This window comes from Nostoc cycadae WK-1 (assembly GCF_002897135.1).
Lineage (GTDB): Bacteria > Cyanobacteriota > Cyanobacteriia > Cyanobacteriales > Nostocaceae > Nostoc_B.
Window position 1 is genome coordinate 57936 of sequence record NZ_DF978431.1, and the last position, 42828, is coordinate 100763.

Annotated in this window: 35 protein-coding genes and 1 pseudogene; 12 read left to right on the forward strand and 24 right to left on the reverse strand. The window is 38.9% G+C overall.

All coding sequences use genetic code 11. The features are described 5' to 3' along the window. Positions 1-447 precede the first annotated feature (447 nt). Together NCWK1_RS30505 and NCWK1_RS16705 are read right to left on the reverse strand one after the other, a co-directional pair. Positions 448-789: a TRADD-N-associated membrane domain-containing protein gene (locus tag NCWK1_RS30505; protein ID WP_340641207.1), complete on the reverse strand. Its 342-nt coding sequence runs from the start codon at positions 787-789 to the stop codon at positions 448-450. A 66-nt stretch (positions 790-855) separates the two neighbouring features. After that, a pseudogene (locus tag NCWK1_RS16705) lies at positions 856-1257 on the reverse strand (ribonucleoside-triphosphate reductase, adenosylcobalamin-dependent); the annotation flags it as partial. A gap of 124 nt (positions 1258-1381) precedes the next feature. Between NCWK1_RS16705 and NCWK1_RS16710 the strand changes: the two are divergent. After that, positions 1382-1963: an Npun_F5749 family FMN-dependent PPOX-type flavoprotein gene (locus tag NCWK1_RS16710; protein ID WP_103125485.1), complete on the forward strand. Its 582-nt coding sequence runs from the start codon at positions 1382-1384 to the stop codon at positions 1961-1963. 217 nt (positions 1964-2180) lie between these two features. Here the strand turns inward: NCWK1_RS16710 and cynS are convergent, their stop codons facing one another. The 4 genes from cynS to NCWK1_RS16730 all read right to left on the reverse strand — a co-directional run bounded on the left by cynS (position 2181) and on the right by NCWK1_RS16730 (position 7596). Next, a complete protein-coding gene (gene cynS, locus NCWK1_RS16715) occupies positions 2181-2621 on the reverse strand; it encodes a cyanase (protein ID WP_103125486.1) in 441 nt (146 codons plus the stop codon). Between the two features lie 336 nt (positions 2622-2957). Further along, positions 2958-4685, reverse strand: coding sequence for a hybrid sensor histidine kinase/response regulator (locus NCWK1_RS16720; RefSeq protein ID WP_103125487.1), 1728 nt, complete (start codon positions 4683-4685; stop codon positions 2958-2960). 155 nt (positions 4686-4840) lie between these two features. Next, positions 4841-5290 (reverse strand): response regulator, encoded by a 450-nt coding sequence (locus tag NCWK1_RS16725; RefSeq protein WP_103125488.1) that lies wholly within the window; start codon positions 5288-5290, stop codon positions 4841-4843. Between the two features lie 44 nt (positions 5291-5334). Beyond that, positions 5335-7596 (reverse strand): ATP-binding protein, encoded by a 2262-nt coding sequence (locus NCWK1_RS16730; RefSeq protein ID WP_103125489.1) that lies wholly within the window; start codon positions 7594-7596, stop codon positions 5335-5337. A 435-nt stretch (positions 7597-8031) separates the two neighbouring features. On the opposite strand from NCWK1_RS16730, the gene NCWK1_RS16735 reads away from it, so the two are divergent. Beyond that, entirely contained in the window at positions 8032-8445 is a 414-nt protein-coding gene (locus tag NCWK1_RS16735) for a DUF6636 domain-containing protein (protein WP_096583994.1), read from the forward strand. A gap of 225 nt (positions 8446-8670) precedes the next feature. Here the strand turns inward: NCWK1_RS16735 and NCWK1_RS16740 are convergent, their stop codons facing one another. The 3 genes from NCWK1_RS16740 to NCWK1_RS16750 all read right to left on the reverse strand — a co-directional run bounded on the left by NCWK1_RS16740 (position 8671) and on the right by NCWK1_RS16750 (position 12495). Further along, on the reverse strand, positions 8671-9339 hold the full coding sequence (locus NCWK1_RS16740) for a 2OG-Fe dioxygenase family protein (RefSeq protein ID WP_096583991.1): 669 nt from the start codon (positions 9337-9339) through the stop codon (positions 8671-8673). Between the two features lie 245 nt (positions 9340-9584). Beyond that, positions 9585-11171 (reverse strand): glycosyltransferase family 39 protein, encoded by a 1587-nt coding sequence (locus NCWK1_RS16745; protein WP_103125490.1) that lies wholly within the window; start codon positions 11169-11171, stop codon positions 9585-9587. 85 nt (positions 11172-11256) lie between these two features. Next, positions 11257-12495 carry a glycosyltransferase gene (locus NCWK1_RS16750; protein WP_103125491.1) on the reverse strand — a complete coding sequence of 413 codons (1239 nt, stop codon included), beginning with the start codon at positions 12493-12495 and terminating at the stop codon, positions 11257-11259. A gap of 604 nt (positions 12496-13099) precedes the next feature. Between NCWK1_RS16750 and NCWK1_RS16755 the strand changes: the two genes are divergently transcribed. Beyond that, on the forward strand, positions 13100-14014 hold the full coding sequence (locus tag NCWK1_RS16755; protein ID WP_096583984.1) for an ion channel: 915 nt from the start codon (positions 13100-13102) through the stop codon (positions 14012-14014). 47 nt (positions 14015-14061) lie between these two features. Here the strand turns inward: NCWK1_RS16755 and NCWK1_RS16760 are convergent, their stop codons facing one another. From NCWK1_RS16760 to NCWK1_RS16825, 14 genes are all read right to left on the reverse strand, one after another. Further along, positions 14062-14334, reverse strand: a complete 273-nt coding sequence (locus NCWK1_RS16760) for a DUF7219 family protein (protein ID WP_096583981.1) — start codon at positions 14332-14334, stop codon at positions 14062-14064. A gap of 481 nt (positions 14335-14815) precedes the next feature. Beyond that, positions 14816-17806: a hybrid sensor histidine kinase/response regulator gene (locus NCWK1_RS16765; RefSeq protein ID WP_096583979.1), complete on the reverse strand. Its 2991-nt coding sequence runs from the start codon at positions 17804-17806 to the stop codon at positions 14816-14818. A gap of 83 nt (positions 17807-17889) precedes the next feature. After that, positions 17890-20187 carry a methyl-accepting chemotaxis protein gene (locus tag NCWK1_RS16770; RefSeq protein ID WP_103125492.1) on the reverse strand — a complete coding sequence of 766 codons (2298 nt, stop codon included), beginning with the start codon at positions 20185-20187 and terminating at the stop codon, positions 17890-17892. Positions 20188-20248: 61 nt separating this feature from the next. Continuing rightward, entirely contained in the window at positions 20249-20746 is a 498-nt protein-coding gene (locus NCWK1_RS16775; protein WP_103125493.1) for a chemotaxis protein CheW, read from the reverse strand. 4 nt (positions 20747-20750) lie between these two features. Continuing rightward, positions 20751-21128: a response regulator gene (locus NCWK1_RS16780; protein WP_096585732.1), complete on the reverse strand. Its 378-nt coding sequence runs from the start codon at positions 21126-21128 to the stop codon at positions 20751-20753. Positions 21129-21159: 31 nt separating this feature from the next. Beyond that, positions 21160-22203: a response regulator gene (locus tag NCWK1_RS16785; protein WP_103125494.1), complete on the reverse strand. Its 1044-nt coding sequence runs from the start codon at positions 22201-22203 to the stop codon at positions 21160-21162. A gap of 2281 nt (positions 22204-24484) precedes the next feature. Then, complete coding sequence (locus NCWK1_RS30510; protein ID WP_340641208.1) at positions 24485-24643, reverse strand: DUF6760 family protein; 159 nt, start codon at positions 24641-24643, stop codon at positions 24485-24487. Beyond that, the gene (locus NCWK1_RS16795) at positions 24628-24999 is read right to left on the reverse strand and encodes a phage tail assembly protein (RefSeq protein ID WP_103125496.1); all 372 of its coding nucleotides are present in this window, start codon (positions 24997-24999) and stop codon (positions 24628-24630) included. Before NCWK1_RS16795 ends, NCWK1_RS30510 begins: the two co-directional genes overlap by 16 nt. Positions 25000-25020: 21 nt before the next feature. After that, positions 25021-25329 carry a hypothetical protein gene (locus NCWK1_RS16800; RefSeq protein ID WP_103125497.1) on the reverse strand — a complete coding sequence of 103 codons (309 nt, stop codon included), beginning with the start codon at positions 25327-25329 and terminating at the stop codon, positions 25021-25023. A gap of 1 nt (position 25330) precedes the next feature. Next, positions 25331-25822 (reverse strand): phage tail protein, encoded by a 492-nt coding sequence (locus NCWK1_RS16805; RefSeq protein ID WP_096583965.1) that lies wholly within the window; start codon positions 25820-25822, stop codon positions 25331-25333. Between the two features lie 158 nt (positions 25823-25980). Further along, entirely contained in the window at positions 25981-26445 is a 465-nt protein-coding gene (locus NCWK1_RS16810) for a phage tail protein (protein WP_096583963.1), read from the reverse strand. A gap of 66 nt (positions 26446-26511) precedes the next feature. Continuing rightward, the gene (locus tag NCWK1_RS16815) at positions 26512-26997 is read right to left on the reverse strand and encodes a phage tail protein (protein ID WP_096583961.1); all 486 of its coding nucleotides are present in this window, start codon (positions 26995-26997) and stop codon (positions 26512-26514) included. Between the two features lie 148 nt (positions 26998-27145). Continuing rightward, entirely contained in the window at positions 27146-28816 is a 1671-nt protein-coding gene (locus NCWK1_RS16820) for a phage tail sheath family protein (protein WP_103125498.1), read from the reverse strand. 70 nt (positions 28817-28886) lie between these two features. Then, positions 28887-29429 (reverse strand): Pvc16 family protein, encoded by a 543-nt coding sequence (locus NCWK1_RS16825; protein ID WP_096583957.1) that lies wholly within the window; start codon positions 29427-29429, stop codon positions 28887-28889. 452 nt (positions 29430-29881) lie between these two features. Here NCWK1_RS16825 and NCWK1_RS16830 point away from each other — a divergent pair, with 452 nt between their 5' ends. From NCWK1_RS16830 to NCWK1_RS30430, 9 genes are all read left to right on the forward strand, one after another. Beyond that, positions 29882-31072 (forward strand): sensor histidine kinase, encoded by a 1191-nt coding sequence (locus NCWK1_RS16830; RefSeq protein ID WP_103125499.1) that lies wholly within the window; start codon positions 29882-29884, stop codon positions 31070-31072. 143 nt (positions 31073-31215) lie between these two features. Further along, positions 31216-31899 (forward strand): response regulator, encoded by a 684-nt coding sequence (locus NCWK1_RS16835; protein ID WP_096583953.1) that lies wholly within the window; start codon positions 31216-31218, stop codon positions 31897-31899. 240 nt (positions 31900-32139) lie between these two features. Then, on the forward strand, positions 32140-33405 hold the full coding sequence (locus NCWK1_RS16840; RefSeq protein WP_096583951.1) for a Pvc16 family protein: 1266 nt from the start codon (positions 32140-32142) through the stop codon (positions 33403-33405). Positions 33406-33484: 79 nt separating this feature from the next. After that, on the forward strand, positions 33485-35452 hold the full coding sequence (locus tag NCWK1_RS16845; RefSeq protein WP_096583949.1) for an ATP-binding protein: 1968 nt from the start codon (positions 33485-33487) through the stop codon (positions 35450-35452). Positions 35453-35566: 114 nt separating this feature from the next. Continuing rightward, on the forward strand, positions 35567-37006 hold the full coding sequence (locus NCWK1_RS16850) for a hypothetical protein (RefSeq protein ID WP_103125500.1): 1440 nt from the start codon (positions 35567-35569) through the stop codon (positions 37004-37006). A gap of 177 nt (positions 37007-37183) precedes the next feature. Then, positions 37184-38599, forward strand: a complete 1416-nt coding sequence (locus NCWK1_RS16855; RefSeq protein WP_103125501.1) for an alpha/beta hydrolase family protein — start codon at positions 37184-37186, stop codon at positions 38597-38599. A gap of 23 nt (positions 38600-38622) precedes the next feature. Then, positions 38623-39114, forward strand: a complete 492-nt coding sequence (locus NCWK1_RS16860; protein ID WP_103125502.1) for a hypothetical protein — start codon at positions 38623-38625, stop codon at positions 39112-39114. 117 nt (positions 39115-39231) lie between these two features. Continuing rightward, on the forward strand, positions 39232-40950 hold the full coding sequence (locus tag NCWK1_RS16865) for an eCIS core domain-containing protein (protein WP_103125503.1): 1719 nt from the start codon (positions 39232-39234) through the stop codon (positions 40948-40950). Further along, positions 40950-41084, forward strand: a complete 135-nt coding sequence (locus NCWK1_RS30430) for a hypothetical protein (RefSeq protein WP_281259129.1) — start codon at positions 40950-40952, stop codon at positions 41082-41084. Before NCWK1_RS16865 ends, NCWK1_RS30430 begins: the two co-directional genes overlap by 1 nt. Here NCWK1_RS30430 and NCWK1_RS16870 read toward each other — a convergent pair. Beyond that, positions 41074-42393 carry a D-alanyl-D-alanine carboxypeptidase gene (locus tag NCWK1_RS16870; protein WP_103125504.1) on the reverse strand — a complete coding sequence of 440 codons (1320 nt, stop codon included), beginning with the start codon at positions 42391-42393 and terminating at the stop codon, positions 41074-41076. The two genes, NCWK1_RS30430 and NCWK1_RS16870, sit on opposite strands and share 11 nt — an antisense overlap. Positions 42394-42828: the final 435 nt, after the last annotated feature.

Genomic DNA, 42828 nt, shown 5'->3' on the forward strand with positions numbered 1-42828 from the left:
GTTTTCTTTCAAGCTCTCGAACCATAATCCAGTCTTGTTGCTTTTGAACAGATTATGACTATACGCCAAATGGCCATTCTTAGTAACACATACAGATTATTATTTATTTGTCAATATATAATTAGATTTAAAATGATCTCGTGCAATGGGTTTAGGAACATAATTTTTAAGTCAGTAATCGCCTCACCATTGATACGTTTGACTCATCATTGCCGCAGAAGGACAGTACAATAAGTAAATTGATACCTTAATTCGTCCCAAAATTTAGTTATGATTTCTAATTAATACAATTAAGGTCATTTTAATTATGACCAATGTAAATTACTTACAAAATTTATAAGTCACTTACAGCTTATCCCGAACTGTGTTTAAGTAGAAGCTCATATCTTTGCTGCCTGATAGCAGAGCTACAAAGATATGAGTGCGCCTCTCAAGACACAGCGGAAATTAAATTTCAGATGCTATCTTGTCTAGTCGATCATTGGTATCTTTTGCCAATTGAAGGCAGCTAACACTAGATACGAATCCAACTGCGGCAGTAACAGTTGCTTCTGTGGCATTGCCTGATAGCAATAGTCCAACACCAATCAAGCTCATCACTGCACAAACTACTTTCATGGACAAAGCTACATTAAAACTCCACCGAGCTTGGCGGAGCCGTTCTTGAGTAATGCTCGATTTCATTGAAGAATCGGTATTGATGCAGCTATCGGAAGTGAACACATTTTCATCCCCAGAGGATCTATGATTTGATAACATATACATTCTTGCTTCTAAATTGATTGCCATTGATTTAGGAGAAATATTTGAGTGCTGATCTGGTAGTTGCAATACCAGATCAGCATTTATCTTTTGATACTGCGGTTCGATGATGGCTCCTGTGCCGCAGCCCATCATGGCCAAGTCCATCATTAAACCGAAGGCTTTCCAGTCTTGGAGATTGGTAGAAGTGCAATTATATCCACCAGAAAAGTTCTTGGGTTTGGTAATCCAATTTGTACCGCCTACCCACAGCCAACGGCCGCTAGGTAAAGCTTTGAGTTGGCGTTGTGTTTTTTCGAGGAGGGCAATTTCTTCTGGGTTGAGTTTACCTAATTCGATTAAGCCTTGGATAGTGCGATCGCACACTTCATCGTAAGATTCTCTCAGCCCTACCCCAGTCCGGCGGCTGTAAGTCCTGAAAAATACAGGATTTGCAGCTGGGGCAGTTTCGGGAAACGTAACACCCTGACGTTTTCTTTCAAGCTCTCGAACCATAATCAAGTCGTGTTGCTTTTGAACAGATTATGACTATACGCCAAGTAAGTTGAGGATAAAAGATTGCAAAATTTTCTACTTTGCGCTACTTCTGTAGCTGTACTCATTGCAACGAAACTACACAATGTCTCTTGCTCCTTGGCGAGGTGCGATCGCTCACGCCCTACATCGCAACCGTAGTCTGGTTTATGCTCGTTACTTACAATTGGCTACAATCCGCGCAGATCATCGTCCTGCGAATCGGACTGTTGTCTTTCGTGATTATCTTCAAGATACCAATCAGCTAAAATTTATTACTGATACTCGTAGCGATAAAATTGACCAAATCAAAAATCAACCTTGGGCGGAAGCTTGTTGGTATTTCCCCAACACACGGGAACAGTTTCGCATTGCTGGGCGTTTGACATTAGTAGATAGTCATGATGATTCTGGACTGCAATCAGCCCGCCTTGCTACTTGGCAAGCACTGAGCGATGCAGCAAGGTTACAATTTGCTTGGCCTCATCCTGGTAAACCCAGGGATACAGCGCCAGCAGCTTTTACGCCACCAGCGCCTGATTCTTTGCAACCAGTATCAAACTTTTGCTTACTATTACTTGATCCAGCACAGGTTGATCATTTAGAGTTGCGGGGCGAACCACAAAATAGAAGCATTTATCAGCTTGATGAAAATCAAGAATGGGGTTGTGAGGAAGTTAATCCTTGAGGGAGGCTAGTACAAAAAGGCAAAAGTCAAAAGGAAAAAGGAAAAAGGAAAAAGAAAGAATATTGATAACCTAAGCCTTTTAGCAATTTTAAACGGTCTGTTTATTTACGCCGAACTGTACTACTAGTGACTAGAGGTTAGTATTTTTTACTCAGCACTCGGCGAGAACTTGCGTGCGCGGGTTCCCCTCGTTGAGCAAAGTTCGGTAACTCAGCACTTACCATTTTTTATAGGGTAAGAATTTACCATTCATGGTGACTTTAACGCGATCGCCTTTGGGGTCTTCTACTCTTTCAATGTCCAAAGTAAAATCAATTGCACTCATAATCCCATCACCGAATTTTTCTTGAATAACTTCTTTGATGGGGAAACCGTAAACTTGCATGATTTCGTAAAAACGATAAATCAAGGGATCGGTAGGCACAACAGGGCCTAAGCCTTTTGTCGGATAGCTAATTAGTTCTGCAACATCTTCGGAATCAAGCCCTAACACATCAGCCAGTTTTTGGGCTTCTTCCAAGGAAGCTGTAGCTTGACGATAAAATAAAGCAGCAATCCAGACTTCATCGCGGTCTAAAATTTGTTCTAAGTCTGCAAAGCTTAATCCTTTAATTTTTTTGGCAGCAAGCAGCTTTTGAGTTAAGGCTGGAATTGACATAGTACACTCTGATAAGTCTGCTGGACAAGAGATAGTATACTTTGCCACGACAGTCTGTCAGTTTAGCTTAAGGTAAAATCTTAACTACTGTACCTTTTTTTACTCATTGATACAGTTCATCGACATCTTGATTTTTTAAGGAAGGACAACCCCAAGTCCAATTGGTGCGATCGTCAATCATTTGCTCAGTACGGGATTTGGCTCTCCTGTTATCGTTGCCCAAGTATTAAATAAATCAATCATTAGATTCATACTTGTACAGCCATTGATGTTTCAATAGCTTTATTAGTATTTTCATTTTTCTCCATTTGTATGAAAGCACTGTGCAATTAAGAATTACGAATTAGGATGCTGCTTTGGCAACCTAACTGTAACTTTAGTTCCCTGTCCCTCTTGACTAGATAAACTAATACTGCCGCTATGCAACTCTACACAGGCTTTAGTAATTACTAAGCCCAAACCTGTTCCTGGGATAGTGTCAACATTACTCCCACGACTGAAGGATTTGAACAGGTTTTCTTGATCTGCTAGGGGAATACCAATGCCTTTATCTTGAATTTCTAGGAGAGTTTCAGATTCTTTACCATTCAGATAAATTTCTATATTGCCGCCTGCTGGGGAATATTTGATGGCATTGGATAATAAATTCAATAGTATTTGCCGTAAAAGTCCGCGATCGCCCCAAAAGCTTTGATGATTGCCTGTAATCTGTAAAATTAATTCATGGCGATCGCCTAACACTTCTTGCTGATCTTCAATTAACTCGGAAATAAATTGCAGTAAATCTATCTGCTGCGGCTTAAATTTGGTTTTGTCGAGTTCGAGTTGATGGACTAACAGCATATCATCCACGAGTTTGGACAAATACCTAGCTTTTTGCTCAATAATTTGCAAGAAGCGGTTTTTTCTCGACTCATTCAGTTGTGCGCCGTGTTGCTTAATTGTTGATGCTGCCGCCAAGATGGAAGCTAAGGGTGTACGGTATTCGTGAGAAACTGTGGTAACGATTTGAGATTTAAATTTGTTGAGTTCTTTTTCTTTTACCAATGCGGCTTGAGTCATCGCCAATAGTTCTGCTTGTTGAATAGCGATCGCTAATTGGACAGATACTTGATTGAGAATTTCTACTTCATCAGCTGGCCACAGTCTATCTTCAGAAGTAGGTTGGGCAATCAAAAATCCCCAAAGTTTCGGGTTGGGGTTATTGTTTTGGTTCAGATTAATGGGAACTACTAAATTTATTTGAGGATTCAGTTGCTCTTTTGTCTGGAAACACAAATGGCTTAAACTTGCTTCATGGTGATGGGAAATTCTGCGTCTGCATCGCCAACGATGATTTTCACCCAAATTGCTGTAAGCCACAACTAAGTTTTTTTGTTTAGTCGTGACGTTACTATGAGCTACTTGTGTAGTGACAAAGCTGCTTTCTTCTTGATAGCAAGTATCCCAGAGGCGATCGCATATTTGCTCAGGCTCTTTAGATGATGCGACTATCTTACCATCCATATCAGATGTAAACTGATAGACCATCACGCGATCGCACTTCAAAAGTTGCTGTACTTCAACTACAGCTGTATGCAAAATTTCTGCTAGATTCAGCGACTGGCGAATGCGAAGTGCTGTCGTCGCAATTAAACGCTGTCGTTCTTGAGTTTTGCTGAGTTTAACTTCTAGGCAAGATTGTTTAATAGCATTGCGGACTGCTAATTGTAATACATCTAACTGGAGGTGCTGTTTAACTAAATAATCATGAGCGCCTCGTTTCATAGCTTGTACTGCAACTGTTTCGTCTCCACGCCCTGTCAACATAATTATGGACACAGGGGCTTCAACCTTACGCTTTTTCAAACGCTCCAGCAAATCTAACCCACTCATGTCAGGTAGGCAAAAATCCAGCAAAATCACGTCACAGTGGATTGATTGGCACAACGCCAGCCCTTCTTCTGCAGAATCGGCCTCGAATATCTGATATGAATTTTGAGGATCTTTTAAGAGATATCGACGATAAATTTTCCGATCCTCGGCACAATCATCAATGATGAGTAGCGTCCAGGTGTCCGGCATATTAAGAATGGGGGAGAATGTTTACACTCCTTCATTCACAATCCCATACATTACTGCAATTGTTAATTAATCATTACAAAAATATAAATAAAATCTTAAAATTTAAGATATGGAAAAGTCGGGTGGGCAAACTTTGCCCACTGTACCTTTAACTTTTAATCCCCAGGTGGCACCGTATTACTCTCCAACCAATAGTCAACAAATGCTTGAACCGTCTTTTGCAGTTCTTGAGCATCCATCGGCTTGACTAAATAGCCATTGGCTCCTTTTTGGTAGCAAAATTCAATGTCTTTGGGGTTGGATGAGGTGGTAAAAACCACAATGGGGATTTTCTTCAAACTCATATCTTGCTTGAGCCGTTCGAGGATGTCACGACCATCAATCCCCGGTAAATTCAGGTCAAGCAAGATAACAGAAGGCGTTGGTATGCTGTTAGGATTTTGAGAACTTTTTTCTTGATAAAGCAAGTCTAAAACCTCGTCCCCATTAGTACATCTATATATAGGGTTCTGGACAGCCAACCGCCGCATTAGGCGTTGCAACATTTTAAAGTCTTCATTGCTATCCTCAACAACCAACAGAGGTTTGTTAAGTTTTTTCGTCATCAGAGATTTTAAAAAATGTAACAAAAAATTTTAATTATCTTAAACTATTGTCCCAAAGTGAAATAAAAGGTAGAACCAATACCCACACTGGATTCAACCCAAATTTGACCGTTGTGTAACTCAACAATTTTTTTAGAAATGGCTAATCCGGCTCCTGTTCCTCCGCCATACTTTTCTTGAGAGTGTAGTCGTTTAAATAAGCGAAAGATGGTTTGGTAATGATGTTTTTGAATGCCAATACCGTTATCTTTGACATAAAAAACAGGAAATGAGGGAGATTTTAAGGTATTATCTGATTTTTGCTCGCTGATAAAGCCAATTTCAATTAATGGTTCTGGTTTATCGTTATATTTCAAGGCATTGATGATCAAATTAGTAAAAACTTCGTTGAGAAGTACCGAGTCACACGGAACCGTGGGTAACGGCCGAGGAATGTGAATATAAGATTCAGTGTCTTGACGACTGCTACTAATTACCTCAATTACTTGGTTCAGCAATTCATTGAGATCGGTAAGTTGAAGATCGGTTTCTGTTTGTCCTAATTGCGAGAGACGCAACAGGGAATTAATCAGAGTTTCCATCCGCACAGACAAAGAAAGTACAGTCTGTAAGTAGTCAATGCCATCTTCATCAAGAACTTGGGCATAATCTTCGATTAAAATTGTCGAGAAGTTATAAATGCCACGCAACGGTTCTTTGAGGTCATGAGAAGCCGCATAAGCAAAGGATGCAAGTTCGTGGTTACTGCGTTCTAACTCTTGATTGATTTTGGCTAACTCTTCCGCTTTGGAAAGAACAATCCCCACGATCGCATTTTTCAAGGCCAAAGCATTATCAATCTCACACTGTTTCCAAGGTAGAGAGGTTAACTGGACTATTTCTTGCCACTTTTCAAAGGATGTGCGCGGGTAAAAAATAACGCTACCATCAGCCTGTAACTGGATTGACTCGTTAGGATTTCCCGCCCAATTAATAGTTTGCACAACTTCCGGGCGAAACCAGAGAATATAGTAACGCTGGATTTGGGAAATACGTAACAATAGTAAGCCACTGGCTGTATTTTTAAATTCGATCGCCTTTGGGTACTGTTTGGGGAGAGAATCGGTAGCAAAAATACGCTCGCTAATTTGACTATCTACCCAAGTAATTAGCGATCGCACTTGTTCTATATTTGGTGTTGCGCCCACCAGTGTAATTTCATTATCTAGGCATACCGCCGCCCCAGTGGCATTGACTAGGGCTAATAAACTCGGTTGTGGTTTAATTAACGCATCAATAAAATTATCCGCCTGAGAAATTAACTCGACAAATTCCGCTTGGAGAGATTTCAGCCTAACTTCATAGTCTAATTCTGAGTGAATAACTTTGTGTCCTAACTCTAAAGAGACAATCTGTCCTAAAAATTCGCAGATTTTCCGCACTTCATAAGCTAGATATGTCGGCGTTTGATGATGACAAGAAATTAACCCCCATAACTGCTGATTTTTAATTAACGCAATCACCAGAATGGCGGTTACGCCCATATTTTGATGATATGTAACACAGCAGGGGTCAACACTCCGCAATACAGCCCAGCTTAAATCAACGGGTGTAGCGTCGGCTGAATTTTGGGAAATCAACTCCACAGATTGGGCTGGGAAATTAGGGATAAATCGCTGCAAACATTGAGTATATAGCTGTCTTGCAGGTTCAGGAATATCTGTAGCCGGATAGTGCAGTCCCAAATAAGGCGGTAAATCTTCGCGTTTGACTTCAGCAACTACTGAACCCGCACCTTGTTGATCAAATTGATAAACCATCACTCGGTCAAAAGCAGTGATTTTGCGGTATTCTGTGGCTACTAAATGCAAAAATTCTGCGAGATTTGAAGTATTTTGTAGTTTGGCGATCGCTTCACTCACCAAACCATAAAAACCTAAAAAACTCACCTCATCATCACTGTCTCTTGGCTCTAGTTCTAAAATTAAAGCATTGCTTGTCCGATGAACAATAGCATCAAAATATCGATCGCCATTGATAGTTGTGATTGGTATTTTGAAAGTTGTGAAACTACCAATTTTTTTCTCTAAGCACTGTTTAATAACTGTTACCTGTTGAGTAGCCAGTAAACAACTCAATGGTTGACCAAGTAACTCTTGGGGTTGTTGATCCAAATAGTTCTGAGTATTGTTGCTAACTTGCCAAATTTCTAACTCAGCATTAAGTGCGAGTAATAAACCATGAGGCTGTATCGACCCAGAGAGATGAATCGGTTGGTCATGGTTGTTTCCAGAAGTAGTTTGAGCAGTGATGTCTTCAGGACTCATGATGTGAATAAGTAAAGTTTAACTGATGACAATGCACTAAATCGCAGATAGAAATTATTCTGCCTTGCTCTTGCTACTGATTTGTCGAAGCTAGAATGTAAATCAGAACTGTCTCAAATTATCATTTTTGACTGTCGACTTCTGCATAATTTCTAGCACCCAAGAATTATTGATATAAAAGTTACCTTAATTGCCAATTACTGATGTGCCTTTAATTTGACTAAAAGCATTAAAGCAATTATAGGCAAGTATTATAAGATTTGTTTCTTTTATCTAGAATGTTGGTATCTAAATATTTACTGGTACTAATAGTCACTAATATAATTAAATCTAGCAAGTCTCATCAAAGAGTATGTGCATTTTAAGAAATCAGCACCAGCCTTGAAGAGACAAATCTGCTATCAAGAACTTTTTCTGTCGTACAAGGCATTTTTCATGAATCGCAAGAATTTTTTGAGCATCCTGACAACAACTGTATTTTCTTTTATATCTTTCCCGGCGATCGCCCAAGCAGAAACCCAATTTCAAACACCTTCTCGGAATATTCACTGCTTAATTGCAGATCAAAGTATTCGTTGTGATGTTTTACAAATTACTGGAAGAATCCCACCCCAACCCAAAGACTGTCAATTAGACTGGGGTCATGTATTTAATTTGAATGCGCGGGGTAGTGGTTATCGAGGTTGTTATGGTGACACTGTAGCAGATGCCAACAGTCCTGTTTTGCAATATGGTAAAACATTGCGTTATCAAGGTTTTGTTTGCACATCCAGAAGGACAGGCTTAACTTGCGTTAACCGAGATAATCGAGGGTGGGAACTTAGCAGAGAGCGACAAAGATTTTTTTAAAATTGCAGCATCTCACTTGAGAGTGCGATCGCCATTCAGTAAAACCAGTTAATTGCTGTTTTTGCACCTTCAAATTGCTCAATAACTATCAGCTATATTATTTTTTATATAAAAAATATGGGGAAATAACTAAGTTTAATTCCCCATATTGACAATATATTAATGTTAGCCAAGCAAAATCAGTACCTAATATTCAAGTTTATAAATCATTTACTGTGAAAATAATCATTCAGTCAACAAACTCGGCGAAGTTAACACAAATACATCTCTAATCCCTAAACCATCAGTTTGAGGTTTGATGGGAGTCGTAAAATGGAAAAATTCGTGGTCGTTAACTAATAATAGTTCACCGGAATTTAGCACTTTGCTAAAAACAGGCTTTTCTTTTTTCGCAGTATATAAATGAGTTTCTCCCCCTTGAATATTTTCTCTTGCCACAGAGAATATACCGATAAAATCAGTACCATCTTGATGAATACCTTCAGGCGCTGGATTACCCATATTTTCTGCGGAACAGATAGTTCTAATTTGATGAACGCCTATTTCTGCTTCTGGGTGGAGTTTACAAGAATCACTAAACGCTAAGACCATCTTTTTAAAGATATCAAGCTTAATGATGCCATCTTCCAATTCCGAGAACTCTCTTTTAACATCTCCTAATAACGGATTGTATGTCTTACTTTGAAATAGATAGCCATGAGGTAATTTTATTAACTCATTTCCAGAAACAGTAAACCGAGATAATCTTCTTAAACGATAATTGCCCTTGATATAAGGATCAACTGGCAAATTATGAAAGAATGACTCAAAACCTTCTGGATTAATGGAATTTACTTTTCTTAATGTGAACAGAAAGGCATATTCTAATTCCGTTGATTCCCATACTGTTTGCATAGGATTTACCTGCTGGTTAGGTTTCAATCCTCCGCTATTTTTCTTTCTCGGAGGCTTATATACCGAGTATATGCTACTTTTTATTAAAGTGTCGTTAAATTAACTACAGAAATTGACAAATTGTGATACAGCAATAACTTTACAAAAAAATAAAGATATCTTCTCTCTAGTCCCTATCTTGCAAACAGTTCTAGTTTTTTATTCAATTCGGGTAAATCTCAAATAAAAGATTTTGCCTAGCCAAGTTATTTTTTTAGTCGCCATAGCCAAATGTCTTTACCTTCCCAGGCTGGCTTGAGTTCATATTTATTTTTAAGTTTCCGAAGTAGTGAATTTGGTGGTCTGTAAATGAATATATCGCCAGATTCATTAGGTATCGTAGGAATTTTTGGCTCAACTGTTAGTCTAAGCCTGACCTGCGGTTCAAGTAGATGGCTAAGAGATAGCATAATGCCAACAAAACTCTTATCATTATGGGTTAAGCCGCTACCAATCACTAACGGTTGAACTGATTGGTTAATTATGTGCGCTACTTGTAAATTGTATTTATTATCACCTTCACCCTTATTCCACCAATTACTTGCCTGAGAGCTAAGTGAACATGACAAAATTCCACACAGTAGTATAACTGTAGTGACCGATCGCCAAAACTTTTGGACTAGCGAACTAACCGAAACATCTGTAATTTTTTTGGCAAGAAGATATGCCACAGCTATTTGCATAGCTAAAAGGCTAGGAGTCAGATACTTAATATAAGTTGATAATATTCCGCCTTGCAATAAATCTTTAGTAATGAAAATCAGTGGATTAATAAAGATTGCTATTATCACAAATAGCCAAGAAAGCTTGAAAGATTTTTTATAAATAAAATAAATTGAATAACCTACAAGAATTAATAATAATATAGTTGTAGGACTGATTAAAAATATAAACAAAGGATTCGAGTCACGATTAACATTTAGATCCAAGAATAGACGGCTAGACTGAAAACTCCACGATCTAACTAAAAAAAAGAAACTTTCTCTTGTATTTGCCCAAGCTAACCTAATTTCTGCCTGATCTGTACGTGTAACAAGTACGAAAATCCAAGGTGAGAAAAGTAGTATTCCGCTGAATAATGCTAATAAGTAACTAATTGTCGTTTTGGTAAATTTGAATTTTTCAGCCAAAATTACGTAGATTCCATGCCCAATAGCAGTTAATACAGTTAAAAGATGGGAATATAACCCTAACGCTAAAGTGATTGCATATATTACCCAACTCGTTCTGGTGTTGAGTTTGATGGCTCGCAAAAGACAAGTCCCTGATAGTAAAGTAGTCACTATCCATAAACTATACATCCGAGATTCCTGTGCAAATAATATATGCAGAGGAGATACTGCTATCAGTAAAACTGCCATCCACCCAACTAGAGGTGATTCAAATAGCTCTCGACATAACCAGTAAGCGCAGGGAAGTGCCAGCAAGCTGATAATGGCAGCTAAACTTCTGGTGACAGCTACAGAACCACCGAATAAACCTGTCCATAAACGAGCTATAACGAAATAAAGTGGTGTAAGCTGAGGTTCTTCTTGCGCTAATCCTTTAACTGTATCTATCACACCTTTTTCGATGTTAGGGTGTTGAAATTTTTGTAAATCACTGACATGGATTTCTTGCCCGTTAAATGCTTGCTTTGCTATTTCTTTTTCTGTATATCCAGAAATTCTTAATGATGTAAAAGTTTCATCATAGGAATAAATTTTTTTATCCAAATTTACGAAACGAAAAAATAACCCTAAAGCTAATACAGATATAATCAAGAACCGTAGAGAACCTGAATAAAACTTCATTTTTTTAGTAATGTTTGTGTTTTATATGACAAAAAATTACTTTCTACACACTCAATCAAATATTGGTAAGTATTAAAACGTTTTTCTACTTAACTTGTGTGACTCGCCAGCTAAGTTTCAAGTTCACCCAGAAATTCCAAATAGTAGCAATTACAATCGCAATTAGGTTTGCTATGTAGCGGTTAGAAATAATAAAATTAAATACTAAATTCAAAAATAATACATTCAAGACTAGTCCTGCAAGGCAAATAATATTGAACTTTAAAAAGCGTTTCAATCGCTGATGTATTTCTTGTTGCTGCATACTAACATCGGCAAATGTCCAGGCATCATTCCATAAAAAATTATTCAAAATTGCAATTTCAGACGCAATGATTTTGCTGCGTGTTAAAGGCCAGCCTAATGTTGTCGGATCACTGAGAAGATAAAGTATTACCATATCTATAAATACACCACTCAGTCCCACTAAACCAAAGCGGATAAATCTACTAATGGGAAAACTTTGACTGACTTTTTTGAATCTTCCTGTTGAAAGTCGTAAAAGTACTAAGTGATGTATGTAATCTATATACTGCTTCCAAGTAACTTTGCTTTCACCCTCATGGCGTTCACAGAATACATAACCGACTTCTGCAATCTTATCTATCTTGCTTCGCCCAATTACTTCTAATAAAATTTTGTATCCTACAGGGTCTAAATTGACACCTGCTAAACAATGGCGACGTACGATAAAATAACCACTCATAGGATCGGAAACTCGACCTAATACTTTAGGGAGAATAATCAATCCCAATAGTTGTGCGCCACGAGACAAAAAACGTCTGATAAAACTCCAGCTACTAACGCCACCACCTTCTATATGACGACTAGCTACGGCTAAATCTGCTCCTTGATGAACTTCACTCAATAGTTGTTTTAATACATGAGGTGGATGTTGTAAATCTCCATCAATTACACCTAAGATATTACCTTTTGCGACTTGCCATCCGCGAATTACTGCTGTTGATAATCCGCGTTCATGCTGACGGCGCATTACTTGTAATTGTGGATATTCTTCTATTAAAGACAGAGCTACTTCCCAAGTACGGTCTGGACTATCATCGTCTACTACAATTAGTTCGTAGTCTCCTGGTATAAATTCATCTAAAATTTGAGCCAATCTCAGAACAACATACCTAATATTCTTACTTTCTTTGTAAGTAGGAATGATTAGGGAAAACTGAAGTTGCTGATCAATAACACCCGGTTTAATATGTGGATATTCAGGAACTTGAAACTTACCTAAAGGTGTGGGTAAGCAAGATTGAGTGTTTTGTCTATTCATCAAAAAATTTGAGTAACAAAAGCTTTTTGATATAAGAATAGCTTTTAAAGGTAAACATACTTATACAAATATGTTAATCTTTACAGACTCTTGATATTTTTGTATGTGAAATCAACTAAATTATAGATGAAAATTCGGTATTTACAAGATTCGTATTTATTGATGTTTAAGTTTATCAGACTGAGTCCAGATAAGGCTTAGAGATAATTATGATATTTTGCATAGCTGTTATCAGGATGTTATTTAAATTTTGAGATAATTTATGATTTATACTATTGACAAAATAAAATTTGTATCAATTGCTTAAGCAACTAATTAATTCTATTTCCGAAGTGGCAGCAGATTTTGTGTAAATAGTAGTATTAGCGATCGCATTAGTAATTAGTGTTCCAATACTACTCGGTTAAAGATCATTGTAGCGATTGTCTTTTACCAATTTTTTATGCAGCTACATAGAATTCGCTCCCTTTGATCCTCCCCTGAAAAAAGGGGATTTCTGGGGATCTAGATATGTGCAACTTCACATTAAATTAGTATTAGCCAACTCAATAATCAGTAAAATTTTACGCCCAAAGCGAGCAGAGAGTTTACCTGGTCAAACCCGATGAAATTTCAACTCAAGATACTTGCACGGAAGCAAAGACAAGGTTCACAAAGCATCGTTCACCTAAAGTATCGCAATGGTAATGTCGAGATTATCGGTTTAGGTGTATGGTACTCATACTGGCGCGATCCCTATCATTTACTGCTGACAGTTCCTTGGAGTGGATTTGTACTATTAATTTGTGCTTTTTATGTAGTTATTAACACTCTGTTTGCTTTGGCTTATTTATTAGGGGGAGATTGCATTACGAATGCTCGTCCAGGGTCTTTTTTAGATGTGTTTTTCTTTAGTGTGCAAACTTTGGCATCTATTGGCTATGGGGCAATGTATCCCAAAACGACTTATGCCAATATTATTGTGACGATAGAGGCGATTGTTGGGGTGATGGGAATTGCGGTGATGACAGGGTTAGCCTTTGCTCGGTTTTCTCGTCCAACTGCGCGTGTCATTTTTAGTCGAGTGGCGGTCATCGTACCCCATGATGGTGCGCCGACTCTGATGTTTCGCACTGCTAACCAGCGGCGGAATTTAATTTTGGAAGCACAGATGCGGGTGTATTTAATGCGTGATGAAGTGACCGCAGAAGGTGATTTTATGCGCCGCATTTATGATCTTAAACTTTTGCGCCAGCAAACTCCTGGCTTTGCCTTAAGTTGGTCGGTCATCCATGTAATTGATGAGTCTAGTCCTTTATATGGAATGACACCAGAATCTTTAACTCAAACTAACTGTGTACTGATGGTATCTTTAAGCGGCATTGATGAAACAGTGGCACAAGTTGTTCATGCACGTCATAGCTATGGTAGTAATGAGATTTTATGGAATCATCGGTTTGTAGATATACTGCATCACGCATCTAATGGACATCGTTATATCGACTACAACCACTTCCATGATGTTTTACCTTTGGAGTAAAGCCGATAGGAACACAAAGTTGTTTTATTAAAAATAATGTACTACTATTAAGGATTATTTGAATCTAAGACATCTGTCCTAATTTCTAGCTGTTTTTTTGCACGTTTTAATTGTTTCCAAAGAGCCTTAATTTGCTGGTAAGCTTCTTCTGGAGAAAGTTTACCATTTGTTTGCAGGTTACTAATGTAGCCCACTCTTTGAGCAAATTCTTGTAAATTAGCGTTAAATACTAGATATTCTGGCTTAAACTGACCGTAATAGCAACTACGTGGATAAAGAAAGTCAGAGAGATTAGATAGAAAATCTGATTGCTCTGTCATAACTATTTAAATTTGGAGAATTTAATCAAACATCAGCAGTTGAGAAACTTTAGCACATCTTGTGTAAAGACAAAGTAAGCATAGATACAGGGATTCCGAGTTGTCGGATAATGCTAACTATCTTAGTCAGAGGACTCTTCAAGAGCAATACCAGTAAAGTTGGTATTAATGTTATACTAACTGAATCTAAAAAAATGTAACTAAATTAACTTTTTTCAGCTAAAACTAATGCTATGGGGGTGTTAAGCATGGGATATCCTCCAATATAGGAATTTGAGCTAAGTTGTACATGTATCTATCAGGTTACTTACGGCCAATTATGCAAGCTGTATAAGTAAGACTATCAGGCGATGTTGAAGTTGATGTTGACAATCAAATCGTGAGAGTGGCGATCGCTACTGTTAGGTAAATCTTCAACACAAAAAAATATCATTCCCGGCTGGAAACTGGGAATGAGTGCAAATATTTATTGAGTTGGCATTTAATTAGAAGCGGCTGTTTCTGCTACATTACTGATGAGTTGCTCTAAAGTGCCGAGTAATTCTTGCTCGTTATATGGTTTAGAAAAATAGGCTCTAGCACCAAGTTGGATAGCGAGTTGTTTATGTTTATCGCTACTACGAGAAGTCAGCATTGCAACTGGGATATTTTTCCAATCAATGTTGTTTTTAACTTTTCCTAAAAATCCATAACCGTCAAGACGAGGCATTTCGATATCACAAATTACAGCAGCAATTTTCAAGCCTGTTTCTAATTTTTCTAAAGCATCTTGACCGTCTTTTGCTTGTTCTACCTGGTAGCCACCTTTTTCTAAGGTAAGTGCTAAGAAGCGGCGGACATTAATTGAGTCATCAATAATTAAAATCTTGCCTTTTGGTTTGGGAGGTAACGCCGCCAGCTTTTCACTATCAACAAACAGGAACGGTGTTTTTAATCTGACTGAGGGTAGTTGATTGTTTTTGGGAGTGTTTTGGTTAGTGGCAATCCAATATAGTAATTCGTTAGCATTAACTAAGGCGACAACTCGACCATCACCGAGAATTGTACAGTTACTAAAACCTTCCGGTAAAGGGATATTACCTTCAACTTGACGGATAGCAACTTCTTGTTCACCCCAACAACGGTCTACTTGGACAGCAACAGTTTGATTGTTACCTTTGACTATTAATACACTACTAGCGTTAATGGCTGCGGGAGTTTCCAGTTCTGGACTGTCGTAACGCGGACAATTGAAATCCAAATATTGTCCTAGGCGAATCAAGGGTATCATTGTACCTTGCCAATTGAGGACTTCGCTACCGCCCATTGAGATGATGCGATCGCTTTGGAGTAAAAATATTTCCGAAACCACATCTGTGGGAAAGGCCAGTAATATTTTACTGGTTTCAACTAACAGCACTCGCGCCACAGACAGGGTAAACGGTACTGATAAGGTGAAGGTGGTTCCCTTTCCTGGCTCAGTATCAACTGTGATATCACCGCGCACCAGTTTGAGGTTGTTGCGAACCACATCCATTCCCACACCACGACCAGATAAGGCGGTGACTTTTTCGGAAGTACTAAACCCTGGTTCAAAAATGAGTGAAAGTAGTTCATCATCACTCGCACTTTCTAATAAAGAACTATCTAACCCCATTGCTAAGGCGCGAGCGCGAATTTTTTCTAAAGAAATCCCTCGTCCATCATCCCGCATAGTAATAATTGTGCGATTGCTGCGGTGAGTGGCTTGAATTTCGATTAATCCTTGTTCTGGTTTACCTAAGCTGTGGCGAGTGGCTGATTCTTCAATGCCATGATCAAAAGCATTCCTTAATAAGTGCATTAAAGGGTCATTTAATGCTTCTAAAATACTGCGTTCAATTAAAGTATTACCGCCTTCAATTTTTAACTGGACATTTTTGCCATACTCCACATTTAAATCGCGGATAGCTCTAGGAAAACGCTCAACCAATTCGGAAATTGGCCGCATCCGCACTTGATTGAGCTTGGTTTGCAATTGTTTGGAGGTTTTGTTTAATTTGCGAGCAATTTGATCAGCATCATCTACACTTAATTGAATGTCTGTGGAAACTTCTTGCACTTGGACAATAGTTTCGATGACATCTTGCGATCGCAAATTAATTTCTTCTAGGGAGTGCTGGGTGCTGGCAAGATTTTGAGTTGGAGAATAAATACTTTCGTTTTCTGAGCTTTCGACCAATGTGATGGCGTGGTGCTGACGCGCATTAGCTGATAGCACTCTGTTATATGCCATACGTAGTTCTTGATTTTCCCGATCAAGAGTTTGCACTCTCTGGTTGAGATTCCGCGAGAGTTTACGTAATTTTTCTAGTTGGGAATGTAGACCGTTTCTTTGAACTATGAGTTCACTAAACAAATCATTAATTTGTTCTAGTTGTTTACTGGGAACTCGGACTGAGTTTTCGGAATGTTCGCGGTCTTTGCCATGACTAATTACTTCAGTTTTGTGTTCGGCAATAATGGTGTTAATTTCCGGCAGACTAATACTTTGATTAATCTCTGCATCTAAGGGAACAAAATTACTAACAGTTATTTCTTCTGCTTGCCCAATCAATGGCGTTTCTGTTAGTTCTACTTCTTGGTGAACACCGTTATCTGTAGCCAGAAATTGGGCGATAGCATCTGCGGTTGACAGTTGCTCAAATTGATTATAATTTGTTGAAGTGGTTGGTGCTTCACTTAACTCAATTGCTCTAGGTAAACTATCGAGTTGATTTGTTAAGACTAAAGCTTGCGATCGCCGCCATGTTTGCAATGCTATCTGGGCAATTTCGGGAATGCGTTCTGGTGCAGCACATTCCACACAGCGTTTGATGAAATCACACAGTTGAGTAAACGCTGTTAATTGCAGCATTTCTCCCAAACCGCCTAACTCAGCAGCCATAATTGCCACTTCTTCTTGCAAACATGGTTGTTGACTATCAGCCAACACAGATTCTAGCCGTTGTAAACAACCTTCAACTTCAGTTTCAAATAATAAAGGAATAATATTTTGTCCATCTTCTGGTGACAACATAGTTGTTGCATCTTCAGGAGTTGGATCACCCAAACGTTGATGAAGTTCATCAAAGACTGGAAAACAAAAACTCGTTAACCATTGTTCTTCGATGACACTTTCTGTGGAGAGTAATTCGACAATCTGACGCATCCAATCAATTGCCGACAGCAATAAACTTTGCAATTGTTGGTCAATTTCTAAAGAGCTTTTTCTGGTTTTTAAGACTTTAAAAGCATCCTCTAAACGGTGTGCTAAATCACTTAGCACCCGAAATCCCATCATTGCTGCACCACCTTTAATTGAGTGGGCAGCGCGGAGTGCGCCGTTAATTTTTTCTAAATCTATACGATGGCTCGTGTCGATTTCCAACAATACTGCTTCTAAAGTATTGAGGTAATCTGTCGCTTCTTCCAGAAACTGCATCTGGATTTCTAATTCTTTATCTTGTGACATTGTTTTTAATAATTAGTCATTGGTCAATGGTCAATGGTCAATAGCCCAACTTTTGACTATTGACTTTTGACTTTGGACAATTTTTAGTTAACTTTAAAAGTCTCAACAGTCTCTTGCAACTTATGAGAAATCTCTACAGTTTGTTTAAGAGATTGGCAAACTACGCTGGAAGAATCTCTAGTGCGTTGAGAGATAGCAGCGATTTCTTTCATTAATAAGCTGACAGTTTGCGATGTTTGCACTTGAGATGCGGTTGCAGAAGAAATAGACTGTACTAAAGAATCAATTTGCCGAGAAACATCGAAAATTTGACCGAGATTTTGCTTGGCTTCTTCTACTACCCGCGCACCTTCGCCAACTTGGGTAGTACCAATTTCCATCGCTTGGACAACTGCGCTGGTTTCCCGTTGGATGTTCTCGACAATTTGTTCAATTTCTTGGGTGGCTGCGGCACTACGAACTGCTAACTCACCTACTTCTTCGGCTACCACAGCAAAACCTTGGCCTTCTTCACCAGCACGGGCGGCTTCTATACCTGCGTTGATGGCGAGTAAGTTGGTTTGCATGGCAATTTGATTAATTAAGGACACCACGCGGGAAATTTGTTGAGAAGATTCTCCCAACCGTTTAACTTTCTGGGCTGTTTCGCCAACGCTTTCCCGTAGAGAGAGGATGTTCTGCACTGTTAAATACATTGCTTCTTCACTCTTGGAAGCATTTTGGGCGGCGTTGTTAGCTACAGTGGCGGCTTGTTCGGCACTATTGGCAACTGCTTGCATGGAATGTGTCATCTTATCAACAGCATCTAGAGCGCGGTTAATTTCCTCAGCTTGCACTAGTGCTTCGTCTGCAAGTTGGCTGATAGCGCTTTCGTTAGAACCAATAGCAGTGTTTACCTGAGTGGCTGCTTGTTTAACTTGGGTGACGATATCCCGCAAATTTTCGACAATAGAGTTGAAAAAGTCAGCAACAGTGCCTATTTCGCCGTCTGTCACATCAGCGCGTACGGTTAAATCACCTCTAGCTGCACCTTCGATATCATTTAGTAGTTCTAAGAGTTGCAGTTGTAAGGCTTCTTGTGTTGGGCGTTCGGCTGGGGAAGTTGGTTCAGTAACAGTCTTAGTTTGGGCAATTTCGGCGGCTTGTTCTTTGACGAATACTTGCAATTGAGCAGCCATATTATCAATATTGGCACTCAATACACCTAACTCGTCTTCTCTTTCTGATGCGAGACGGGTGTTGAGTTCACCTTGTCCGAGTTTGGCGACGGCTGCGGTGGCATTGATAATCGGCAATGTGGTACGCTTGGCTAACCAAGCTGCGATCGCAGCAACAATGAGTCCAATTAATCCTGTACCGATGGTAACTATCCACAACAATTGTCGTTGAGTGCCATATAAAATTGCCGCATCAGTAGTCAACAATACTTGCCAATTTAAATTTGATAACCCGGCAATTTTTGGTGCGGGTACGTAACTAATTAATTGTCGTCTATGATGACTTTGGGGAACAGTTGTCAGGGTAGAGATGTTGCTTGTTGCGAGAATTTTGGCTAAACCAGGATACTCGGCTTTTGCTTCTTTGCCTAATAATTCTGGGCGTGAACTTAAGAAAACTTTGCCAGAATTATCTAGCAAAACGTATTGATAGCCGTTAACAGCATAGTTTTTGATTGTTTCTTCTAAAGCTTTAGTCGGTAGGCTGGTTCTGACAACTGCTAAAGTTTTGCCTGTGACTGTATCTTTGATAGGTGCAGCTAGATAAATATCAGCAGATTTTTCTGGTTGACTAATTACCGCAGCATCTTTTTGCAGAGTTTCTTGAAAATACTTATTATCTTTTTGGTTATCTAGGGCTTCACCAGAAGACTGCACAATCACATTACCATCTGTGCCAAAGACAGCAATACTATTATAAGTTTGATAGGCTGCGAGAACTTTATCTAGTAATGCTTGTTTTTCTTGAGTATTAGTATTTCTGGTGAAATTACCATTCACAAATACAGGCAAGTTAGCCAGTATTTGAATATCTCCATATCTTGCAGACATAAAGCGGTTAACTTTATCTGTTAAACCAACAGCTTCAGCCGTTTGAGATTGGGTAATTTGCTGAGTCAATGATTTACTCGCAAAAGTATAGGCGATCGCACCCATGACTAAAGCTGGTATAGTACTGATGGCGATCGCTATAATTGTGGCTTTAGTTTCTAAACTCAGCCGTTTTAAATTTCCACCAAGATTATGCTGCATATCTCCATCAGATTTAGCAGCATTACTATTAGTCGTTAATGGAATTTTACTCTCAGAAAGTTTGGTAGATGTAATCAAAGAAGCACGATTTTTACCATTACCACTCTTAGCCGTGTCAGTTTTATTAAACATCCTGAAATTCTCCTGCATAGGTACATCAAAAATATCTCAAGTTATCTGAAGTCCAGACAACTTAATCACTGCGGAGAATAGAAGATTGCACAATTGCTTGTGCATCTAATACCAGCAATATTTCTTCTTGTTGCACAACGCATCCACGCAAATAAGGAACTAAACTAGATGCTACTTGTCCAATGGGAGAATGAATATCATCAAGCATAACTTTAGTTGTCCCTTTAATTTCTTGAACAACTAAACCTAAAAGCAGTGATTCTACCTTAATTACGATGACATTATATTGTTGCCTTCGCGTATCTATAGCTTCTAAATTGAGCATTCGCGGTAAATCAATAGCCCAAATTATCCGACTCCGCCAATTCATTAATCCTAAGATACATCCAGCCATATTCGGCATCGGAGTAATAGCTTCTACAGGCAAAATCACAGCTTCTTGAGTGTGATTCATTGCCAACATAGCGGCAGTTTGTTGATTTAGCTGAAACTTCAGATAACCATCTTTGAGATGATTTTGCTGAGGTTTTTCAGCAAGTATAGCGTTAGAATTGTTCATTGATTTAAATCACCACTGATTTAATAGCTCTTAATAATTGTTCTCGTGTGTATGGCTTAGTAATATAGGCATCAGCACCTTGTTTCATCGCCCATAATCTATCAATTTCTAGATTTTTTGAACTACAAATAACTATGGGTAATTTTTGAGTTGCCGGATTTTTTTTCAGTGAACGGCATAACTCAAAACCACTCATTCCTGGCATAACAACATCAGTCACAATTGCATCAGGATTTTGCAAAATAGCTTGTTCTAAAGCTTCTTTTGCACCACTAGCCTTGATGACGTTGTAACCACTTTCTTTGAGATAATGGCTCATAAGTTCTAATTCGCTGGGCGAATCTTCAACAATTAAAATTGTGCCAACCAAAGTCAGATTCACTCCTAATTCTCCTTTTGTGGGAAAGACAGTATTATTTAATATGCTTAAACACAATTTTTAGTAATTCTGATTGAGTAAAAGGCTTGGTCAAATAGCCAGATGATCTGACCATTTTGGCTTTAGCTCTATCAATAAATCCTGTCCTACCAGTCACCATAATAATAGGTGTATATTTAAAAGCTGAGTGCCTTCGTAATAATGAACAAAGTTCATAACCATCTAGGTTTGGCATTTCTACATCTAGCAAAATTAAGTCAGGCTTACTGCGGAGAATCTGCATTAACGCCTTAACTGGATCATTAATTGTCACTACCGAAAAAGTGTTTTCATCTAAAAATAGTTTGATGGAATTTAACACAGTTTGACTATCATCAATGCAAGCAACTGTATATAAACTATTTTTTTCTAATTGCTTGGCATATTTCTGATTATTATTTTCACCAGAGTTATTTTTATTTAATGTCTTGCCATTAGATAATGAATTAATGGACGGTAAGACTGGAGAACCCTTCGCAACATTAACTGGTGATTGGATATGATAACGATTTCGTAATTGTCTTTGACAATATTCCACTAGTAAACGCAAGTCTAACTGGCAGAATTTTGGTAGTTCGTTCCATGAAGTGTCAGGATAAAATTCGTAGGTTCCTTCTTTTAAAATTAAAAATGACTCCAGCACCTCTTTAGCTAATTCGTCTACTAAAGTAGCTGCTTGCATAGAACTGATGTAACGCTGCTCTACTAACCAACAAATAGCTTGGTAGTCTGGATATGGTATGGACAGATTTTCACTGGCTGGTTCAAACATCAGTCGCATCTGGACACGAGTCGCGCTATTGAGTGTGGGGATATTGAGACTCAAACGCCGTAACTGATTATCCAGTCGCTCAAACACCTTATCAGATGAAGAAGCATAAGTAAGTTTACCTTCTTCGAGATGGATTGACCATGAGGTTGATCCAGTAAATACACGTAAGCATCCCGTAGCACGCCGACTAGTTAGTTGTGCTAATAAAGATAGTGGATGTAGTTTTTGGATTAACCGATGACTACTCATAGGAATTAGATTTTGCATTTACTTCAGCTAAGTTCAAGACGTGTCATATCAACTCGTACGTGTTTTAGTTACCATGCTCAAAAAAACTTAGTTTTTTGCGTAAAATATACTACAAATACTTAGGGTAAATTTTGGGGCATTAGTAACTTGATGCTATTGATTTTTGATGTTTACACCTTTTTTATATAGGTAATTAAAAGTTAAATTAATTACCGTCGTTAAAATTGATCAGCATAAGGAGACGTAACTTCACAAACAGTAAAAATTAAAACAATCTCCTTGTCTTTAATCAACTTTTAGCTAAACGAATCTCAAAGAATACTGCTAAATTAGCAAAATTTAACTAGATTTTTCTCAGTAGTTACACTTAAAAAACCTCAGCTTTGCTTAAACCAGATATAATGTAATGTTTAGTTAAGTAAGATTACCGGAAATTCACATAAATTCGTTAGATGCCATTCCTTCTAGCCTCTATTAGTGCAATTGTCCATATAGTTCCCACGGAAAGCACAAATATGAGTCTTCTTAATGAAACTTCAACAGTTTCTTGACCGGACTATTTTACTAACAGGTACAATGATGCGGCGAAATGTAAGTATTTCAAGAGTTTTTCGTAAATTTTGCCAGTATTACTTATATAAAATTTTTGGGTGATTTTTTTAAGTGTATTAATTATAGATAGATTGAGGCTGGAGGCGATCGCTAGTTTAACCTGTGTATTGATAATCTTAAGTACATTCAACACTCTTTTGCATAGTTGTGGAAATATACTTGCATTAAGTTGACCCACAAATACGATAAGAATTAGTAATAATGCAATACTCCAAAAGTGTACAAAAAAAGGCTCGGTTTACCCAAGCCTTTATGTATACCAAGCATTTACTACACCAAGCTTAATTTATCCGAAGTCATCCTTTAGCTCATCTCTCTAAAGGATGTATACAAATGATTTAATAACTGATATGAACAGAGCTACAAATAATATTTTTAATTTTGAGATAATCTATAAATAACAATATATAGCACTCCTAAATCATTGATGAATTTTTTTATTCTCTTTACTATCCTTCTTTGCCTACTTTGCCAGTTACCTTGCGGGAGGTTCGTTAAAAAGAAGATTCTTCACAACTTAGATAAGATAGTTATATAAGACTCATATTTGATTTCTGAAAAAAACTTACTACACTTTTATTCCTTATTGTCTGTTACCTGTTCTTTATTCCCTTCCTACGCAAATCATTTTAGGAAGCACAGCAGATTCCTATATGTCCAAAATTATCAAGGTAAAATTTATATAATTTTTAGTTACAAAAAAGGTTTGGCTTATGACCAAACCTTAAGAATTGCTGTGCTTAACAACGTACTAAATTAATTTATTACTTTCTACTCAGATACTTCATCTATCTTTAGGCTGTAGCCAAATACTATGCAATTGATATAACCACAAAAAAGTAAGGATAGAGAGAGTTTGGCGCAGCTAAAAAACCTATTAGAAGCAATTTATATTATTAATTTTAGATATCAAAACTATGCACCAATAGAGCTAATTTTAGTTGATTAAAATTTTGTAACTAGTTTTATTGTCTAAAAAATATGAAAAAGGCTTGGACAATAGCCAAGCCTATAAATACCAGGTGTTTACCATATCTAGATAATTTATCCCCTCACTAGACATAGGTCATCTTCCTTTTAGTTGTGTACAAAAAATCTAAACTATGATATGTATTACTCTTCATTAAAGATACAAATTAAACTGATAAAGATGAAGTCTTTTTAATAAAGATATAATTAATTGATTCTACCTCTAGTAGGAGACCATACTAAACTAGTGTATAAAAATATTTTAAATATAAAACAATATATCCGACATCGTTAATCAGTCCTTTCAGCTTTTATAAATCAAATATTATTGCTACATATTTAATTTTTTAGATTAATGAAAAAAACCCTGGCTTTACTTCCAGGGTGGATACACGTTTTTCAGGCATTATGAAACCGAATATTAACCTTGAAAATAATTCATTTCACCTATCTGGCGAGGGATAGAAAAACTTTAGATGACAATCTAGTGTATTAGATTTAGCTATAGATGATAAAATATATCTTGCGATCGCGAGTTTACTAGAGCCGTTAGTTTTTTACAAAACCATAAGTTATAAAAAAGGTTTAGCACTCAGCTAAACCTCTGTAGAAAGCAGTTATTTGACACACCAGAATAAATTTAGGCTGAGTTCAATATTGGGGCATCTTCCTATAGTATGTACCCAAAAATTTGCTAGTGTGATAAGGCTTTTATCAATTATTCTGGCTGCACAATTTTGCTGATTTCTTCAACCCAATGCTGACGGTCAGAATGCTCTAAGCTTAAAATTTCTGCTAAACTCCAATGGAAATTAAACGCAATACAGGCTACCTCCTCATGTAGTAAATCTGAGGGGTAGCCTATGATTCCCCCGATAAAGCTAACTCCACTTGAAAATTAGTCTGACATTGGGGACACTGGACTGGAATTTCTGCATCACCTTGCTGATTAATTCGATTATAAAACTCTCGCAAATAAGCCAAATCTCGTGAAAAAAGATTTTCTAGTAAATCAGGAGTTATTGTTGTTAAATCGCCCAAACAAGTGATTACTTGTGATAACATGGCGATCGCAGCATAAGCTGTATTTTCCTGAGCAGCCCGATTTTTCTGCACAATTATTTCATCCTTGGCTGTCGCTAAACGCATCACACCTTGGCGATGCAAATTTCCGTCAGCATCTAATAAACCTCTAGGAAGGGTAAAGTTAAATTCTGTCTGTATATTACTCATTTGTTATTTTCCTCTACACCCTTACTCCCCACTCTCTACTTCTTCTAACTCATTAATTTGGCGATAAAAGTTTTGTAAATAGCTTAAATCACAAGCAAAAAAATTTTCTACAACTGCGGGTGTTACCTCATCTAATGCACCTAAATGAGTAATCACGCGAGATAAAATTATCACCGTCGCATAAGCTGGATTTGATTTTACACGAGGATCACGTAATGGCACAATTTCGTCCATCGCCCTTGATAAACGCATCACACCTTTACGGTGTAAATTACCGTCTGCATCTAGATACCCTTTCGGTAAAGTAAATTCAAAATCAGTTTGCAACATCCTATGCTACTTTTACTCGTTTTAATTCTTCTACAACTACTTCTATTTCTTCAATTTCATGTTCACTACCAGCTGCATTCACATCATTAATTTTATAACTAGCAGGCCAGGCATTTTTAAATTCTAATCTAAATTTTTCTTCAGCAGCTTGATTATAAATTACTAAAGAACCATCACGTCTTTCATCACCCCATTTACTTTCTTGCACAGCAGCTAACCAATTCCACATGGTCATAGAAATAGTTAAACCACGGCGTAAAACTATATTGGAATAAGATATATTTCCCGGAATCTTAGTGCGGACAATTCTACCACTAGTATTGCCATTTTTGCCCCAGGTTTGCGGCGTAACTTCGGCAACTTCTATGACTTGCTGATTAATTTTAAAACCTTGGCATTCCATAAAATAGCCATCTACTGGTTCTTGGCTACCAGTAAGTTTTAATTCCAAATAAAAACGGCTATTTGTGAGAATTTCAGGAAAGTCTGTCACAGTGTTAACCTCATAACAATTACGCTCTGAAAAAAGTATGAAGAGTAAAAGTTGTTAACCTTACAGTCATGATGAAATCTTAGTTAATGCAGAAGTTTCTATCTAGTAAGGTAAACTTTCAGACTTCATACTTCAGACTTCATAATTTAGACTTCTACTTACTTTTTACGTTCAAAATAGGTGAAGCCTACGGTTACTGTTTCTGTAAGTAAATCACCAGAACCTGCTGAAAAATCACTGGTTGCGTAACTAGTAGGAAAAACATCTGTGAACTCGTACTGAACTTTTTCTTGTTCACCATCGTAGATAGAAATTTTCCCTAATTTGCGATTTTTACGTCCCTCAGCTTTACCACCAGAAAGAGCTTCAGCATGGCATTTGTTATACCAATCTAGCAATTGTTTAGATTCGGCAGTTGCTACACATTCAATAGTAATTTCAGAACATTCTACACCACCAATTGTGGCTTGTGTTTGAGTTTTGCCATCTTTGGTTACACCAATGGGTGAATCTCCACCAGCAACTGTCATTTTCATTTGCATCCCACTAATTTTTTGAATCAAAATCTCAGTGAGTCCATCGGCTTCCCAATAAAACTTGGCGTTAGAAATAAACTCTGGCATAAATTAAATCTCCAAAAAACGGTTTCAGTATGTTTTGTATGAATCAGACAAATTTTAGAGTTAAACTCATGTCTTTCTGTTCATATTTTCGCAGGTTAATGTATAAGTCTCTTCGATATAATCACTACCATTTACATCTAAATCACCAATTTTATATTGAGAAGGCCAAGCTTCTTTTAGCTCCCAACGCATTACCTCTTTACCATCAGTATCGTAGGCAGTAATAGAACCTGTTTTTTTACTTTCTGCCCATTTTCCTTCACCTTTTTCAGTTTTTGGCATACACTTTTTAAACCACTCATACATTTTCTTACTGGTGCTATCACTATCACCACTCATGAGGGTTGTTACTTCAATTGTAAATAATCCTTCAAAACCAGCAGAGTTAATTTGTCGAATAGTAGTTCCACCTTTAGTAGACATTAACGGTTTATCTTGGCCTTTGACTTTTGCTTCAAATTTAACCCCACCAACTTTACTAAAAGCCATATCAGTCATGCCATCAATTTCAAAATAAAAATTACTGGCGGCAATTGGTTTTAATTCAGGCATATTTTTAGCTCCTTGATTTTGGTAAATTTATATACTTACAAGGTATAGCTAGTACCCTGTAAGTATGTTGAATTTAATTTAAATTTCTGGATATTAGTTATTTCGGAAACTTTAAATCCAAAATCTAAAATCCAAAATCCAAAATTGTTTATTGGTTAGGCGACCATTGACTAAAGCGGAAGATGACAAATTCCGCTGGACGTACAGGACAGACACCAACTTCGATATACAACCGACCCAACATCATAGTTTCGTGGGTATTAATGCTGGAGTCACATTTGACATAAAAGGCTTCCGCCGCCGAAGCACCAAACAAAGCACCTTCGCGCCACAGTCTTTCTAAGAAATTACTCACGGTGCGAGTGACACGCGCCCATAAATCTTGGTCGTTGGGTTCAAATACAACCCACTGCGTACCGAGTTCTACTGATTTCTCGATATAGCTCATCAAGCGGCGAACGCTGATATAACGCCATTGCACGTTATCTGGTTCTACCAAAGTGCGAGCGCCCCAAATGCGGATACCACGGTTGGGGAAGGTACGAATACAGTTAATACCCAAGGGGTTAAGTAGTTCTTGTTCCCGTAGGTTGGTTTCGTAAGCTAAACCAATGACACCTCTGGGTGTATCGTTGGCTGGTGCTTTGTACACACCACGGGTTTCATCGGTACGACACCAAACGCCCAACATGTGACCAGCGGGAGGAATGAGAATTGGTCTACCGCCGTTGCGAGGGTTGGGGACTTTAATCCAAGGATAGTAGAGGGCGGCAAATTGCGATCGCCGATTAAATGCACTCAACCACTGAGCAATATGCTGAGGCTTCACCTGGGTGGGCGGTACAGGCGCACCACCACCTTTACACGGAGGCGGATCTAACACTACCATCCGGTTGGGGGCAGTATTTTCACACATACTGACCATTGCTTCCATGATGCCGTGGACTTGATCTAAATCCAAGATGCCGTTTTGATAAGCCCGCATCAAATCAGGGAAAGTAATCATGGTAACTTCGTCAATTTCAAAGATACCTTGCATCCCGGTGCGATCGTCACGGACACCTTGCACATCTCTGGGGAAACGGTCAGGAGTGGAAACTACTGGCGGTGGACTGACTTCGTAAGTACCATTTGCAGGACGACGAGATAGAGGTTGTCCTGGTGTTTCTAAGTCAGCGACAGTCACAAACTGTGACTCTTGCAAAGCTGTCACCGCATAAGCACCTAGCTGTGCTTCGACTTGAGGGTTCATCGAAAGATTGTCGTATTCTTCCAGAATTTCCCCATTGCGGCTAATAATAACTTTGAAAAATTCACCAGTATTGGCTGGTGGTTCAGCTTCTGGGCTTTCTGGTGGACGCGGTTGACTTTCAGTAACAGAAACATTAATTCTGCCTTCTGCACCACCATCATCGTCACCTTCAGCAGGCTTCAGAGCAAAGCTTAAAGATGGACGGTTCCCTGTAGTACGCAGTTTTAAAGCAGTTTCTTCTGGTGGTGGTGGCTGAGAACCAGGGAGTTTTGTCCCGATACTAGCTACCCAACAACGTCCACCACCGTTGAGAAACCAACCATTCACCGCAAAGGGTAAATAAGCATCAAAATCGGTGAAACCGTCCGAACCTTGTTTCGCATAGTATTCTAAATACTCGTTCCACGATGTCACCAACATCGGTTTAAATAGTTCCGCATCACCGCGGACATCTTCTGTAAAACCGATAAAACCAGCGATATTTGTACTCACCCCTTCTATTGGGCGACTACCTCGGTCTACTTCTTCAACGTAGACACCAGGTGCAAAATAATCTAATCTTGGCATAACACTTGGTTTTCCTATTTTTTGAGTCTGAAGTATAAAGTATGAAATTTCAGACTTCAGCCTTCATACTTCAGACTTTTTGTGTTGGTTTTGAACAATCTACCGACCTTGATTCAGTGACAGAGTAACTGTCCAAGTTCAGGGGAATTGTTAATGTCACATACAAAGCTGGACGTAATGGTACTCCTAGGGCATTCCACAAAGCCGCAGCGTCCAAAGGATGAATAGCAGAAACGGTCATTGCTAATTCGCCATGACCGCGCAGTGCTGGAGCTAGTACTTCCTCTCGTAATGAGTGATGATGCAACAGTAGTATTAATGCCTCAGATAAGAGACGCTGTTCACCCAAACTGGTAAAATCCCAGGCACTCACCAAAAATGAGATATCAAACCACCTCGGTGTTAATAAGACTAATTTCCTCTTGTCTGCTGGTTGCTGACAATTGGACTGTTGTTTTTCAACACTTTCTTGAATGTTGTAACAGTATAAATTCAGCCTAGGGTTGATATTCTGTTCCACACCAGGATGGTTGAAATCAATTTGTTCTGTACTGAGCAGGGAAATCCCGCCAGCTAAAATTTTTGCTAAAGTCTGGGTAGCAGCTGGGATCATAAGACACAACAGCAGGGTGACGGAAATGCTCCCTTAATCAGTCTGGCGGGTGTATTTTTACCGCCAGCATGAATCTATGGAGGTTGAAGCGTCCTTACCAGAGTTCCTAATGCAGGCAGCAGAAAGTGACTACTTTGCTACCTAACTTACGGAAGGCAGAGGGCTGACAGCACAAAATAAACCTTTGATTTAGGCTTTTTTGCTAGTTGATTTGCCACTATTGGGCTAACTCTTTCTAGCTTAGGGATCTAGTTGGCTGGCGGTTATTAGACTTTGGTCGATATTGTAAAATTATTGTTTTAAATTCCCCAAATTCCCAAGGGGTAGAGTAAGCTAATCTCGTCCGTATTTATACAGTTAGAAGCATAATTTCTCCAAGTACAAAATATTTGAAATTGAGTAGCATTCATCATGCTTCTTAGCTATTAGAGTGTTTCGGAGTGTAAAACAGGATGAGGGTGGCTACACAAAAATTAACCTCTCAATTTCCGCTACCTTTGTTGGGAAACAATTCAGAGAGTAAGCTGCCAGAGTCAGATTTTAACCAAATTTGTCAGTTAATTATTCAACAATTAACTGCCCTATTGCCGACTGTGGCTATCTGGACTGTTTATCACGATTTGACAAAGGGAAAACGTCATTTAGTGGCTGAATATCTCTCAGAAAATTTATGTTCTGTGCAAGTTACACCAGCTTGTTTGCCAAGCTACTTTGTTTCTGGACAGTCCAACTTAGATTTTACATCTTTGCAAGCAGAAACTTGGTGGCGAGAAGATTTTCCCGTTCTCAAAATTATGGAATTAGCCGCATCGGATTTTTATCATAGCTATGTTTGTCGAATTAGCAAACAGAGTGTGACAACAGCCGAATATTTATTGATCTGTACTAGTAAACTGCTATCAGATGAACAGCAAAATTTACTGTTGAATAATGCTCAAATATTGAGTAATTATTTGGCTATGTATAGAGAGCGATCGCACCAACAACAAGAAATTGCGGCTTTATCTCAAGCTCTCGGACAAGCAGAACATCAATTGCGGAATCCTTTAGCATTGATTAATCTCTATGCAGAAAATCTCCGCTTGGCATTACCACAAGGTGATTTACAAGAACAAGCCAGCTTAATTCGGCAAACTGTAGATGAACTCAGCGCTAAATTAACCGATTTACTTTACCGTGGTCAACAGGCAAATCTAAATTTTAAAAAACACAATTTGCAAACAATTATTGGTGAATGTATTAAAACTTTACAACATTTGCTAAAAGAAAAAGAATTAAAGATTAATTATCCTGAAAAACCTGTGTATGTGACAGTAGATAACTGGCAGATGAAACAGGTGTTTGATAATTTATTATCTAATGCAATTCATTTTAGTCCTCGTGGTGGGACAATAACTTGCAATTGGTACGCCTACAGTAATGAAGTGCTAATTGAGATTTGCGATCGCGGTTCCGGAATTGTACCAGAGGAATTGAAGCAAATATTTAAGCCTTATTATTCTCGCCGTTTAGGTGGTACAGGTTTAGGATTAGCGATTGCCCAAAAAATTATCCTGGCACATCAAGGTAATTTATGGGCAGAAAATCTCCCTGAAGGGGGCGCACAATTTTCCTTTACATTACCTTTTAAACATCGAAAATAAATAATTTTGAATGCAGAAATTCAGATAATATTCAATTCTGAATTCTCACGTTTAAATCATCATGGCTGACTCCTAAAACTCAAATCCTGAATTCAGAATTTTACTGACTTCTGAATTCTCTTGTATATACCAGGCACACTACCATGAATACTAAAAAAGAGGTCATCTCTGTTTTGCTTGTCGATGATGAACCACATTTTCGTAAAGGTATACGCACCTTATTAAACTTTTATACAACTAGTAGTAGTTTGGGATTAAATGTGATTGGAGAAGCCGCATCTGTTGAGCAAGCGGTAAAATTAACGGCGGAACAACATCCCACTTTAATATTACTAGATTTAGAATTACCCCCAGACGATGGCATTATGGCGCTGCAACGTTTAGGGGAATTATCTTATAACGGCAAAGTATTAATTTTGTCGGCTCATCAACAAGATGAATGGATATTTCGCGCTATGCAAGCAGGTGCTTGTGGTTATGTATTTAAAGACCAATTAGCAACTCAATTGTGTGAAGCGATTACGACTGTGATTAATAATCAAGTTTATTTACCACCGGATGTAGCAACGGCATTTTTTAGATTGTTTCACTACTATACAGGACACTCATTAAACTCTAGTCATAGTTCTATTCATTTGACTGAAAGAGAACAAGAAGTTTTAAATTGGTTAGTTCAAGGCGCTTCTAACGAACAAATTGCGGGGAATCTATATATTACAGTCGCCACAGTTAAAGCGCACTTAACAGCAATTTTTGACAAATTAAGTGTCACCAGTCGTACTCAAGCAATTGTCAAAGCTTTAAAACTTGGTTTAGTTTGTCCATAAAATAGTCAAGAGTCCAAAGTCAAAGGTCAAAACATATTGACCAATAACTATTAACTATTGACCCTTCGGGTGACGCTCCTGCGTCGCTAACGCTGCGCTAACACCAGTTGCTTCTCCTAATCGGAGACGCTGCGCGAACAAGTCGGGAAACCCGACGACAGTCGCTTCAAGTCGGCAAAGCCGCCCACAGCGCTGTCTCCCCAACGCACTGGCTCACCATTGACCATTGACCAATAACAAATGAGTAACTATTTAGCCATCGCCACTATCACCGCAACTTTGCAAAGAACATTGCAAGCCAACGTCCAAGTAGACGTGGATGGTGCGCGGGTGACAACCGTGAGACCAGATCGCCTGAATAATGCTACACCAGAAGCGGGAGTGAACATCTATCTTTACGATGTTTTGCTTAATAGTGCTTGGCGCAGTGCTGATTTAAGACAACGCCATTCCGAAGAGAAATATATTAAGCGATCGCAAACAGGTTTAGATTTGTACTACTTGATCACCTGTTATGGTAACGATGTGGAATTAGAACCGCAGCGCCTCATGGGTAGCATTGTCCGTACCCTCAATAGCAAATCGATTCTCACCCAAGAAATGATTCAAGAAACAGTAGCCGATTCCACTTTCACATTTTTGGCGGATTCTAACCTGGCTGAACAAGTGGAAACGATTACAATTTCTCCCGTTGATATGAATATCGAAGAAATTTCCAAAATATGGACGGTATTTTTTCAAACACCATACTCATTGTCATTGGGTTATAAAGCCAGTGTCATTTTAATCGATAGCGGCGAAATTCCCAAAAAACCCTTACCTGTCCGCAATATTCAGCGTCATGTTACACCATATCAACCTGCGATCGCTCACATCAAGGTAGCCGAAGAATTAGCCAAACTCTGGAAAACCCAAAGCACCGCAAATCCATTAATTCTCGCCAGCAGTACTTTATTAATTCAAGGTAACAATTTAAATGCAGAGATAACTCAAATCCGTATTGGTAACGTGACAGTAACACCTCAAACTGTTACCGAAAAGCAAATTACTTTAGATCTTTCCCGCATACCTACAGAATCATTACGGGCTGGTGTTCAGAGTTTACAAGTAATTCATCCCCAACAGCGAGTTAACTCCAATATTGTGCCGATATTACTGCGCCCCACCATTCAAGAAGTTACTGTATCTAATTTACATGGCAGAGGTAACGATCTGCGATCGGCTGATGTCAATGTTACAGTTAACTTCACCATAGATAAAACACAACAAGTCACTTTAGTATTAACAGAACTTTCTTTCACCCAATTTAGCGGATATTCCTACGAACAAACCAAGCATCGCCGCAACAATAGCAATTCTATTACCTTTGTGATTACTGATTGTTTACCTGGAAACTATTTAGTTCGCCTAGTTGTTGATGGTGCAGAAAGTTTACTCTCTGTTGATACAGATCCTCATAGTCCCACTTATGAAAGTTATATCGGGCCTGTAGTAGCGATCGCTTGACTCTTGCAGTATCCTCTGAAAAAACTCTGCGTTTCTCCATGTTAAAAAATACATTGAGATACTCAACTCATCAAAAATTATGGCAAATAAATTATTAACTCAGAACTATGAATGGCAAACAGCTAACTATAATTACTTAATCAATGCACTAGATATCGTTCGCCAGGCTTTACTAGCTGAAGAACCTAAAGAAAACCACAATCATCATTTTTGTCACCTCTCCCCGCCAGCCCTTGACACTCTTTGCCAAATTTTTGGTTTATCAGAATTTGAGCGTCACGTTTTGTTACTCTGCGTTGGGATGGAATTAGATGCTAACTGGGGTTTTTTATGTGCCAATGCTCAAGGTAGTTTAGGAAAACCCTATCCAACCTTTATGTTAGCCAAAGCCAGCTTACTGCAACCTCATTGGAATGCTTTTATACCAACTGCACCGTTACGAAAATGGCAGTTAATCCAACTTGAAGAAGGTTCTACGCTGAATCTGAGTCATTTGCGAGTTGATGAACGGATTTTTCATTATTTGCTGGGCTTGGATCACTTGGATGAAAGATTACAGAGTATTGTGCAACCTGTGGTAATTCCAGATAGCGAAATTGTCCCCTCTCATCAGCAGTTAGCCGAACAATTAGCCACAACGTGGAGCGAAACAGAAACAGTATTGCCAATTATTCAGTTATGTGGAGATGAAATAGCCAGCAAAAAAGCGATCGCCGCTAAAGCTTGCAAGTTACTCAACCTTAATTTACACCTGATGTCGGCTGGGGCAATTACTAATTTGCGTCAGAACGAGATGAACGACTTGTTGCGCCTGTGGGAAAGAGAATCGATGCTCACCAATAGCGTTTTGCTATTAGATTGTGATGAAGTAGATTATACAGAGCCAGCTAAAGAAAATGCGATCGCACGTTTGATCGCCAGTATTACTAGTCCCTTAATTATTACTAGTTTGGAAAGAAAGCGATCGCTCCAACGTCCCCTTATTGCGATCGAAGTTCACAAACCCAACACCACAGAACAACGGATAATCTGGCAAAATGCTTTAGGCGAAGCAGCCACCACCCTCAACGGCCATGTAGATAAACTAGTTTCCCACTTCAGCCTCAACGCCTCTACCATTCAAACAGTTTGTGCAGAAGCCCAAGGAAAGTTAAAAGTTAAAAGGCAAAAGGCAAAAGAAGTAGAAGAACTCAGCGCTCTCTTATGGGATACTTGCCGTTTTCAAGCGCGATCGCGTCTGGATGAATTAGCTCAACCAATGGAAACTAGTGCAACTTGGGATGATTTAGTCTTACCAGAAGCACAACGCCAAGTATTACGTGATATTACTGCCCATGTGCGCCAACGGACAAAAGTCTATGAAAAATGGGGATTTGGCAACAAAGGCGGACGGGGTTTAGGAATTAGTGCCTTATTTGCTGGCGCTAGTGGTACTGGTAAGACAATGGCCGCAGAAGTAATTGCCCATGAATTGCGTTTAGATTTATACCGCATAGATTTAAGTCAGGTGGTGAGTAAGTACATTGGCGAAACCGAGAAGAACTTGCGCCGGGTATTTGATGCAGCCGAAGCAGGCGGCGCAATTTTATTATTTGATGAAGCAGATGCTTTATTTGGTAAACGTAGCGAAGTTAAAGACAGCCACGATCGCCATGCCAACATTGAAGTAGGCTACTTACTGCAACGGATGGAATCTTACCGAGGTTTAGCAATTCTCACCACCAACTTAAAAGCTTCCTTAGATCAGGCATTTTTGCGCCGGATTCGGTTCGTTGTGCAGTTTCCCTTCCCGGATATCACCCAGCGCACCGAGATTTGGCAACGTGTATTTCCCCGTCAAACACCTACTCAAGATTTAGATGCGAGTAAGTTAGCCAAGTTAAATGTATCAGGTGGTAATATTCGCAACATCGCTCTCAATGCCGCCTTTTTAGCAGCCGATACCGGGGATGCGGTAGAGATGAAACATATTTTACAAGCAGCTAAGAGTGAGTACACCAAGCTAGAACGACAGTTAACAGATGCCGAGATTAAAGGTTGGGTTTGACACTGTGAATAGTAGTGGCGATCGCTAACCATTGTTCTCAAGTTAATGCCAAAATTGATACCAGCTATGTCTGGACAACAAACCACTAATTTAAAAGATTGGAGTGTTGAGTAAATGTATACAAGACAATACAAAACAAAAAAGACTTCTACAAATTCTTCTGATACAACAACCTCCAATCAATTCGCACCACGCCGTTTTGTCGTCCAGCCGCAAGCCGAAGAAATAACCAACAACCAAACACCTGATTTACAGACTCAATCAGATAAGAAAAAACAATCTGGCAACAAATTGCGAAATATATCTGTATTTCCTAGCAATGTCACTCAACCCCAGCCACCCCGCATTCAAATGAAGCTCACCATCGGCCAGCCTGGTGACAAATACGAACAAGAAGCAGACAAATTAGCAGCAGATGTAGTGCAGCGAATTAATGAACCTGAAAGCGAAAAAGTTCAGCGTCAAGAAATACCTGGAGATGAAGACGAACTGCAAATGAAATCAATGGTGCAGCGTTCTGTCCTTGATGAGTTTGAAATCAAATCTAAAGCAACGCAAGCAGACGAAGATAACTTTTTTGGACGCGAACAGTCAGTACCAAATAGTGAGATTCCTGAGAAAGAACAAACTGATACACTGATTGATATCCCAGAGAATCTTGTACCGGAAAAGCCAGGAAGCAAGCCTTATTTTGCAATAAAAGGCAAAAGCACTTTTGTTATAGATGCGCCACTAAGCGCACAGACACAGAAAACATTACAACAACCCGCCAAACCTAAATGGGATGGCTATAAGTATAAAAATCTTCTCAATCTTGGTGAAAAATATCAGGATGAACGTTTGGTTAATGACAAGGAAGATGCAGAATTATTTGGATATGATAAGCCAAATTATCGACCTTCTGGGCCATCCGTAGACTGGGCTGATGAACAGTATGTTAAACATATTCAGGATACTGAACTTCAGCAGTACGAAATTACTACTCAAAAGAATGATCAAGATGAAACCATATTCTACTGGCAAGGTCAACCATTTGACACCAGCGAAATGAAAAATCTAGAGTTCTCTGGGGCTGGAGAGCGAGCCATTTTTGTTATGACAGCTGACGGCAAAATATATGTAGCTGATGCAGTTGCTGAGGCTGAAAAAGGAGCAGATAAGCAATCACCAGAAGCTGAACAATATGATCGTTTCCATCACTCTAGCTTTTTGCGTGGAGCGCCTGTAGCTGCTGCTGGGGAACTGCTTTTCACGAATGGTATACTTCAAGGAGTGACTAACCAAAGTGGACACTACCGACCAGGTGTAATTCATACCTTACAGGTTTTGCAAGAATTTCAAGAGCGAGGAGTGAAATTGGATCAGGTAATGGTTCAGTTTTTGGTTCAATGTCCTCAAGACTATCCTCAAGGTAATGACAAAATTCTCAAAGGCGATTTGATAACAATTGAAGTCATGGCTGATGTTGCTTTATCGACCAAAGCTAATACAGCAGAAAGTTTATATAGCAAATTGGAAGAATCAAAAGCGGAGTTTGGTCTAGAAAAAGCATAAAAAGTCGTCGCTGTGTCGCTTTTACTGAAGAAAAGCGATCGCCATCTATGTAAACAATAGTATTGATTGTGGCGATCGCTATTAATCTTCAGTAAGATAGTGCCAAAATTTTACAATACCTCTGTCGCAAAAATACGGTATCTGTGATGCTGGCACAAAAATCTCTGGAGAAGAAAAATGTATAAGCGACAACATAGAACAGGTAAAGCATCGGCAAATCAATCTGACACACCAGTAAATCAATTTGCGCCTCGTCCTTTTGTTGTCCCAACTGAAGCCGAAGATACCATCCAAACACCTGATTTACAGGCTCAACAAGTCAGAAATAATACATTACTCCCTAGTCACAATTTCGCCAACATTCCCATTTTTCCGCCTGGTTATCAACCACCACCGCCGCCACGAATTCAGATGAAACTTGCTATTAGTGAAGCAGGAGATGAATATGAGCAAGAAACTAACGCTGTAGTCAAAGCTATACAGCGAGTTCATCCACCTATTATTGGAAATATCCAGCATAGCCAGACTCAAATTCTCAACCGAGACATTGACCCTTCCCAAGTCAAAGATGGGACAACGCCAATTAATCCCCAAGATATTAATTTAGAGAAAATTGGACATGGCTTGATTTATGATGACGTTTTAACAGACCAAGATAAAGAATGGTTGAGAGAGCAAGGATTTAAAGAACAATGGTTTCCTGATGGCAATGTTGTTAATGCTGGTAGTGGTTTGAATTATGGATTATTATTACCGACAGAAGCAGGAGTAACAGCCGGAAAACATCCTGTATTGGCATTTCGTGGAACCAGTGATTTAGCAACAGCATGGCAAGATTTAGATATTAACTCTCCTGGACATGGTGGTATTCAAAATCTGCTCAAAGAAGTCCCTACTGGCTACATCGGTAATATTGTTTCCCAATCAGGAAAATTGGATGTTACAGGCCACAGTTTAGGCGGCGCATTAGCGCAGCATTTTGTCGGTACTCATCCTGATTTAGTGAGACGACTGGTAACATTTCAATCGGCTGCGCCTAATGCCAAACAATATCACAAAAATATTAATTCTCTCTCAGAAGAAGAAAGACCAGAGGTAGTTCATCATATTGCTAAAGGCGATATTGTCGATTTAGCCGGAGGAGAACATCTTAAAGGAACCTTTTTTGAACATGATCTGGAAACTTCAGGATTAGCAAATGTTTCTACACTCGCCAGAATTAAACAAGCACACACATCTCAACTATTAAATACTGAAGATATTATCGGAGAAGCAGGTCATGGGAATCATACTCAAGATATCACCATGACCGAAAATGCTACTCGTCCTTATACTAAATCTCGATTAGTCGAAGCCGGACGGATGATGGCATTAAATAAAGGTACAGCTATTGCTGGCGGTTTGTTAGTTGGTGCGGCTGGATTAGCAGGAACAGCAATAGAAGTTCCCACTAGATTAGCTTACAAAGGTTTGACCAAAGCCGGAAGTGCGATCGCTAGTGGTGCGTCAATAGCCGGAAGTGCGATCGCTTCTGGTGCGTCAAGTCTTTATGAAAATGTCACCAATTACTTCTCTGGAAACAAGGAAGAATAAAATATTTAACCTAAGATTTTTCTATGAATGACCCAGTTATATTTGAGCGTCATTTCAGTGACAAACTTGGAATATCCTTAGAAATTCCTCAGACTTGGCAAAAAATTGAAAAGCAATATTTAGATGAGCAAACAGAGGGATATTTTTATCCTGCACAATTGGTACATAACCCACAAATTTTTATTAAAAAAATTGTTGTTCCCGATGCAGAACAACATGAACAAAATTTTGTAGAACTTGCAGATGAATTAATGCAATTACCATTACAAAAATTACAACCAGAAGAATTTGAAATAATTACTCAAACACAGACAAAAGTTGATAACTATCCAGCTATATTAGATATTTTTGTTTTTCAATCTCCTGATGTTGAACTGCCCATTACACAATATCAAGTGTGTTGGCAAAATCATCAAACTGTCTATGGATTAATTGCAATGGTAGAGTCAACCGAAGAATTGCAATATTTACCGATTTTTGCAGCAGTCGCAGGTTCAATTCATTGTGAACAATGATATCAATTATGGCGATCGCTATTTATCTTCAGTAAGATAGTGCCAAATTTTTACAATACCTCTGCCGCAAAACTACGGCAGGTTTTTTGCTGGCACAAAAATATCTGAGGGAGACAAATGTATAAGCGACAACACAGAACAGGGAAAACTCCGGCAAATCACTCTGATGTACCAGCAAATCAATTTGCACCTCGTCGCTTTGTCAGCCAGCCGCAAACCGAAGAACCAGAACAATCACCCGATTTACAAGCTAAATCAACCAGCACAGAAACATCTGGTAACAACTTCGCCAATATCCCAATTTTTCCCCCTGGTTATCAACCGCCACCACCACCAAGAATCCAGATGAAACTTACCATTGGGGAACCTGGGGATAAATATGAGCAAGAAGCTGACAGACTAGCAGCGGATGTTGTACAAAGAATCAATTCTCCAGAAACTCCACCAGTACAGCCACAGCCAAAACCAGAAGAAGAACTGAGAAAAAAATCTCTAATACAACGTCTATCAGATGCAGACGAAACTAGTGCAACACCAGATTTAGAATCCTCTATCCAACGAATGCAGGGTAGTGGACAGACTCTTGCAGAGACGATTAAAGCACCAATGGAACAAGCATTTGGGGCTGATTTTAGTGGTGTGAAAATTCATACAGATGCTCAGTCTGACCAGATGAATCAATCAATTCAGGCCAAAGCATTTACAACAGGACAAGATATTTTCTTTCGTCAAGGAAACTATGATCCTGGAAGTAGAGGTGGACAGGAATTAATTGCCCATGAATTGACTCATGTAGTGCAACAAACTGGTTCAGGAAAAATCCAAAAATCAGAAGATAGAGAAATTGTATCTATTGGTAGAGCCGAAAAGCAAATTCAAAGACTTGAGGATAATGCAGCAAATGAAGTTTTAAAAACATATAAAATGAGGCAGAATTTCGTCAAAAAAGCTCTTGAAAGGACGGCAATAGTTCAAGGATATCAAGATTATGATGACTATAAAAATAAATTAACACTAGAACAGTTTAAAGCAGACTGTGAAATAGCTGCCAAGGCGGAAAATGCTTTGAATAATAAGGATAAAAATGTAATGGCTAATGATATAATTGTGCCTCAAAGCTATTATCACGTTACAGAAAGCTTCAATCAAATTAATGGGTTAGTAACAACAGGAGCCGCAACTTGTACTGGCTTGGCGATGTCTGCTAGTAACGCGGATGGCAAAACTATCTATGCTCTCACACACATAGATGCAGACAATGACATTGAGGGTGTGATCGATGGCATGATTAAGGATATGAATACTCAAATTAACGGTATTAATGGTGGAATTAATGCTTATATAGCTTCTGGGGGAGTTAAGCCAGATGGTCAATTAGAACATACCCCAAAAATTGTGGTTGACTATCTCAAAAAACAAAAAGTAGCTATTAAGTTTGCCAGTGGACTACAGCAGATCAGAATTGGCGGTAATTCTCAGCAAAATGATCTTGTCAGAGTTAGCGAAAGTGTTAGTGTAATTCATAATGACAAGGGAAATAAAAATGTAGATGGACTCATTCAACAAGTTACTGCTTTGCCAAAGATGAAGGGTGGTCATGCTTGGGAAGAGCTAAAAGAAAATCAAGAGTATGAAAGTGGTAAACACGATCCGATGGAAGAATCAATCAAGCAAGTTCTTGAGAGAGCATTACAGTTGGCTGGAGAGGTAAACAATGATGAAACTCAGCAAGAAAAATTCCAAACTCTGAAAAATGCAGTAAAGAACGAAAAAGATTGGTATGGCAAATATGTTTTTGGCAGAAAACTGTTGATATGGGCTGGTAATGAGAATTAATGAAGCGTACAGAGTCATTTGCGATCGCACCCATACTCAAGAAAATTAACTTAGATTTATCCGTAGAGCATATTTTTGCTCGGCTGAAGATAACAAAAAATATGCTCTACGCTATTCTAGAACCTAACCTCTAAACAGAATTTCGTTGCGACTAGTAGCGCCTAGTTCGGGTAAAGAGTTAGCGGGTGAATGGGGTGTAATAGCAGTGGGAACTGCGGGAGTTACTTCTAATTGTTTAACCAGATTTTGCAGTAACTTATCTTGTTCTAAACGGTAATTAGATACGAAGGGGCCACGGTTGAGGATAGCAAACCAAACCAAACCGCGATCGCGTGTAGGCATGACACCAGCTAAAGAACTTACATCGCGGAGAGTACCAGTTTTAATCACAGTACCCACTGGTATATGTCTGCTGTGTACTGTTCCTCGATGATCAAATCCCGACATAGGAAATAAATCTGCCAAATTCAGGTCATATCCTGCTGCTTGCTGTTGAATGGCCATTAACATTGCACAAACAGCCCTGGGAGAAATCCGATTTTCAGGGCCGAGTCCAGAACCATTGATTAATTGAATTTCTGACTCAGGAACTCTCGCCAGATAGGCCGCAGTTGATTGTACTACACTTGCTCCCCCCACAGATTCTGCCAGCATCTCGGCCATTTCGTTATTGCTGTAAACGTTCATTTCTTTGAGCAATTGACGCAAAGGCAAAGATTTGTGACGCACTAGCAAAGTTTGTTGCGGTGGTTGGGCGGCAACTTTAACAGCCCCTGTAATCACAACTTCTGGTTTAGGTGTGCCTTTGGGCATGATGGAGTAGATATAATTCGCTGGACGAGTCCAAGTTTTATAATTCAGCGCTTGCTTGACCATTTGACCAGCTAGTAGGGGATGGCGCTGGAAATTCATGGCAAAATTGCCTGAAATGAGCAAATTCCCCTTGACTTGCTTAATGCCCATTTTATTGAGTGTATTGCCAAGGGCGATCGCTTCTTCCCACACAAACATCGGGTCGCCACCACCAGCAATTACCAAATCACCTTGCAATACACCATTAACCACAGGCCCCGTAGTCCCAATCAAAGTTTCAAATTGGTGATCTGGCCCCCAAGTTTTCAAAGATACCAAAGAAGTTGCAATCTTAGTTAAAGAAGCCGCCGGCAAAGGTGTTGTACCTTCATGATTAGCCATGAGTATTGGCCCCGACTGTAACCAAATTCCCTGGCTTTCGGCTAAATTTTGGGCAACTAACTTAGATTTAATTAGTGCTTGTAAGTATTGTTGGACTGTATTCACCCCAGTATGATTGGGATCAGAAGCCAGAACTAAGCCAGGATTTACTTGCCCAGCCAATGCCTCTAAAGCATCAGAAGGCTTGATTTCTACTCCAGCCATTTCTAGCCACAGAGACACCAAACCTGAACTCAATAATTCCAGCATTTCTTACTCCCCAAGTTCTACGATGTGATTTGTGATTTACTGTGCTAATATACAGGCTTTTTTATGCTCATCAGCATTGGGTAATCATAACTGGTCTATTCCTAATCGGGTAGTAGGTAGAATAAATTTCTATTTGTTATTTATTTGACTTGACAATTCCTACCACCTTTATATGAATAAACTACATCTTTTTTGTTTCACGCAGAGGCGCAGAGGCACATAGAAGAGTATAGGAGTTTGGTTTTAATCAACGCAAACTTCTAGAATTCATTGTTTTGATTTTTCTCTAGATGGCAAACACTAATATTTATAGCAATGCTTTAATAATTTAGACTCAAATATTTCAAAATTAGTTATAAAATATTTTGCTTTTCTGATAGAGTTTTTCGCAGTTTTATTTGGGGAATTACAGCACTTTGTCTAACGGTTTGGTAC

What these genes read in the sequence shown, in the direction of transcription:
- NCWK1_RS16845 (WP_096583949.1), top strand. Translation starts at nt 33,485, where the DNA reads ATGGCAAATAAATTATTAACTCAGAACTATGAATGGCAAACAGCTAAC.
- NCWK1_RS16865 (WP_103125503.1), top strand. Translation starts at nt 39,232, where the DNA reads ATGTATAAGCGACAACACAGAACAGGGAAAACTCCGGCAAATCACTCT.
- NCWK1_RS30430 (WP_281259129.1), top strand. Translation starts at nt 40,950, where the DNA reads ATGAAGCGTACAGAGTCATTTGCGATCGCACCCATACTCAAGAAAATT.
- NCWK1_RS16860 (WP_103125502.1), top strand. Translation starts at nt 38,623, where the DNA reads ATGAATGACCCAGTTATATTTGAGCGTCATTTCAGTGACAAACTTGGA.
- NCWK1_RS16850 (WP_103125500.1), top strand. Translation starts at nt 35,567, where the DNA reads ATGTATACAAGACAATACAAAACAAAAAAGACTTCTACAAATTCTTCT.
- NCWK1_RS16770 (WP_103125492.1), bottom strand. Translation starts at nt 20,187, where the DNA reads ATGTTTAATAAAACTGACACGGCTAAGAGTGGTAATGGTAAAAATCGT.
- NCWK1_RS16710 (WP_103125485.1), top strand. Translation starts at nt 1,382, where the DNA reads ATGTCTCTTGCTCCTTGGCGAGGTGCGATCGCTCACGCCCTACATCGC.
- NCWK1_RS16735 (WP_096583994.1), top strand. Translation starts at nt 8,032, where the DNA reads ATGAATCGCAAGAATTTTTTGAGCATCCTGACAACAACTGTATTTTCT.
- NCWK1_RS16825 (WP_096583957.1), bottom strand. Translation starts at nt 29,429, where the DNA reads ATGATCCCAGCTGCTACCCAGACTTTAGCAAAAATTTTAGCTGGCGGG.
- NCWK1_RS16775 (WP_103125493.1), bottom strand. Translation starts at nt 20,746, where the DNA reads ATGAACAATTCTAACGCTATACTTGCTGAAAAACCTCAGCAAAATCAT.
- NCWK1_RS16765 (WP_096583979.1), bottom strand. Translation starts at nt 17,806, where the DNA reads ATGTCACAAGATAAAGAATTAGAAATCCAGATGCAGTTTCTGGAAGAA.
- NCWK1_RS16820 (WP_103125498.1), bottom strand. Translation starts at nt 28,816, where the DNA reads ATGCCAAGATTAGATTATTTTGCACCTGGTGTCTACGTTGAAGAAGTA.
- NCWK1_RS16720 (WP_103125487.1), bottom strand. Translation starts at nt 4,685, where the DNA reads ATGCCGGACACCTGGACGCTACTCATCATTGATGATTGTGCCGAGGAT.
- NCWK1_RS16830 (WP_103125499.1), top strand. Translation starts at nt 29,882, where the DNA reads ATGAGGGTGGCTACACAAAAATTAACCTCTCAATTTCCGCTACCTTTG.
- NCWK1_RS16840 (WP_096583951.1), top strand. Translation starts at nt 32,140, where the DNA reads ATGAGTAACTATTTAGCCATCGCCACTATCACCGCAACTTTGCAAAGA.
- NCWK1_RS16745 (WP_103125490.1), bottom strand. Translation starts at nt 11,171, where the DNA reads ATGAAGTTTTATTCAGGTTCTCTACGGTTCTTGATTATATCTGTATTA.
- NCWK1_RS16855 (WP_103125501.1), top strand. Translation starts at nt 37,184, where the DNA reads ATGTATAAGCGACAACATAGAACAGGTAAAGCATCGGCAAATCAATCT.
- NCWK1_RS16750 (WP_103125491.1), bottom strand. Translation starts at nt 12,495, where the DNA reads ATGAATAGACAAAACACTCAATCTTGCTTACCCACACCTTTAGGTAAG.
- NCWK1_RS16740 (WP_096583991.1), bottom strand. Translation starts at nt 9,339, where the DNA reads ATGCAAACAGTATGGGAATCAACGGAATTAGAATATGCCTTTCTGTTC.
- NCWK1_RS16835 (WP_096583953.1), top strand. Translation starts at nt 31,216, where the DNA reads ATGAATACTAAAAAAGAGGTCATCTCTGTTTTGCTTGTCGATGATGAA.
- cynS (WP_103125486.1), bottom strand. Translation starts at nt 2,621, where the DNA reads ATGTCAATTCCAGCCTTAACTCAAAAGCTGCTTGCTGCCAAAAAAATT.
- NCWK1_RS16810 (WP_096583963.1), bottom strand. Translation starts at nt 26,445, where the DNA reads ATGCCAGAGTTTATTTCTAACGCCAAGTTTTATTGGGAAGCCGATGGA.
- NCWK1_RS16815 (WP_096583961.1), bottom strand. Translation starts at nt 26,997, where the DNA reads ATGCCTGAATTAAAACCAATTGCCGCCAGTAATTTTTATTTTGAAATT.
- NCWK1_RS16760 (WP_096583981.1), bottom strand. Translation starts at nt 14,334, where the DNA reads ATGACAGAGCAATCAGATTTTCTATCTAATCTCTCTGACTTTCTTTAT.
- NCWK1_RS16725 (WP_103125488.1), bottom strand. Translation starts at nt 5,290, where the DNA reads ATGACGAAAAAACTTAACAAACCTCTGTTGGTTGTTGAGGATAGCAAT.
- NCWK1_RS16730 (WP_103125489.1), bottom strand. Translation starts at nt 7,596, where the DNA reads ATGAGTCCTGAAGACATCACTGCTCAAACTACTTCTGGAAACAACCAT.
- NCWK1_RS16785 (WP_103125494.1), bottom strand. Translation starts at nt 22,203, where the DNA reads ATGCAAAATCTAATTCCTATGAGTAGTCATCGGTTAATCCAAAAACTA.
- NCWK1_RS30505 (WP_340641207.1), bottom strand. Translation starts at nt 789, where the DNA reads ATGGCAATCAATTTAGAAGCAAGAATGTATATGTTATCAAATCATAGA.
- NCWK1_RS16870 (WP_103125504.1), bottom strand. Translation starts at nt 42,393, where the DNA reads ATGCTGGAATTATTGAGTTCAGGTTTGGTGTCTCTGTGGCTAGAAATG.
- NCWK1_RS16755 (WP_096583984.1), top strand. Translation starts at nt 13,100, where the DNA reads ATGAAATTTCAACTCAAGATACTTGCACGGAAGCAAAGACAAGGTTCA.
- NCWK1_RS16795 (WP_103125496.1), bottom strand. Translation starts at nt 24,999, where the DNA reads ATGAGTAATATACAGACAGAATTTAACTTTACCCTTCCTAGAGGTTTA.
- NCWK1_RS16800 (WP_103125497.1), bottom strand. Translation starts at nt 25,329, where the DNA reads ATGTTGCAAACTGATTTTGAATTTACTTTACCGAAAGGGTATCTAGAT.